Source organism: Tuberibacillus sp. Marseille-P3662 (assembly GCF_900178005.1).
Taxonomy (GTDB): Bacteria; Bacillota; Bacilli; order Bacillales; family Sporolactobacillaceae; genus Marseille-P3662.
In genome coordinates this window covers 461,371-510,569 of sequence record NZ_FXBS01000004.1, presented here as the reverse complement: position 1 = coordinate 510,569, position 49,199 = coordinate 461,371, and the positions used below count along the sequence as shown (strand labels likewise).

Here is a 49,199-nt window from a genome sequence, read left to right as displayed (position 1 = left end):
GATAAGTGCTGAAAGCATCTAAGCATGAAGCCCCCCTCAAGATGAGATTTCCCATGGCGTTAGGCCAGTAAGACCCCTTAGAGATGATGAGGTTGATAGGTCCGGTGTGGACGCGTGGTGACACGTGGAGCTGACGGATACTAATCGGTCGAGGGCTTATCCTAAAAGAGATGCGTTTCTACTTTCGTTTCTAGTTCTCAAGGCGCAAGCTTTGACAGATAAATAGTAATGGTCGATTGTTAGTCATATTTACAATGTGACATTATAGCAAGGAAATGAGATGTTCGAACGTTTTATGATAGCGTCGAACTGACCGACATTCTATCGACCTAAGTCTGGTGGTGATGGCGAAGAGGTCACACCCGTTCCCATCCCGAACACGGTCGTTAAGCTCTTCAGCGCCGATGGTAATTGGGGCTTTGCTCCTGTGAGAGTAGGACGCCGCCAGGCAAAATACAGTTAAGGGGTTGTTCCATTTTGGGACAACCCCTTTTTTATATGATCGATGATCATCGACTTTTGTTACTTAGTTCTAAGAAAGCTGCCTTTTCCTCCCCTTTTTGTTCCTTATTTTTACTGAAATGTTCCCTAACTTAAATATTATTGTTTGTTCAAAAAAGGTTATCGATAATCTTCCTTTAACTCGTTTAACGAAACGTCATGTTCATTTTCTGGATCATCTAAGGGATATATTCTCGCTGTTTCATTCTTTTCATCGACATGTTGTATATAGATAGGGGTCTCATTGTAAGAGACATTAGCCATATTTGGGGACGCGGAAATTTCTTGTGCTCGCCGTTTATGCAATGATGGTAACCTCCTTTTTATTATCTTATGAGTCAATGTCATCATTCAAGACTAAAGCAGAAAACCCAAACATTTGTCAGTGTGCTTGGCCTGTTGATTTCCACTCTAGGCGGACGCTTTCCGCGAGCATGGCTTGAGCCTCATGCCCACACCCGGGGTCCCCCGAAAAGCAATTTATGGCTTTTTGGGGTGGATTGATGTGGGTAGGATCAGCGTTGTCACAGGACGTAGGCCCGCAGGACGCGGGTCAGTTCAGCGTTGTCACAGGACGTGACGTTTTTAGCTGAACCTCTTTATTTAAGCTGAACCTCCTTACATGAGCTGATCATCCTTGATCGCATTGCGGGGTCTCAAGACTCATGCTATTCCCGCAGGAGTCGCCGCCTGCCGTTCCAATCAACGATGTTAACGCGCTGAATTGACAAACATTAATACATTAGACCGTTCGAATGTTCGGATCAATGATGAATATAAGCATTTATGAAATTGACTCTATTTATAAGATTTGCACCAGCGCTTATCGATATTCTTTTGCACCAAACATTCATTCAAAGTATAAAACGCTGGAACCGGTATAAGAATAGAGCTTGATGATGTTCTTTTTCGAATGAGGCTGCTGGTTAAAAAGTTAAAAGGAGTTAAACGTATGACCTCGAACAGCAAAATTCCCCGCGAAAAAGTCTTGGATAACAGTCTTGCTCTTATGTCTGAGGGTTACCTGTTTATCCAAAATAGATGCCGCCGCTACGGAACAGATATCTTTCAAACGCGTTTGATGGGTGGGCAAAGGACCATTTGCATGAGCGGAGCGGAAGCGGCTCGGACTTTTTATGACAATGATCGGTTCAAGCGAAAGGGAGCCGTTCCCAAGAGAATACAAAAAACATTGTTTGGAAAAGGTGCCATACAAACAATGGATGAAGAGGCACATAAGCATCGCAAGGCGTTATTTATGTCACTCATGACCTCTGAGCGCCTGCAAGGACTGACTGATATCACTAGAGAAAAATGGGAAGAAGCGATCTCTCAATGGATGAACAAGGATAGGGTTGTTTTTTTCAAAGAAACACAAGAAATTATGTGTCGGACGGCATGCCATTGGGCTGGTGTACCGTTAGAGGAGAAGGAAGTCACTAAGCGGGCAGATGATCTTGGGGCGTTGGTGGATGCCTTCGGAGCTGTGGGTCCAAGACATTGGCGCGGAAGACGGGCACGTGCCAGAACAAATAAGTGGGTCAAAGCCATCATTCAACAAGTTCGTGCAGGTAAGCTTAATCCAGCTGAAAAGACAGCGCTGTATGCGATGTCATGGCACCGTGACCTGAACGGAAAACTTCTTAATAGCAAAATGGCGGCAATCGAACTCATTAATATATTAAGACCGATTGTTGCTATTGGTCGATATATTACTTTTGGCGCATTGGCGTTGCACGAACATCCGGAGGAACAGAAGAAATTAGAAGCGGATGAGACTGATTATAGTCAAATGTTTGTCCAAGAAGTCCGCCGTTACTATCCATTTGGTCCGTTTATAGGAGCGCGTGTACGCAAAGGTTTCATTTGGAGGCAGCACCGTTTTAAGAAAGGGACGCTAGTGTTGCTTGATCTATACGGTACCAATCACGATCCAAGTCTGTGGGAGGAGCCTGATCAATTCCATCCCGAACGGTTTAGTCATTGGAAGGGCAGTCCCTTTGACTTCATTCCGCAAGGCGGTGGTGATTATGATATGGGGCATCGGTGTGCTGGCGAGTGGGTAACAGTCAAAGTAATGAAGGAGAGCCTAGACTTTTTGACACAACAGGTAAATTACGATGTGCCTGATCAGGATTTGAGCTTCAGTATGGTTCGAATGCCATCGATTCCAGAAAGCCGATTTGTCATTGGGAACGTAAGGCGAAAGCATTCATGATCATCCATTATAAAGACAAGAATGAGACTGGGACCAATCTAAAACAGGATACTCAGGAAGCCTGAACTATAAGATATGAAAGCAAGTTCTAAGCGTCAGCTTCAAGGGGTTTTCTTGACCAAGTTAGCTGAGGCCGTGCCCGCGGCAAGCGAAGGATTTTGACGAAGCGATGACAGGAATAACGATTTTCAACAAATCATCCGAACGGATTCATCAACACGTTCGGATGATTCTGTGATTCATATACTTCTGTCCCAGCCTTATTTGATTATTTGAATTAAATGTCCCTTGGGTTATTGCATTAGCTTCCCCTTAATATAATGCTTGATCCGCAAATAACATATTGCCCGAACACCAACGAGATAATGGTTTGTATGACCGAAATTTTAAAGAGCAGATGTCTGATATCTTTATGTGCATAGCGTCCGAACTTATTTTTTAAGTGCACTGTCATCATCCTCCTGTTCTTAATTTAAAAAATATTGTTAAACGTCATTCGGCTGATCTATGTACTTTGCCATTCATTGTCGAGAATGGCAACACCTAGAGCAAGATTATCCCAAAGCGTTTTTTCAATTCTTTCAATCTGGTTGTTATAACAATGGATAATAACAATGAGTTCAGATGTCTTGTTTTTAGGATTTTTCTGGTATTGATGTTGGGTTCCAATGAATATGAGTTTGATTAAAAAACCTAAAATAAAACCGATCACAGCGGCAGTAATGCCCCAGATAATCGGTCCCCATTCAAGCTGGAATCCTACGCTTGCCCCAATAACCCCAAAACCAGTTGCTAAGGCAGCTCCTAAATCAAATAAGCTAACCCCGTCTGCTCGATGAATCGAATCAATCAACTGCTTCTGTTCCATTCTTTTATCAAGTGGAACAGCCAGAATATTTTCTTTGGGGATATTTTGTCGGTGTTCCAAGTCTGAAAGGGCTAATTCGACATAGATGGAATGGTCAAAGGTAGCCATAATATACATGTTATCACCTCTCCCGTTTAACAAGGTGTAATGGTAAATGAAAATCTCGGTGCTGGTATTTCTTTTTTAAGAAATTGTTTTGTTCATTGTCGAACAGTTTATTATTCTCAACTGTGTTCACATAGGCATTATAAATACTGAAAAAGTAGATGGAAGGTAAAAACAATAACCATTCTTTATTCAATACAACATTAGCATCATGAAGATGACCTAAAATAAGATAATGGACTCCTTCAAGAAAATGTGAATAATAGATGATGATAACCGTCCAAGCAACAATGAAAAAGGTGACCACAATTCTGTGGATGTATAATTGCCCTGCCCCTGGCATGAAAAAAGACCACATGACAGCTATCCAAGGCTTCCTTTTATCTAAATAATTGATTTCCAATGACGTGATTTGGAAATTGATAAAGTTTGCATTTTCCCGATCGGCCAGTATGTAGATTTTATTCATATCCACTGTTGTCCGGTAACTGTCCCATATGCCATAAAAATAGACAGGGATATAAAGTAGCATCCACCTTGGTTCCAGTGCTTCCTTGGCCTGTTCAAACTGCCCTCCAAAAGTATAGACCATGGCTAAATTAAGCTTAGAATTGACATTAACAACAATTTCCCATATGAATAGAATAAATCCTCTAAGGTACTTGGATAAAAGCAGGTGTCCGAGGCCGGGAAAAGCAGCCGACCACCAGGCGACGATATAGGGATTTCTTAAATGAATTTGCGTGGTGCCTAATGCACTAACATAGGCTTTATATCGCCGTGCACGATCTGTGTTAGTGTGAGTTTGCAAAGAAATCCCCCATTTTTATCGTTTATATTGTATTGTGCCCATTATTGCAGGCTTAATATTCCTTCATTTTGGGTTGATATGCAAACGTATATTGCCTCTGGTGACATACTTTGTTGAACTCGAATTTTGTCGACAAGACAATAGCAATTTGCTACTATAGTTCTAGGTGGAATCTATCATTATATTATTGCCATGATCGGCAATTAAGGAGATAACTATGAAAAGAAACATCATGATATATGGCGTTATTGTTGCTGTCATACTTATCGGATTGTTCGCGTTTAACACGGAGCAAACGATTGGTCAGCCGGAACCTAATGTTGAAGCAAAAGACGTACATTTTGATCAAAAATCAAAGTCAGATGTTAAACAAATATCGACGTCTGATGTCAGTCGTATCAATCAACAAAAACAAATGGAGCAAAAGCTATTAACAAGCTATCATAAAAAGGCCCATTCTTTTAAAAATCCTTTTATTACCTTGGATCCTTACGACGCTGCGCCTCTTACAGCGTTAGTTATGTTTCAGACGGACGAACCGATGAAGGTTAGCTTGACCGTTGAGGGTAAGGATAACAATAGTGATATCACAAAAACGTTTACGAAATATAAGACAGAACACCAGCTCCCTGTTCTAGGATTATATCCAGATTATAAAAATACGGTTACTGTAGAAGCGACGAATCAAGATGGGGAGACACAAACAACACAATTACACATACAAACTGAACCCCTTCCAGATGATTTTTTAACCACGGATCTTATCAAAGCGGATACTGAAAAAATGGAAAAAGGTTTAACTTTCATTACGACGAGTTCACGTTACGCTTATGCTGTTGATGACCATGCAGATGTTCGCTGGTATTCGACGCTGTGGAATTCTCACATTTTTAGACGATTGGACAACGGACATCTATTATATATTACAAAGGAAGAGGGGCAAGACAAATACAATGAATTGTTAGAGATGGATATGTTAGGGAAAGTATCTCGCTCCTACCTCATTCATTTAGGTGATTACGACAGTACAGATATCCTTCACCATGATGTTGTTGAACTTCCGAATGGCAACTTGCTGGCAACGACGCACGACACAGACTCAGCGTACATTGAAGATAAGATGGTTGAAATTGATAGACAAACAGGGGAAACGGTAAGATCCTTTGATTTTAGAGATATTTTACCCGAATCATTCTACGAGGATTATAATGGTGAAGGCGCAGATGAAGGAGATTGGTTCCATCAAAATGCGATCTGGTTTGATGAAACGGATCATAGCATTCTTGTTTCCAGCCGAAATCAAGATCTTGTCATGAAGCTGTCTTATCCAAAGGGGGAGATTCAGTGGATTTTATCATCCCCGGAAAAATGGCCGGATGCCTACAAGCCTTATTTGTTAGAATCCAAAGGCCATTTAAAGTATCCAGGTGGCCAGCACGCGGTTAAGACGCTGCCGGATCAAGACAATAATGACGATACAACGGATATTATTCTTTTCGATAATAACAATGTGATTACAAGGGGAAATGACTTCCTAAGTGGCAACTATAGTCGAGCTGTGCAATACAGAATTAATGAGAAAGAAAATACAGTGAAAGAAGTGTGGTCCTACGGAGAAAACCGGGGAGAGGAATTCTTCTCAACGATCGTTGGGGATGCTGATGTTTTGGCTGAGACAGGCAATCGTTTGATTACATCCGGATATATTGACGTTGATAACGGTATGAACAGCCGAATTGTTGAAACAAATGATCAAGATCCCGCTAAAGTCATTTATGAACTCATCATTTCAGGCTTTGAATCAGGTAGTCATAGACAAGCTTATCGTGCTCATCGTTTATCTTTATATCCAGAACAAAAGTGGCATTTTGAATTAGGGCAGAAAGAATAAATGAGGCGTTCATGTAAGATCTTATAAGACTTATGGCCTGATTAATGCCTAAATATTGACGCATGAAGTGGTATCGTATTATCCTATCTTAGTTGCCAAATAATAAGTAGGAGGAATCATTTTATGATAAATTTGGGTTTATTGATTATTCGTCTGATCGTTGGCCTTAGTTTTGCTGGTCATGGCGCACAAAAATTGTTTGGTTGGTTCGGTGGTCACGGCCCCAAAGCAACCGGAGGCGCTTTTGACTCAATGGGGATCAAACCAGGATTTCCTATGGCTGTCCTCGCCGGCCTTGCAGAATTGATCGGCGGATTGCTGTTCGCTATAGGTCTATTCACTTGGCTGGGCGCGGCTCTTATTATAATAACGATGCTTGTCGCTATCTTGAAGGTTCACGGAAAGAACGGTTATTATAGTGAAGGTGGATTTGAATTTCAATTGATCTTGATTGCGGTTGCGCTTGGTGTGGGTATGATCGGCCCAGGTGCTTACGCGATTGGATAAGTATGATGAGCGTATCTTCGAAGGAGAAGATACGCTTTTTATATGGGAAGGACAGCGCCCTCTGACGCTATCTTTATGCTAAGACACTAATTTCAGACCGACAACGGATAACACAATCAGTGAAATACAAACAACACGACGGAGTGACTTGGATTCATTGTAGATGATCATGCCTAAAAGCGCACTGCCAGCTGTCCCAATTCCTGACCAAACAGCATAAGCTGTACTCATGGGGATGGTGTTCATGGCTAATTTTAATAATGAAAAACTACAAATAAAACCAGTGGCTAAAAGACCAACGGAACGCCATGACACTTTACGGCTTATCTTCTCTAATGCGGTCACACCGACCATTTCACAACAACCTGCAATGATTAATGTGAGCCACGCCATGATTCATGCTCCTTATCCATAGACGTTTTATCATCCGTGATCGTTTTTAATCCAATAATGCCTACTAATAGTGTCATGATAAATAAAATCTTTAGCCAACGGAAAGCTTCATTAAACAACACCATTTCAATAATGACGGTTCCAGCTGTACCCAAACCTACAAAGACAGCATAAACTGTGCTAGCCGGCAGAGCCTTGACCGGTTTGAATAGGGCAATTGAACTAACGATAATGCCGATGGCAGTCATACTCCAGGTCAGCCAATCATCGGCGTATTTAAATCCAGAAACCCATACGACTTCGAAAACAGCTGCGATGACAACGAGAACCCATAGACGATTCATGATCCATCCCCTCCTTTAATGCCCCTCCAGAATATCTTCCATGATGCTTGGACTCTCCGCTCAGCTCGATCTGGTCCGCCGTATAGTAATTCTACGAACAAGCTGTCAAGGATGCCCATAAAAGCAATGCTAGCCTCACCAGGAGCAACATTGATCAAACCTTCACGTTCGAAGATCTTTGTGATGAGCTGTTCACATTGATCAAGATAGTTGTATAGACGTTGCATGACCTGTTCATACAAAGCAGCGGGAGGAAAGAAAACCACCCTTAACCAAAACTGTAGGTGATCGTCGTGCTTATAACGATCCATTAAATCTTGTAACAATTGATAGAGTCGATCACGGAAGTTCATGTAAGGCTCTTTAGATAGATAATGGCTCATCCATTGATATTCTCGATCAGCCGTCTTATTTAAAATGGATAAGAACAAAGCTTCTTTACTTTTGAAATGAGCATAGATGGAAGGTTTTTTAATACCGACGTCCGCGGCGATGGCAGACAGGGATGTTCCATCATAGCCATTTTGAGCAAAATGCTTTAGTGCTATCACCATAATATTTTCAGCACCCATTTTTCATCACCTTCCTACCGTTCGTTAGGTTGATTGTATCAACCATTCTTTTCTATGGCAATGTTGTAATAGAAATGTAACGTGTTGCCATCCTTTGAGAAGGGAAATGACCTTGTGAAAGGAAAAGCTAGTTCAATTAAAGGAGGCTCATGGTGTCACTTAAAAAAGATATCAACGAGCTAATGAAAGTGAATGTTGAAGAACCTAAGAAGGTATTGACTATGTATTTAAATACGGATCGAAAAAGCCCTGAGCAGCAAAAAGGGGAATGGAAAATTCATCTTAAAAATGGTTTGAAGAACTTGGAGGAAAAGGCTAAGAAAAGCGGCTCACAAAAGGAAATGGATCAAGCCAAGGAGATTATAAAGAAGGTTGAAGATATTGTATACGGAAATGAGCGAGAGTTACTGCGGGGTCTCGTGTTAATGACCACCGCTGACGAAAATATATGGTTCATGAAAACCTTGCAAGTGCCTGTTGAGACAGCCTTTCACTGGGAGACTTATCCTGTACTGGACCAGCTTCAAGCATTGGAGAAAACTTATCCTTACATGGGCATTGTCCTCATTCAAAAAGATGAGGCGGCTGTTCTTGAAACGGAAATGGGAGTATTAGAGGAGCAAACTCATTACACATTGGATCTAAACACCGACGATTGGCGGGAGCATCAGGGTCCACAAGGAGATGACATCACGGAAGGTGGCAGTAAAAAGGATGAGTATGATGAACGTGTAGAGGCTCATCAACAACGCTGGTTCAAAAATCTGGTTTCTGAAGTTGAACGAAAGGCTGATAGCAGTAACTGGGAAAAAATCTATCTTGTCGGTGAAAGAGATGAAGTCAAAGCCTTAAAATCTTATTTCAACAAAGAGGTGGATAAAATCATTTCCCGCAATTTATTGAATCGGAATGCAGATAAAATTCTAGATGCCGTTCTGGATTAAAAAAGTGTACCTGGAATATCCAGGTACACTTTTTAGAGCTTTTATTGATTTTTGGATTTGTCATTGATTTCTCCGTATTTTTCTTGGGCTTTACCCGCGATTTTATCTTTCTCACCTTTTGCCGCTTTATCATTATCACCGGTGTATTTTCCCCATTGTTTTTGAGCTTCACCTTTGATCTGCTTGCCCATACCTTTGATACGATCCTTGTTGAGGGACTGATCATTCTCCTCTGTGTCTTGTTCCTTTCTTCTACCCTGGCGTTGGTCTTCTTTTCCCTCCTCTGTTTTTGCTGTATCATTCGTCAATTTTCCCCATTGTTTCTTAATTTCACCTTTGATCTGCTTGCCCTTCGCTGTTAGGTCGTCTTGGCTCATTGTTAACTCTCCTTTTTAAGGATCTGTGTTTATCATTATTATGGGTGTCTAGTATGTCGATTTCCCAAGGAGGCTATATTCTGAAACATATCGTGTGATTCCTGTCACGGGTCAACCTTTTGCAGGCATATGCTATGGAAAAGATCGATGTCAACAAAAAGGCATTAGAAGGAGGAAGACGATGTATTCGAATGACTTTTATATGCAACATGTTCATCCGTATGTCAATGGTCCGCAGCAAGGTATGCCTTATGTTCCGCAGCCTTATTATCATGTTCCTAGAAGTTACCAACCCTATCCATACTACAACATGATGCGTCAACAACCGGTGCGGGGCCAGGCGACTTGGACAGAGGGCGGACAAGTTACAGCATGCGGCATCCCTTGGTCGGATAATCACTATATGACTGTTGCCGTTGGCGAAAATACATCTTATCAGTGTGGGGAGACGCTTAAGGTTAAGAATCTTTCCACGCAAAGGGATGTGCTGGTCACGGTCGTTGATCGTGTGCAAGGTTATCCAGCCAATCGAATCAACCTTCATCGTGAAGCATTTGAGGCCCTGGGAACCAGCCCAGATGTGGGCGTTATAAATGTTGAGATTACGGCCTCACCTGAGGTTGAGCAGCAAAAGTGGGGGAAATATTTATTAGAAGTGACGCAGACGGCCTATCCAAATTATAATATAACGGATTATCAAACGGTCGGGAAAACGCAAATATCTCCGACGCAAACGCAGGAAACCTATGACTATATTTTGCAGTCACCGCAAGAAAAAATAACAGTCCGAGGTAATGTGGTCTATAATCCGAACACCAACCGAATTGTTTCTTTTGATTTGAAGGAAGTTTGAACTTTAAAGCCCCCTGCAACTGCGATAGCTGTGGGGGTTTTTTAGTGCCATCAACGAACTAAGGGGAGATCATTGTCACAAGGGAACATAAATTTTAAGTTAGAGATCCATTCATTTAAAATAAGGAGCATAAGTGGAATTTAAAGGATCAAAGGTAAAAACTAGTAGACAAAGATCGGTATGATGAGGATGAAATGAGCATCCGTCTCTATTGGCAGTTATGATATTATTTAGTGAAGAAGTGTCAACGACATATCAATAGAAGTATCAGGGAGGCATTCAGATCATGTCGCATCATCAATTTGAAAATCAATTAATCGATGGCTTTGACAAAGCGCTCAGCCATTCTGGGGTCAGTGGTGAAAGGCTGGCATCAAGGTTGTCTCAGCTATTTGAAATTGGGTTAACAGCGGAAGGCGGTTCACATCGGATTGGTTTTTCGTCGGAGGAACGGAAAGCAAAAGGACTCGTCACACAGTGGATGAAAGAAGCAGGTCTACAGGTGAGAGAAGATGAGGCAGGCAATGTGTTTGGGCGATTGGCTGGGCAAAAAGATGCCGGGCCAACCGTTATGTCCGGTTCACATGTTGATACGGTGCCAAATGGTGGTCACTTCGATGGTACACTTGGTGTTCTCGCTGCCTTAGAAGTGGTTGAAGCCTGGAACGAAACAGGTTATCAGCCATTCTCCCCATTTGAAGTGGCGATTTTTTCGGATGAAGAAGGGGCGAGGTTTAATAAAGGTCTTACAGGAAGTGAAGCTTTTACAGGAGCTGTCGACGTTGAATCTCTTAAGTTATTAAATGACTTTGAGGGGCTTCCTGCGCCGAAAGTGTTTGAGAGTGATGGACTTTCGATCGACCATTTGTCAAATGCGAAAGCAGATTTTAATAATATTAAAGCCTTTGTGGAAGTTCATATCGAACAGGGGAAGCGGCTAGAAGCAGTGGATGAACCGGTCGGTGTTGTCACAGGCATTGCTGGTCCGTGCTGGATCAAGTTTCATTTTCAAGGATCAGCCGGACATGCTGGGAATACACCGATGGACGACCGTCATGATGCTCTGGTCGCGGCAAGTGAGCTTGTCTTTCAAGTTCCATCACTTCCTAGTCAAGTTAGTGATTCCGCTGTCGCAACGGTCGGCAAGTTTAACGTTTCGCCTAACGGTGTGAATGTCATCCCAGGTGAAATTGAATTTTACGTGGATGTTCGAGATATTAATGAAGCAACAAGAGACAAGCTTGTCGATCTTGTCGTGGAGCATGCAGAGGCTATTGCTGAAAAACATAACATCAAGATTGATCATGAAATCACAACAAAGGTAACGCCTGTACCCATCAGTGAAGATATGCAGGAAGTGATGTGCCAAGCGGCAAGAGACAATGATTTTAATCCTATCCTGCTTCCAAGCGGTGCCGGGCATGATGCACTGATTGTCGGGCGTCATATTCCCATTGCCATGCTGTTTGTTCGCAGTAAAGATGGCATAAGTCATCATCCGGAAGAGTGGTCGTCACTGAGTGATTGCGTCTCGGTCGTTCATGTCTTAAAGCATGCTCTGGAACAACTGACAAGTGAATGAGTTAGGAAACATTTCATCCAAAGAGAAGGGAAAAAGAAAGAATAAACTGAATATTTTACTATAAAAAGAATGTGGGAAGGGCTGTCTCAGGAGTCAATAATACTTTGGGACAGCAGCCCACTTTCTTGCAGTATCGGCCGTTGTCTACGAATCTAAGGCTTCTTATCTAGATCCAAAGTGGTATAGACAAATAGACAGTTCGTTGCTAGTTTTATTTGTAAGGGTTTTCATAGTTGGATGGGAGACTCTATCAAATTAGAAGAGGGTGATATGTTTGTTAACACGTCAAACTTTGGTATTCTGTCTGGTGTTATCATTACTCATGCCAATGGTGATGGGCACAAACAGTGCCTTTGCAAAAGATGATGCAAAGGGAAACAAATTAGGCATTAATCCATCACCTCAAGTCATGAAGAAGATGGGGAGAGGATTTCCGTTAACTCCTGTCGTGGGATTGGTTATCGGTGAAGACACGGATGAGGCGGCTGTTCAGAAAGTCGTGCAGGCATTAAAAGGGGCCGACGTCAAGCGCATTGTTCGCAAAAGCACTAAAGACGCAGTGCCGAATACGCCAGTGACAATTTGGATCGGCGGCCCTTCAGAAAATCAAGACACTTCGCATGTATTGCAACAACTGGGTGTAGATGGCCCGTCGCAATTAAAGGAAGAAGGCTATGTTCTAGCATCAGGGCACAACGGCAAAAAACAAATCGTTCTTGCTGGTAAGGACAAGACTGGAACGTTTTATGCCGCGCAAACGTTCGAGCAGCTAATTAAGGAAAAAACGGGACGTGACTGGGTACCAGCCGTTGAGATTCGGGATTGGCCGGAAATGCCGATCCGTGGCTCGATTGAAGGCTTTTACGGTGCACCGTGGTCCCATGAAGACCGTTTGTCCCAAATAGCATTTTACAGTGAAAATAAAATGAATACCTACATTTATGCGCCAAAAGATGATCCCTATCACAGAGACAAATGGCGTGAACCGTATCCGGAAGATAAGCTAGGTCAACTAGAAGAATTGGTTCAGAAAGCCAAAGATAATCATGTGAACTTCACATTTGCGCTTTCTCCAGGCAATACGGTTTGTTATTCAGGCGATCAAGATTTCAAATTGCTCATGGACAAGATGCAGGCGGTGTGGGACCTTGGCGTCCGTTCCTACGCTATTTTTCTAGACGATATTAGTTATGATTTTCACTGTGATCAAGATAAGGCTAAATTTGGCGATAAGTCGAATCCAACGGCTGCAGCGCAGGCTTATTTGTTAAATCGTTTTAACAAGGCATTTATTCAGACTCATGAAGGTGCTGAGCGGTTAATCACGGTGCCAACAGGTTATGCCGGCAATGATTCGACTGCTTATCGGGAGCAGTTTGCTAAGTCAGTCAATGACGACACGATTGTCATGTGGACAGGCCCAGCTGTTGTTCCCGAAAAAGTCACTTCTGAAGGTGCGGAAAAGGTTGCAAATATCTTTCAACATGATTTGTTGCTCTGGGATAACTATCCGGTCAATGACTATGACCGTAACCGCTTATTCCTTGGGCCACTAGTCAAACGAGATCAAGATTTGGCGGATCATGGGGTTATGGGCTTGACATCGAATCCGATGAATGAAGCAGAGGCCTCTAAGATACCGTTGTACACAATCGCTGATTACGCTTGGAATCCTAATAACTATGACCCGCAAGCATCATGGGAGCGTAGTCTTCAATCATTTGGCGGTGATGCGGCTGAGGCGTTAAAGGCTTTTGCCGAAAATGCCTACTCCTCTCCAATTAATGATAAGGAATCTTTGACGCTTACGCCGTTAATTGAAAACTTCAATCAAGCTTTAGAGACAAAAGAAGCCGACCAAGCTGCAGAAAAGTTAATAGCTGAATTTAAGTATTTACAAACTGTTCCAGAACGTCTTCGAAACAAGATGGAAAATAAGCCATTCCTTGAAGAAATTGATCCTTATTTAAAAAAGCTTGACCTATATAGTCAAGCAGGTGTTGTCGCCGTGAAATCATTAATGGCAGAAGAAGCGGGCAAAACAGACAAAGTCGAACAGTATAAAACTAAAATTAAGGCTTTAATGACACAGGCTGACGCTCTTTCGCAAAAAGTTGGTGAATATGTGATCCGGCCGTTTCTCACCAAAGCATTATACGGACAGACAGCTGTTTCAAGACCGCTGGATGGTGTGAATACATCACGCGGGGCAGGGGAGCTGATTCAATATACGCCGGAACAGGGAGACACAACCGGAACCAATATATATGGTTATGAAGTGACAGTGGTGGACGGTCAGGTCGTTGAACGGGGCGGCAACAATTCACCAATTCCCGATAACGGCTATGTCTTAAGCATTCACGATAGTGATTGGCTGAAGGATCATGCGTTGATCGGTGCAGAGGTTCAAATTAAGGATGGACAGGTCCTCGTTATGAGCGCTGAATAAATGCATAAAAAAGCTGACCCATATTAATCAGGGTCAGCTTTTTCTAGGGTGGTCCGGGGACCATCCTCCCGCATTCCTTTAGTTAATGGGCAGAATACCACATGTCTTGTGGAAAACAAAGCCGATTTAAAAATGCAAGCCTCTTATGCCAAAACTGAATGACGGTCCCTAATGAAAAAGTCACAACAGCAGTGCCAATGCCTACAGGTCCTCCAATTAAAAAGGCTGCACCAGCGACCATAACAGCGACAACGGTTTGTGAAACCCCGATACTCCAATTAAACCGCTCGCTGAAGGCGAGAAAAAGTTGGTCAACCGGAGCCCTTGGAAAACCTGGCACGATATAGATCGCAACGCCTAAGCCCACACATACAACTCCTAATGCCAAAACGGCCAGTTTGACATATAAAGGATCAGCCGTTAAGTGGATATTCTTAAAGGCCTTTTCTAACCAAAAATCAAGAATGATCCCTTCTAAAACTAAAGGAATAATCGCTCCATATTCGGGACGTCTCCGTAACAGATAACTGTTCACAAATATGAAGACAAATTGGAATGAACCATACCAAATCCCGACTGTCAAACCGAAGTGTTGCGACATTCCGGTAAACAAAGCAGCCCAAAATCCTGCACCCATAGCGGACTTGACAATTAAGGCAACACCTAAGAAATTAATCACCATGCCTAATAGATACAATGCACATCTGTAAAGGTAAGACAAGGACATCGGTCTTCCCCCTTTCCTCATTCACGATTTATTTATAAGCGTAAATTTGCAAGTATTTGTCCGATATATAGAGAAATATAACGATATATTAATTATAATCCATCATATGAATATATATCAATTTATTTGCCATTAAATGATTATATATTAATTTTTTTAATAACAAAAGGACATTATCAGAAGTTGCAAAATTTGGTTTAATGAATCCGTTTCCGATAAAGAACCATCCAACATAAGTGCTGTGTTGTATAACAATGGGAAGACCAAAGACTCAAAACCGAAAAAGTTCAAATACAGTGTTCACATTCTAAATTATCTGTTATATAATAATATCAAAATAAATTATGTTGTTGTTTAACACAGGGGTTAGTGATGCGTTTTACAAATCATTCTTTTGGAGGGATTGTCATGGCCAAACAAACGATTACTGAGTTTTACAGAAACTTGCCGCCGAAAGTTTGTGCTGATTGCGGGAATCAGATCGAAGAGCAATGTGAGTCCTATTTGACACAATGCGACCATTGCAAGCAAACGAGAGAATGATGTGGAAAATGTCGGTTTTTGAAGAGGGCTGTCTCAATAGGGACAGCCCTCTTTTTAAATGGGTATGGTTGAATAATACTGATTTTTGTTATTTAATTCTAAGAAAGTTGCCTTATCCGTCATTCAAAGCTTTTGTTGCTTTAATGACCTCCCAGACTTGGGGATTAGAAAGAGAGTGAAAGATTCATAAAAAGAGGTGCCGCTATGGACATTAATCATCTATTAATTACGGATCAGAACTTTGAAGAGCTGGAACGTTTACTAGAAGGGCGTTTACCTGGAAAAGAGGTCCGGTTCAAATCCAAAGAGGAAGTGACGTCTGATGATATGGCTTGGACCGATGCCTTTGTTTCTTTTAAACCTGCGCCAAATTTTGATGTGGCGCAGCTTAAGTGGGTTCATGTACTTGGCGCAGGTGTAGATGCCTTCCTTTTCAATCAGACATGGCCAGATGATGTGTTAATGACGCGAACCATTTGCTCGTTCGGAAAAAGGATCGCTGAATATTGCTTGAGTTACATATTAAGATGCCTGCAGAATCATGAACGCTTCAGGCAAGATCAGCATAATAAAAGCTGGGATCCGGTTACACCAGGACTTATCGAGGATCAAACCATTGTGGTCTATGGAACGGGCGAGATTGGCCAAGAGGTGGCCAAAACCTTGTCAATGCTGGGCGCGGACACTTATGGTGTATCGCTTGGCGGGCGATCAAAGGACTATTTTAAAGATGTGTATGCGGTGGGGCGTGAAGGAGACATTCTCGGCTCGGCGGATGTTGTTATCAATACTTTGCCATTAACCGCAGAGACGCACCGCATGTTCAATCAAACCTTTTTCAATCAATTACAGCAAGCGATGTTTATCAATGTTGGTAGAGGGGGATCGGTTGAAACCGAGGCTCTCGTGGATGGCTTAGATCAAGACAATGTTAGTCAAGCGGTTCTAGATGTCTTTGCTTCGGAACCCTTACCTGCGGATAGTCCGCTTTGGACGCGAGACGATGTGTCCATGACCCCTCATATTTCAGCCGTAACAACGCCGGATGAGGCTGCTGATTGTTTTGTCGATACACTGAAAGATATTGAAGCAGGAAAATCGTTAGAAAATCAAGTTGATATTCGTAAGGGATACTGATTTGCGCTTTATCAACGTACAATTGCGCTTCTTTTACAAGGAATTGCGCTCTTTTGGTTATTAATTGCGCTATTTCAGCAAACAATTGAGCCGTGATCCAGGTTATGTCAAACCGTCATCTTATTGACGGTTTTTCTTATGTGCGGCCACTAAAAAATGTCAGAATAATAGTTAATTAACTCAAATAGTTTACATGGGTGAAATATTCATATAGTATTAATATCAGTTGTTTTTTATGAGGGGAGCTCTTAATGGACAATAAAGACATGATACCGTTTGTCGAATTGATACAGCAGGTGACCAAGAGTGTGCGAAAGGAATGGAACTTTAATTTAGTCGGTCCCCAATTAGGTTTGCTGCGTGCGCTACGTAAAAAGGGACCGCTGAAGATGTCCGAGTTGGCTGATGAAGTCGGCATTAGCTACAGCGGTGCTACAGCCCTAGCGAATCGCATGATTAAGGACAATTACGTGGCTCGAGAGCGTTCTGAAGAAGATCGACGTGTGGTTCATCTTGTCCTGACAGACCAAGGTCAAACATTGGTTGATCGTTTTTCAGAGTCAAGGGATGTTGCGGTTGAAAGATATTTTGGCAAACTTACATCTGAAGAAACGGCGGAATTGCTGCGGTTGTGCAGGAAAATGCTCGATTAATGTTAGATGTTATTAACCTGATATGTAACTAAAAACTTGGATAGGGGTGATCTTATGCCAGTAGATGGAGAACAAATGGAAGAGGCTGTTGAAACAGTTGAACACGATGATCATTCGTTGAAACGTGTTTTCAAACAGCCAAAGGCGGCATGGGCTGTTGCTTTTGCTTGTGTTGTCGCTTTTATGGGACTCGGATTAGTGGATCCGATTTTACCGGCCATCGGTGAACAACTGAATGCAACGCCGGCTCAGGTGAATTTGCTATTTACAAGTTATATGCTCGTCACCGGTGTGATGATGCTTGTCACAGGCTGGCTGTCAAGCCGGATTGGTCCAAAACCAACGTTGCTTCTTGGACTTATTATAATCGTTATTTTTTCAGCACTTGGTGGTCTCTCAGGAACGGTAGATCAGTTAGTTGGCTTCCGCGCAGGGTGGGGCTTAGGTAACGCATTGTTCATATCAACAGCCCTCGCCGTTATTGTCAGTGTTGCCAGTGGCGGAACCGCAAGCGCCATTATTCTTTACGAAGCCGCCCTTGGCCTGGGCTTATCGGTCGGCCCCTTAGTCGGCGGCTGGCTTGGTGCGATCAGTTGGCGCGGGCCGTTTTTCGGTGTAGCTATTCTCATGACCATTGGATTTATCGGTGTCTTTGTCCTGCTTAGTGATGTGGAAAAGCCAAAACAAAAGAGTTCCATTCTTGATCCAATTAAAGCCCTAGGTCACCGCGGTCTTTTATCAATGGGGATCATGGCTCTTCTTTACAATTTTGGCTTCTTTACACTCTTAGCTTATTCCCCTTATGTGCTGGGTCTTAGTGAACACGGAATTGGCTATGTATTTTTCTTTTGGGGTATTTTTCTGGCGATTACATCGATCTTTATTGCACCCAAACTTGAAAAACGCTTCGGAACTCAAAAGACGATGTATGTCATATTATTTTTAATTGCAGCGACGTTAGCGATAATGGGATTGGGCATTAATTCCCAAGCCACGCTCATCGCTTGTGTCATTATCATTGGAGCCTTCCTCGGTATTAATAACACACTGGTCACAACAGCGGTCATGGAGGTTTCCCCAGTCGATCGCTCAGTCGCCTCATCAGCATATAGCTTTGTTCGATTTGCTGGCGGATCTATTGCTCCATGGCTAGCGGGCAAGCTTTCTGAGTGGTATAACCCGGAAACACCGTTCTTCTTTGGGGCGTGCGCTGTTTTAATCGGGATGATTGTTCTCTTTTCCGGAAGAAATTACATGAAAGACATTAGTTAACATTCATGACTCCAAAAGCAACTTATGGGCGGATTGGCATCAAAGCCATCCGCTTTTTTTTTACATATAAATAAACAAAAGCAGGAAAAATATATATATGAAGGAGGGATATTTTTATGGACCTATTTCATTCGAAACAAAACAATGAGAAAAAAGCAAAAGGGAATGAACAGGCAAAGCAAGAGATGCTGAATGAAGCCGAGAACGCATTGCCAAGTGATGATGAACTGCAAGAGGCCGTTAAGAAGAATAAGAAAAACACTTAATGCACGTTTTTTAAAGGGAAAACATGGATTTGGAACAGTTGGCCACTATTGGGGCCAGCTGTTCTTGTATAATAAGAGCGGACTTAAGTTTTCAAATCTTACCTCATCATAGCAATATTTGTGAAATGGTGAATGACGCAGTTAGTATAATGGATTGAGGTGTACCTATGAGTGTTTCAAATAGTGTAAGACTCAGCGATCATACGTTTTCAACAATTTTATTGGATGCCATTCAGTTTTTTCCGCAGACAAATCAACAGATTCACTCAGAGACAAATGGGTTGTTATTTGGCAAAGAGCGAAAGGGGATGCCGGACATTGATTATGTTTTTCCAATGGGTAATGTGCTGGCGCGGACGGAAGCGTCTGTATTCCCGGATTGTTCCGTAGCCCACGCTGTTCAATCTGCCAGAAAATTGATATCAACGTCTCAGTGTATGGGCATGTACCACAGCCATCCATACGATGAATTATTTGGCGAAGCGGCGAATCCAAGTAATGGTGATGTGCTAAGTGCGGGTTATATCAATGAGCCCTATCTTCTGATCATTGGTCTGTCGCGAAATCAGCAAGTAGAACAGCCACTGCGATTGGAATATCGAGATGGGCCGGCCTACGAATTTTCTTACCGGGACGACACGGCGAGTGATGCGATGCCGGATGGGCGTCCTTTAGACAGAAGAGTGGTTAGTATCCATGGTTCATTTCAAAAATATCAGTTTGTTATTCGTTGCTACTACTATAACGGGGCAACGTTGCAAGATATTGATGTATTCTCGACTGAAGCCGATACTCTTATGCGTACCCAAGATGGCTACAGTCACCTAAATACCTTTATCACCGAAGATATGGAGCAGCCGGGAGATGCCACTGCTCAATCAAGGGATGAGTGGCCAGTTGAAGAGTGTCAAGCGTCAGAATACGCTTTACATAAGTTAAAGAACATAAAGGGATAATGGATAGTTAGAGGGGGCTAACGCCAAGGCATTGGCCATGGCGTTGCTGTTTTATAAAGGCTGTTTTCGTAAACTGTGTTGCTAATTGGGGGGGGGGGAAGTTAATTTTCGCTCCAGGATGCTCGCTTTCCGCGGGGCGGGCGGTGAGCCTCCTCGGCGCTCTGCGCCTGTGGGGTCTCACCTGTCCCGCTGTTCCCGCAGGACTCTAGCAAGACATCTTGAGTAAGCTGCGCTGAGGAACACACTAAGTTTAAGTGTTCCGAATCTCGACGAACCTTCCGCTCCAATCAACGATTTTCGATTTTTAGCTGTTATAAGTCCAATTTTAAAAAAAACAATCCATACGAAAAGAGCCTAAGATTATGAGGGTTGAAAAGTGGGGTCAAGCATCGTACCTCTTTCGGCAAATTGGGTGTGCCAAGAGAAGGCTTTTTCAAGGAGGTGGGGTGTTTGCCCGCCTTTTTCATTTGCTTCATAGTAGTAGGCATAAAGTTGTTCCCGGTACATCGGATGCGCACAATGTTCAATGATTAGTGGGACACGTTCTTTGGGTGCTAACCCTCGTAGGTCAGCATAGCCTTGTTCAGTCACAATCACGTCAACATCATGTTCAGTATGATCAACATGGGAAACAAATGGCACGACACTTGAGATATGGCCATTTTTCGCGATTGATTTGGTGACAAAGATAGCCAGCCTCGAATTGCGGGTGAAGTCACCTGACCCACCAATGCCGTTCATCATCCGGGTTCCAAGGACATGTGTTGAATTCACTTGACCGTAAATATCAACCTCCAAAGACGTGTTGATCGCAATCAGTCCCAATCGGCGGATGATTTCTGGGTGATTTGAAATTTCCTGAGGACGTAACATGAGACGGTCACGATAACGCTCCAAGTTTGTGAAAACCTCATCAATTTTAGATTCAGATAAAGTGATCGAGCAACCTGAAGCAAAGCGGACTTTTCCGGCATCAAGAAGGTCAAATACGCTATCCTGCAACACTTCAGAGTATACCTCAAGGTCGGTGAATTCTGAGTCTAAAAGACCGCTGAAGACGGCGTTGGCCACTGAACCAATGCCGGACTGTAACGGGGCAAGGTTGTTGGGGAGACGCCCAAGTTGATTTTCTCTACGTAAAAAGTCAATCAAATGATGGGCCATGGCCGTCGTTTCTTCATCTGCGGGTCCAATTGTTGAAGGGGAATCCTTCTGATGGGTAATGACAATGCCTTTTATTTTATCAATATCAACATGAATGCCAATGGATCCTAGGCGGTCATCAATGTTGGTGAGTGGTATGGGCTCACGTGTTCCTTGCTTACCTAATTCATATATATCATGGATGCCTTCTAATGCGTTAGGTTGGGCCATATTTAATTCAACAATAATGGACTCGGCCTTTTCTGCAAATATGGATGAATTTCCGACCGATGTTGACGGAATAATGAGCCCGTCTTCTGTAATTGACACCGCTTCCACAATGGCAACATCTACGGGGTTCAGTGCATCTTGGCGTATCGATTCGGCGGTGTGTGATAAATGTTGATCAACAAAAAATATATCCCCATTGTTAATTTCTTGACGCATCGTTGCATCTGCCTGAAAGGGGAGTCGTTTGTGGATCATACCGGTCTCAGCCATGAGTCTGTCGATATCAGAACCGAGGGAAGCCCCAGTGTATACATTGACTTTTAGGTGCTCATGTTTCGCTCTTTCCACGAGAGCCGACGGAACAGCTTTAGCATCTCCAGCTCGGGTGAAGCCGCTTAGTCCAAGAGTCATCCCGTCTTGAATCCATGATGCTGCTGTTTTATCGGAAACAATGCGGTGCTGTAAACGTGGGTCCCGCACAAGATTGTATATATTGTGTTCCATTGTCAACACCTCAGTCTCGTTTTTTTACAATTCTATCAGCCTTGGATGGACGTCTCATGTGATTTTGATGAAAGGGCTTAAATCGAAGATGAACCAGCAAATCTATGACATAAAACAGATCATTAAAACATCAAGATTTTACGAAAATGACTGGCATACGTTTGGCTGACCGGTATTCTGGTTTGATCTTTCATAATCAGTAAAAAAGTCGAGTGAGAGTCAGGTTGAATTTCGGCAATATAGTTGACATTAGCAATATAAGAACGGTGGCAACGAATAAAAGAATCATCAGGTAAGTGATGTTCGAGGTCACTCAAGCTGTATTTATGAGACCCTGTTCCGCGGTCAGATTGAATCCAGGTTTTTCTGTTTTGGGCTTCGAGAAACATGATATCTTTATAAGGGACTGGGACCCAGCAATCCTTCATTTGTACCGTTAAAAAATTTGAGAGAAATTTTGTCTGTCTTGATGGTAAAATAGCGGTGACACACCCCTTAGGGGAACCAGCGTCAAATAGGGGGACAGATGTCCCGAAATACGGGACCCCAAACACATGACTATTGATATGTTCGGACGTCTTTTGTTGAATCGTGAGTGCCTTGTACGTCACGGTATTTTCAGTAACTTTGTCTCCGGGCTTGATTTTTAAATCAATGGATGGACTCGGCCTATAATCAATAAAGTGTTGGTCATCAGACACTGCGATGGAAGTATCTTTCGGAAATAAGGCTTTGAAAGTTTCCAACATTGAAGTGGCTGAAAAATAATCCATATAGTGACTCTCCTTCTACAGTCCTGTTAAACGGGCAGCTTCTGTCTTATGAACAGAGATCTTCTTATATTATGCATTATAACGTATGTTCGGCCTGATTTTAATAGAGCGTTTTCATTGATTGGAATAAGGATTATACTTCATTAACGGATGACGGGAGAATGTTCCATTTCCAAAATGATGGTTGTCGACAGATGGGAATTCCAATATGATGGAAGAGAAGTTGAACGAACGGGACTGCCCTAAATTTAACTGTTAGAGTTGAAACGAGTACGATATAATGATGTTAGATTTAAAGAACGAAAGGTTGATGGAAGATGGAAGAACCAAAAAAAGCGACGAATGTTGTTTGGCATGAAGGTAAAATCAATAAAGCCGACCGCCGCCAGCTGAAGAAGCATAACAGTGCCGTTCTATGGTTTACTGGATTATCCGGGGCTGGGAAATCAACGTTGGCCGTGGAGGTTGAACGTGAACTATATCGCCGCGGTATCAACACATATATTTTAGATGGAGATAACGTTCGCCACGGTTTGAATAAAAATTTGGGTTTCAGTCCGGAAGACCGTAAAGAGAATATTCGTCGCATTGGCGAAGTCGGGAAACTATTTGTCGATGCGGGCGTTATGACGCTGACCGCCTTTATCTCGCCCTATCAAGAGGATCGCGAACAAGTGCGGGCGCTTCTCGATGATGATGAGTTTGTTGAGGTTTACGTCAAATGCGACTTAGAAGAAGCGGAAGAGCGTGATCCAAAGGGTTTATATAAAAAGGCGCGCTCCGGTGAGATCAAAGGCTTTACAGGCATTGATGCCCCATATGAGGCACCTGAGAATCCTGAGTTGGTTGTGGCCACGGATCAATTAACGCTCGAAGCATCCGTTCAAAAAGTCGTCAACTTTCTATTAGAGAAAGGATATATCGAATCATGAGCCATGAACTAGAGCGTTTAGATACAATCGATGTAAGCCTTGTCGCGCAAATTGCCATCCAGGCTGGGCAGGCGATCTTGGATGTCTATCATAGCGACGATTTCAATGTGGAAACGAAAGCCGATGAATCGCCGCTAACGTTAGCGGATCGAAAGTCTCATCAAATGATAGTATCCCAATTGGAAATGTCCTTTTCTGATATCCCGATTTTGAGTGAAGAAGGCCATGATATGACTTATGATGAACGGTCATCTTGGCAGCAGTTTTGGCTCGTTGACCCACTGGATGGCACCAAGGAATTTATCAAAAAGAATGATGAATTTACGGTCAATATAGCGCTCATTGATCATGACACACCGGTGCTCGGTGTGATTTATGCCCCTGCTTTAGATATCCTTTATGTCGCTAAAAAGGGGTATGGCGCTTATAAAGTTGAGCAGATATCCGACGCACGTGATGAGCGCCTTGTGTCAGAAACGGACATTGCCACGAACGGAACACCGCTGCCAAACGCTACGGAGAGGGATGCTGTCAAAGTGGTTGCCAGCCGTTCCCATATGTCCCCGGAGACAGAAGCGTTTATTAATGATCTCGAACAAGAATATGATACAGTTGAAATGACATCGGCCGGCAGTTCCTTGAAACTATGCTTGGTGGCTGAAGGCGAGGCGGATTATTATCCGCGTTATGCACCAACAATGGAATGGGACACAGGGGCCGGTCATGCTATCGTAGCGATTTCCGGAGGTACGGTACTACGAACAGATAATGACGAGCCACTCATGTATAATAAAGAGCATTTGAAAAATCCATGGTTTCTAGCTAAACGTTAGAAGTTTGTCTGACTAAGGGGGGTGAAAATACTCACCACCCTTAGTCTTAAGTTAACCGTTTGGATTTGAATGTTTAATGAAGCAATATTAATAGGTGTGTGGGGGAGGCAAATGAAGAAAACCATTCTTTGGAGTGTGTCAATTCTTTTTCTCATCGGCCTTGGTTTAGTAGGCTTTTCTCAAATAAACGGATTAGAATATACTGGGCAGAACGCTATGACGACAATGGCGTTAGGGCAAAAACGTTCGAGTGTTGATGCCTACTCAATAACGACTGACGCAACAAGGGCAAAAGCGGCGGAATTACAGACCAATAATGATGAATCGTCGGGTCAAGAGAATCAAGAAGGCAGTAAAGACCAACCTCAACCTAAAGGGTTATCCGAGCTTAAGAAAAAACAATCTTCCAGTCAAAATAAATCGCAACAAGCATCACAACCGATTGATGTACCGCTCATTTCGCAAAAACCCCAACTGCCAAAAGGCTGCGAAGTGACGAGCCTAGCTATGCTAATAGCTTCAGCAGATGTCGAGGTTAGTAAGATGACATTGGCCAATAAAATACCTAAAGTGCCGTGGACGAAGAACGGGCTGCATGGCAATCCCAACAATGGATTTGTAGGTAATATGTATACGTGGGATCAACCAGGGTTAGGTGTGTTTCACGGTCCAGTCGCTGATCTTGCTAGGGAATATTTAGGTGAACGGGTTATTGATTTAACGGGAAGCAAGTGGGGGATAATTGAAAAACAACTAGAAAAGGGTCACCCTGTATGGGTGATTGTCACGAGCCGATATCGGCATATGCCCTCTAGTTTTTGGAGAAACTGGAAGACAAAGGACGGAACCATTAAAGTTTCTTACAAAGAACATTCTGTCGTCCTAACGGGCTCTGATGATAATTATATTTATTTTAACGACCCATTGGCGAATCAAAAGAATCGTAAAATTAGCAAACAATCATTCATTGATGGCTGGACCCAGTTTGGCAGGCAAGCCATTTCTTATAATTAACAAATCGTTCGTGGGAACAGCGCGAACGCCTTAGTATAAGCTTCTTTGGACTGCGACGAAGATCCACTTGATAAAGAGGTTTTCTTTACCAAGTTAGCTGAGGCCGTGCCCGCGGCAAGCGAGGATTTTGACGAAGCGATGACAGGAACTATCATTTTAAATAAATCATCCGAACGGATTCATAAACAAGTTCGGATGATTCTGTGATTCATATACTTTTGTCCTAGCCTTTATAGGTTATAAAATTTTACTAAGAAAAGATTGTGTCCTAGCATTTTGCGGATTTTCAAATAGTGGTTCCGGTTTGTTTTCTTCCATAATAACCCCTTCGTCCATGAAGATGACCCTGTCGCCGACTTCACGGGCAAAGCCCATTTCATGGGTCACAACGACCATGGTCATACCTTCCTTAGCTAAGTCTTTCATCACTTCTAATACATCGCCGACGAGTTCAGGATCAAGGGCTGAGGTCGGTTCATCAAATAGCATCACTTTCGGGTTCATGGCTAGTGCCCGGGCAATGGCAACGCGTTGCTTTTGCCCGCCGGAGAGGTTATCGGGATAGTCGTCGGCCTTGTCCGACAGACCGACCTTCTCAAGTAAAGGTAAAGCATGCTCTTTTGCTTTATCTTGGGTTAATGCTTTGACTTTGATCGGGGCCAGCGTAATGTTTTCAAGCACCGTCTTATGTGGGAACAGATTAAAATGTTGGAAGACCATTCCTACTTCTGACCGCAGTTTGTTAATATCGGTACTTTCATCCGTCAGTTGTTCACCGTCAATTTCAACACTGCCTGATGTGATGTCTTCAAGTAAATTTAAACAGCGGAGGAATGTGCTTTTGCCTGATCCAGAAGGGCCGATGACACACACAACTTCGCTCTCCCTGACCTCTGCGTTAATGCCTTTTAAAACTTCAAAGTCTCCAAAGGATTTATGCAAATCATGAACAGTAATCATATTAGACATCCAGCCTCCGTTCTATTTTTCTTAAAATAAGCGATGTTGGTATGGTAATGACAAGATATAACAAACAAACCATGGTGAGTGTTTGAAAGGGTGAATAAGTAATGTTGTAGTATTGACGCCCCATGTAAAGCAATTCGCCAACGGCAATCACGGAAAACAACGACGTATCTTTTAAACTGATGATGAACTGGTTTCCTAGTGGCGGGATCATCCGCTTGATGGCTTGGGGCCAAATAATATGGCGCATGGTTTGCGATGGGTTAAGACCTAATGAGCGTCCGGCTTCATGTTGGCCTTTATCGATGGAATAGACAGCGCCTCGCACAATTTCGGCTATATAGGCCCCAGCATTAATCGTAATCGCAATAATGGCAGCAAGGACTTTATCAATATTGAAGCCGACGTATTGATCGGATAGAACGGTAAAGATGAATAGCACTTGAGCAAGGATCGGCGTTCCACGGACGACCTCAACATAGACAGAGCTGATGCCTCTCAGAAATTTGTTTTTTGATAGGCGGCCGAGCCCGGCAATGGTTCCTAATACAAAACCGAGAATTAGCCCAATGGCGGTTATGAGAAGCGTCATACCTAAGCCGGGAATAAGAAACGGTAAACATTGTATAAAATCAGAGCTGGTGAACTTATCAAACATTTTCGAATCTCTCCTTGTTTTAAAAAAGCGTAACAAGCTAAAGGACTTGTTACGCTTGATCGGTTGAAAGTATCAGCTGATGATCTTAGATTGCGTATTATTGAGGGGGTTCAGTTCCGAACCATTTTTTATAAATGTCAGCATAAGTGCCATTGTCTTTTAACGTTTTCAGAGCTTTATTGACATCATCAACGAGTTTCGAATCTTTAGGAAAGGCAATACCATAGGGTTGACCCTGTAGTAATTTCCCAACCGTCTTTAATTCACCCTCACCTTTTTGTTTGATGAAATATTTAACATTCGGTAAGTCATATAGGACAGCATCGAGCCGACCAGACTTTAAGTTTGTGTAGGCGTTGACAATCGCTGGAAAGGCTTCAATGTCAGCATCGGTGTTATTCTTTAAATAAGCTTGACTTGTTGAACCTTGACGTGTTCCAACGGCCTTACCGTCAACGTCTTTGATCGATTGGATATCGGAGTCCTTAGGGACCATGACCGTTAGACCTGAGTCATAATATTTGTCTGAGAAAGCAATGGATTGCTTCCGTTCATCAGTAATGGAAATCCCGGCAACGCCGATGTCATACCGGCCTGATTTAATGCCTGCGAGAAGGCCGTCAAATTGCATCGTTTCAAATTTGACTTTGAATCCTGCTTCTTTTGCAATAGACTTTAATAGCTCAATGTCGAAACCTTCCATTTCCCCTGTATCAGGATTTTTATATTCAAAAGGTTTAAAGTTAGCGTCTGTCGCAACTTTGTAGGTTTTCATTTCATCATTGCCGCCACTATCACCTCCTGATTTTGTACTTCCGCATGCGGTGAGTAATGCTAGTGATAGCATGACAACCAAAAAGATAAATAGTTTCTTTTTCACAATAAATGACTCCCTCCAATGATTTGGGTGATCGATGCCTGATTCATCTCGGCACTTATCCAATGTTAGAACGCAGTGATAGATTTAATATTAGGAACCGTAGGCTCATCCTACTATTATGGTTATGTAGGTAGGAAGACGTATATTCATTGAAATGATGAAAATGTTTGTTGTTTTCGAACGTGTGTTCTATAATGGAGTTGCAATGATTATTCTAAGTTTTGTTAGAGGAGGGCTGACAATTGGAAATGGCATGCTGTACAAAAGTTCAGAAGATATTGGAACCATCATTCTATCGTTATTTTGAATTAACGGAGGATGTCGGGGGTTATATGGTCAACACCTGCCCATTCGATAGGGTGATTCATGATGACTTAGCAAATACGCTTTTGCAAATAAAGGATCAGCAGATGAAGGCTTGCCTGCAAAGATTGTTGACATATACCTATCAAAATCGAAAAGAAGCACCAGCGCTTGCGGCCGTTGCTTTACGGCAAATGCTTGAGTGTCTTGTCCATCGCCATTGTCAGAATATCGGGCTATCAATGACGGGAAAAAAGGGTAGGATGAAACCACTGGGTCAAATTATTCATCAACTCAAACGACACTTGCCAAAACCAGTTAAGAAGGCTGTTTATGAAATTAAAAATGTTGGCAATGATGGAGCTCATTTTAATACCGTTAATGTCCGCTTATCCCTATTAACAACAGAGCTTATTGACGGTCATCTACAAACCTTACACTATATCGTCCAATACTACATTAGTAAGCATGGGGTCTAAACACTTTTACTGCCTATTTTAATAAAAATTTATTTTTGCAAGCGCTTCAAAAAAATTTACAATTACAATTGATCGAACATTCAAAAACTGTTACGAAGCAGATGTAAGCGTTTACTAATAATCGGATAAATCACAAATATCTAAAAATTATCAAATCACCTGTTGACCGCATAAAAATAAGAGCGTATTATTGTCCACAATAAATCGATAAATTATATGACAACAACGTTGCCATGACGAGCGATTTAGTGTTTATTTTTAGGCTAAAACTTTGATGCGTTTATGTATTAATGTAAATTGAAAAATTCCAATTTTTAATTAAGAGGGGAGTGCAAGAAGATGAGTGATCAATGGATTTTTCTTAATGACCGCTTTGTCAAAAAAGAAGACGCCGTCGTTTCTGTTTACGATCATGGATTTCTTTATGGGGACGGGGTGTTTGAAGGCATTAGAGCCTACAGCGGCAACATTTTCAAGCTAGATGAACATCTCGATCGCTTATATCAATCGGCACATTCCATTCTTCTGGAGATACCATATAGCAAGGCCGAATTAGAACAACTGATTGTCGAGGCCGTCAAAAAGAATCGATTAGAAAATGCTTATATCCGGGTTGTCATTTCCCGCGGTCCTGGTGATTTGGGGCTTGATCCCTCTAAGTGTTCAGACCCGCGTGTATATGTGATCGCGGAAGGATTGGCCATTTTCCCAAACGAGTTATATGAAAGAGGATTGCGCGTTGGTACGGTTGCTAGTCGACGCAATCGCTCCGATGTTTTGAGTCCGCAGGTGAAATCATTAAACTATTTAAATAACATTCTTGTAAAAATTGAAGCGAATCAAGCTGGTGTCGATGAAGCGTTGATGCTGAACGATCAAGGCTACGTCACTGAAGGCTCCGCCGATAATATTTTTATTATCAAAAACGGCGTCATTAAGACCCCATCGGTATATTTAGGAGCGCTTGAAGGCATCACACGCAATGCGATCATCGAGGTTGCTAGAAAAGAAGGTTATGAGGTTAGAGAAGAAACCTTTACACGTCACGATGTGTTTACGGCAGAAGAGGTGTTTTTAACAGGAACAGCAGCTGAAGTCATCGGTGTTGTGGATGTCGATGGACGCAAGATCAATGACGGAACACCGGGGCCGGTAACACAGCATCTTTTATCCGAATTTCGGAAACTTGTTACAACAGATGGTGTGAAAGTCTATCCGCCAGAACAAGATGACGCACAAGTGAGTTAAGGACGTCAACAGGCGGTTTAAGTTTTAAATCATTTTAAAATCGATGACGGGGAAAAAGTTGTAAGCATTCAAGTATTTTCAGAGAGCCGGCAGAGCTGGGAACCGGTAATACGGCTTACGACGACATCTCCCTAGAGTGTTGGTCTGAACAGGATTTCTCAGTAGGATCAACCAGGTATCACCATGAGGTACCTGTTATCAAAACAGACAACAGACCGTTGTCTTTGAGGCAGTATTTGTGAAAATACTGTGAAGCAGGGTGGTACCGTGGAAAGCAGAAGCCTTTTCATCCCTTTTACACCGTCTTTTATAAGGTGGATGTATGGGATTGAAAAGGCTTTTATTTTTTTTCAACTTTTGACGACACATCTTACTTTAGGAGGGATTTCGTGTGAAGGCTGAAGTCAACCAAAGCGTCCAAGAAGAGGCGCGATCGCAATCGAAGACAGGTGCTGATTTGTTAGTTGAAGCATTACTCAACGCCGGTGTTAAGCATTTATTCGGCTATCCGGGCGGTGCTAATTTACCTATCTATGATTCACTGTATCGCATAGGAGGTGAGTTTAATCACATTTTGTCTCGGCATGAACAAGGAGCCATTCATGCTGCTGAAGGCTTCGCTAGAGTTACGGGCAAACCTGGTGTCGTGATTGCAACGTCCGGTCCGGGTGCGACAAATCTTGTCACCGGCATAGCGGATGCAATGATGGATTCCTTACCCATTGTTGTCTTTACTGGGCAGGTTGCCAAAAATGTCATCGGGACCGATGCTTTCCAAGAATCCGATGTCATGGGCATTACGACTCCGATTACGAAGCATAATTATCAGGTTCAGGAGCTTACGGATTTACCGCGCATTGTTAATGAAGCCTTTCACATCGCTTCAACCGGCAGGCCCGGACCTGTGGTTGTTGATATTCCTAAGGATGTGGCTTCAGAAGTTGGAGCAACGGACTGTGAGGCTGATTTTTACCTGCCAGGCTATCAACCAACGATTGAGCCGAATCCGCTACAGATTAAAAAACTTGTGGATGCCATGTCACAATCCAAACGCCCTGTCATTTTAGCAGGGGCCGGTGTCCTCCATGCTCAGGGTTCAGAGGAACTTAGGAAGTTTGCTGAAATGCATCAAATACCTGTTACGACAACGCTGCTTGGTCTCGGCGGGTTTCCGGGCGAACATGATTTGTCTCTAGGGATGGCCGGGATGCACGGGACTTATGCAGCGAACACGGCGCTTTATGAAAGTGATTTGCTCATCAACTTTGGAGCCCGGTTTGATGACCGTTTAACCGGAAATCTTAAACATTTTGCGCCCCGGGCAACAGTTGCTCATGTTGATATTGACCCAGCGGAAATCGGCAAAAATGTTTCAACTGGGATCCCGGTCGTTGCTGATGCCAAACGCGTTTTAGAAAAACTATTGGCCGTTGCTGGCGGATCACCAGAGACATCAAGTTGGCGCGAGCAAATTGCGGCTTACAAGAGGGATTTTCCTTTATGGTATCACGAACAGTCGGATGCAATTGTACCACAGGAGGTCATTGAAACCGTGCACCGTTATACCTGCGGTGACGCGATTGTGACAACGGATGTTGGCCAGCACCAAATGTGGGCGGCTCAATATTATGCATTTAATGAACCGAACCGGTGGGTGACATCAGGTGGTCTTGGCACAATGGGATTTGGGTTTCCAGCAGCGATTGGTGCTCAGCTTGGAGCCCCCGACCAAACAGTAGTAGCACTTGTCGGAGACGGCGGTTTCCAAATGACGTTTCAGGAGTTGTCGGTTCTGCAAGAGCGCCGCCTTCCTGTAAAGGTGGTCATAGTTAATAATGGGGCGCTAGGTATGGTTCGCCAATGGCAGGAAGAATTCTATGACAAACGGTACTCGCAGTCACTGCTACCCGTCCAACCTGACTTTGTCAAATTAGCCCACAGTTATGATATTGAAGGCATACGGGTGGATTCGGTGGATGCTCTCCATGATGTTCTTTCAGAACATTTGCAAAGCCCGGAGCCAGTCATTATTGACTGCCGCGTTCAGCAGGAGGAAAACGTTTATCCAATGATTGCACCTGGAAAAGGTCTACACGAGATGATTGGGGTGAAACCATGAAACGAATCGTCATTGCAACCGTCCAGAATCGAAGCGGTGTTCTGAACCGGGTGACGGGATTGCTTGCCAAACGTCAATTTAATATTGAAAGTATCTCAGTGGGCCGGACAGAAACAGAAGGTGTTTCGAAAATGACATTTGTGGTTGATGTTGATGATGACCAAAAAATCGAACAGCTGACCAAACAGTTGAATAAACAAGTGGATGTTTTAAAAGTCTCTGACATTACTGACAAAGCCATTGTTGCTAGAGAACTGGTGCTGGTCAAAGTGTTAAGTAACGCACAGACGCGCTATGAGATTAACGGCATCATTGAACCGTTTCGAGCGTCAATCATTGACGTGAGTCGGGAAAGTTTGACCATTCAAGTTACCGGAAGTCCAGACAAGATTGAGGCGATCATTGAGTTGCTCAGACCTTATGGTATCAAAGAGATGTCCCGCACCGGACTCAATGCCTTTTTACGAGGCAATCAGCGTCAGGTGACGGACATGAAATCTTACTCTTTATTAAAATAAATCAAAACTTTGGGAAAGGATTGATGAAACATGGCACAAGTTGTTTATAACGGGGATATTGATGAAGGATTGCTAAGAGGCAAAAAAATCGCAGTTGTGGGGTACGGATCCCAAGGTCACGCGCACGCACAAAATTTACGGGAAGATGGCTTTGAGGTCATCGTCGGTTTGCGGCAAGGAAAGTCATTTGAAAAAGCTGAAGACGATGGATTCGATGTTAAAAGTGTGAAAGAAGCGGCTGAAGAAGCGGATGTCATCATGATTCTGCTTCCTGATGAACTTCAACCGAAAGTATATGAGAATGAGATCAAGCCCGGACTCCAAGCGGGTAATGCCTTGGTCTTCGCCCATGGATTTAACATTCATTTCAAGCAAGTGGTTCCACCTGACAATGTCGATGTCTTTTTGGTTGCACCGAAGGGACCTGGCCACTTGGTCCGGCGGACTTACGCTGAAGGTGCTGGTGTTCCATCCCTTATCGGTGTCTATCAAGATGTCACCGGAAATGCTGAGAATTTGGCTTACGCTTATGCCAAAGGGATTGGCTCCGGCCGTGCAGGTGTTTTGGAAACTTCATTCCAAGAAGAAACGGAAACTGATTTGTTTGGTGAGCAAGCTGTCCTTTGCGGTGGTTTGACCAATCTTATCAAAGCTGGCTTTGAAACGTTGACGGAAGCGGGCTATCAGCCTGAAGTGGCTTACTTCGAGTGTTTGCACGAAACAAAATTGATTGTTGACCTCATCTATGAAGGCGGGTTGGAATATATGCGTCATTCGATTTCAGATACGGCGCAATGGGGTGACTTTGTTTCCGGTCCAAGAGTGGTCAATGATGAGACACGCGAACGCATGAAAGAAGTGCTTTCTGATATTCAAACCGGTCGATTTGCTAAAGGTTGGGTCTTGGAAAATCAAGTGAACCGTCCAGAATTTAATGCCATAAATGAACAGGAGAAGACGCATCCAATCGAAGTTGTGGGCCGTGAGTTACGTGAATTAATGCCATTTGTACGCAAACAACAAGAGAAAAAGGATGTGGTCACGAGTGCCAGAAATTAAAATCTTTGACACGACATTGCGAGACGGTGAGCAATCACCGGGCGTGAATTTGAACCAACTTGAGAAATTGGAAATTGCTAAGCAGTTGGATCGCTTTGGTGTGGATATTATGGAAGCAGGGTTTCCTGCTTCCTCAGAGGGGGATTTTCAAGGCGTCAAGCAAATCGCTGAATCAGTCAAAAATGCTTCCGTTACCGGATTAGCTAGAACAAGTAAAAGTGATATTGACACTGCCTGGGAAGCTCTGAAAACATCAGCAGAACCGCGCCTACACATTTTCTTAGCGACATCGCCGATTCATATGACGCACAAACTGAAAAAAACACCGGATCAAGTCATTGAAACAGCGGTTGATGCCGTATCCTATGCCGCAGCCAAGTTTCCAAAAATCGAGTGGTCGGCCGAGGATGCCTCGCGTTCAGACATGGATTTTCTCGTCAAAATTATTGAGCGGGTCATTGATGCTGGAGCCACGGTGATTAACTTGCCTGATACTGTCGGCTATGCGACGCCGGCGGAATACGGTCAGCTGTTTAAAACCGTTAGAGAACGTGTACCGAATATTGATAAGGTCGACTTATCGGCCCATTGCCATGATGATTTGGGCATGGCAGTTGCGAATTCGATTGCCGCGATTGAAAACGGTGTGACCCAGATTGAAGGAACCATTAACGGGATTGGTGAACGTGCGGGGAACGCTTCACTAGAAGAAATTGCCGTTGCTTTAAAAATTCGCGGTGACGCTTATCCTTACACGACAAATCTTACTTTAGAAGAAACCAAGCGCACGAGTGACTTGGTCAGTCAATTAACAGGGATGGGCGTGCCTGCTAATAAAGCAGTTGTGGGCAGAAATGCCTTTGCCCATGAGGCCGGCATTCACCAGGATGGCGTTTTGAAAGAAGCATCAACCTATGAAATTATTACACCGGAAATGGTTGGTATTAAGGAAAATCGATTTGTATTGGGCAAACATTCAGGACGTCATGCATTTAAAGAAAAGGTTGAATCATTAGGTTATAACCTTAATGAAACCAAGCTCACAGAAGCGTTCCATGCTTTCAAAAGTTTAACCGATAGTAAGAAGGAAGTGACAGATGAGGATCTATTTGTCATATTGACGGATAAACAAACGGAAGTGGATGAAGTGGGACAATATGAACTCGAAGCATTGCAGGTGCAGTATGGTTCCGCGAATATTCCGACGGCCACGATTGCGGTAACCACGCCAAACGGTGACTATCAGGAAACCGCAGGCACCGGTCAGGGCAGTGTTGAAGCGATCTACAACACATTAGAACGTCTCGTCAATGAGGCTGTTCATCTTGAAGACTATCAACTCAAATCCATTGGCAGCGGCCGGGATGCGCTTGCGGAGGTTCATGTTCAAGCAAGTGTGAACGGGTCTACTGGCAGTGGGCGCGGCTCCGCCCAGGATGTTTTGGAAGCTTCCGCCCATGCCTTTCTCAATACGGTCAATCGTGTCTTAGTCAATGAAAAGATGGAAGAAAAGCGGCAGGCCCATATTTAAGCAGGGAAGTAAGGTCGACGTAGTAAAAATGATTATTTAGGAAGCACTTCCCCGCTTCGCTAAGCACTACCCTATCATTTTAAGCAGGGAAGTAAAATCGACGTAGTAAAAATGATTATTTAGGAAGGAGATGGCATGGCTATGAATAAAACCATTGCTGTTTTACCTGGGGACGGGATCGGCCCAGAAGTGACCGCAGCGGCTAAGGCCGTCATAGAAACGGTGGGGGATCAGTTTGGTCATACATTCTCCTTCACCGAAACAGCGATTGGTGGTGCCGCTATTGACGAACATGAAACGCCATTGCCTGATGAAACGGTAGCCGTTTGTGAGGATGCGGATGCCATCCTTCTAGGAGCTGTAGGAGGGCCGAGGTGGGATGGAAATCCATCCCATCTTCGCCCAGAAAAAGGTTTGCTGGGCATTCGTAAAGCCCTTGGATTATTCGCCAATCTACGTCCTGTCACGGCGTACGGCCAGCTGCTGCATGCCTCACCGCTTAAGAAGGAGCGGGTGGCCGGCAGTGATATGTTAATTGTTCGTGAACTAACCGGTGGCCTGTATTTTGGTGAACCGAGTGAGCGTCAAGAAAATGGCCAATCCGTTGTTGACACTTTAGCATATCAACGTTATGAAATTGAGCGGATTGTGGAGAAAGCTTTCGAGTGTGCCCGTATTCGTGGCAAAAAGCTAACGTCGGTTGATAAGGCGAATGTCCTTGAATCCAGCCGGTTATGGCGTGAGATTGTGGACGAAAAGGCGGCAAACTATCCGGATGTATCGGTTGATCACCTGTTGGTTGATGCCGCGGCTATGAAACTCGTACAAGATCCGGCGGCATTTGACGTGATTGTCGCTGAAAATTTATTTGGTGATATTTTAAGTGATGAAGCCTCTGTTTTAACGGGGTCCCTGGGTATGCTGCCATCTGCTAGTCTTAGGGCGGATGGTCTGGGATTGTATGAGCCTGTCCATGGATCGGCCCCAGATATAGCGGGTAAGGATCAGGCCAACCCGTTGGCGATGATCCTATCTGCAGCAATGATGCTCAGGTATTCGCTTGGCATGGAGAAGGAAGCCGTAGCTGTGGAAACAGCTGTGCAAGAAGTCCTTGCAGCAGGATACCATACAGGCGACTTAGCCACCACTTCTGGCAAGCAAGTGGGGACAAAAGAGATGAGCCAACAAGTCATTGAATGCTTGTTATCTCATGATGCGACGTTTGGTATTTTGTCCACGTATTCCTAATGGTTCTGTTGATGGCTAGAATTGGCTATGCGTGAAGGAAATAAATCCGTTAAAAGTCGCAACGTCGTGCTTGAAAACCCCGATGCTAGCACGCCTGTGCATCGCAAAATGATTTTGAAGGGAGTGCTAATATGAGCCAACCCAAAACAATTATTGATAAAATTTGGGAAAAACATGTTGTTCATCAAGAGGAAGAGAAACCTGATCTTTTATATATCGATTTGCATCTCGTTCATGAAGTGACCTCACCTCAGGCCTTTGAAGGTCTTAGAATGAAAGGCCGGCAAGTCCGGCGCCCAGAATTAACGTATGCCACGATGGATCATAATGTGCCGACCGTTCATCGGAATATTATCAAGGATGAGATTGCCAAAAAGCAGATGACGACACTGGAGCAAAACTGTCAGGCATTCGGTGTTCCACTTGCCGATATCAATCATCCTGATCAAGGTATTGTTCACGTAATCGGTCCGCAACTTGGTTTGACACAACCTGGTAAAACGATTGTTTGTGGTGACAGTCACACGTCGACGCACGGAGCTTTTGGTGCTTTGGCTTTTGGCATTGGCACGAGTGAGGTTGAGCACGTTTTAGTCACGCAATCTTTGTGGCAAGATCGTCCGAAGACGCTCCAAGTCAAAGCGGACGGCGAATTGGGTCTCGGCGTTACGGCTAAAGATTTAATTTTGGCGATTATCGCTAAATTTGGTGTGAAATTTGGTGCTGGTCACGTCATTGAATATACCGGCAGTGCTATTAAGAACTTGTCTATTGAAGAACGCATGACGATTTGTAACATGTCAATTGAGGCTGGGGCGCGGGCGGGTTTGATCAGTCCTGATGAAACCACGGTAGAGTATTTGCGCGATAAGCGGCATGTTCCTGAAGGGGAAGCATTTGAAGAGACGGCTAAGGAATGGTTGGCGCTTGCGACGGACGAAGGTGCTGCGTATGACCGTACCTTAGAGATTGATGCCAGTGAGATCGAACCGCAAGTGACATGGGGGACGAATCCGTCGATGTGTGTGCCTGTTAGCGCGGCGGTACCGAACCCTGAGCAATTGACTGAGCCAACGGATCGTGAAGCAGGTTATCGTGCATTAGAATATATGAATTTGGATGTGGAACAGCCGATTCAAGAGATTGGTATCCAACACGTATTCATTGGTTCTTGTACGAATTCACGGTTATCAGATTTACAAAAAGCGGCTAAAGTCGTCAAAGGAAAAAAGGTCAACAATAGTGTTAAAGCCATGGTTGTTCCTGGATCAAGGACAGTCAAACAGGAAGCTGAACAAGCGGGTCTGGATAAAATTTTTACTGATGCTGGTTTCGAATGGCGTGATGCGGGCTGCAGCATGTGCTTAGGCATGAATGATGACATTGTTCCTTATGGTGAGCGGTGCGCTTCAACGTCGAACCGGAATTTTGAAGGCCGACAGGGGAATGGCGCTAGAACACACTTGGTCAGTCCGGAAATGGCAGCGGCAGCCGCGATCGAAGGCCGTTTTGTCGATGTGCGGCACTACTCAGAACCCGTTTATTCATAATAAAGGTGAGGTGTAAGTATGGAACCCTTGACGCAGCATCAAGGTTTGGTCTATCCATTAAATCGCGTTAATGTTGATACCGATCAGATCATTCCGAAGCAGTTCTTGAAACGGATTGAACGGCAAGGTTTTGGCCAATTCTTATTTTATAATTGGCGTTTCGATCAAGAGGGTAACCTCAATGGAGATTTTTCCTTAAATGAACCCAGATATCATAATGCCTCTATTCTAGTTAGCGGTCATAATTTTGGCTGTGGTTCATCCCGGGAGCATGCACCGTGGGCATTGCAGGACTATGGGTTTAAGATTATTATTGCACCGAGTTTTGCTGATATTTTCTATAACAACTGTTTTAAAAATGGTATCCTTCCTATCACGTTACCTGAAGATCAGGTGGAAGAGTTGGTTGCCCATGCGGAAGCGCAAGCATTATCGCTCAATGTGGATGTTGAGCAGCAAACAATCACAGGTGGCGGTGGTTTTGAGGCAACATTTCAGGTCCCATCTTACCAAAAACAGATGTTGTTAAATGGATGGGATGAAATCGCAATGACATTGGCGTATGATGACAAAATAAGTGCGTTTGAAGATACGCGGCGGAATGTCGGTTAACAATCGCAACATCGTGCCTGCACACTGGGCTTCGCGACGAAGTGGAAATGATTATTAAGGGAGCCCTTCCCCGCTTCGCTAAGGACTACCATATCATTTTAAGCGGGGAAGGAATATCGACGAAGTCAAAATGATTATTAAGGGAGCCCCTGCCCGCTTCGCTAAGGACTACCATATCATTTTAGCGGGGGAAGGAATATCGACGAAGTCAAAATGATTATTAAGGGAGAGTGAAGACATTGGGAATTGCGTAACTTTTAATCAAATCGTGGATGCTATGGAGAACTTGAGCAATGTTGTTCATCGGACTCCTCTGACCACATCGATGACGTTTGACCGTATAAGCGGCAAGCGCCTTTACATGAAAATGGAGAACAGACAAAAGACCGGCGCCTTCAAAATTCGCGGGGCGACCAACAAAGTCTATCAATTATCGGCCCAAGACGCATCAAAAGGTGTGATTGCGGCATCAGCAGGCAATCATGCTCAAGGTGTCGCTGTTGCAGCTACTAAACGCGGTATCCCGGCGAAAATTTTTATGCCGGAGGGAACACCGGCAGTTAAGGCTGAGGCGACAAGGCAGTATGGTGCCGAAGCGATTCTTGCGGGCGCCTCTTATCAAGAAACGTATGAGGCAGCTGTCACTGAACAGGAGAGGGGAGGTTCGACCTTCATCCACGCATTTGACGATCCTGATGTCATGAGTGGGCAAGGAACGGTTGCCTTGGAAATGCTCCAACAGCAGCCGGAATTGGACACCATTCTCGTCCCAGTTGGCGGCGGCGGATTAATTGCTGGCATTGCCGTCGCGATTAAAACATTCCGGCCCGATATCAGAGTGATCGGTGTCCAGACTGAACGGGCTAGCGTTGTCTATAACCAATATCATCAAAATGGTCCATCAGTTCTTTCAAAAGTGGACTCGATTGCCGATGGTATTGCTGTCAAAAAGTGTGGATCGTTAACGTTTCCAATCATTTGTCAATATGTAGATGATGTTGTGACCGTCAGTGACGAAGAAATTGCATCAGCTGTTGTCTTGATGCTTGAACGTGAGAAAACCTTGGTGGAAGGAGCTGGCGCCGCGGCTTTAGCCGCTGGATTATTCCAGCCGCAATACGTGCGTGGTCGCCGATGCGGTGTCGTTGTCAGCGGTGGCAATGCTGACATGACCAGTCTCCCACGTATACAAAAATTGGCGCAAGAACGGATGAAAGAGCATTTGAAAACAGGATAGATAAGGAATGCCACCGTGGTTTGAGCGGTGGCATTTTTATAGGATTTTTAGAAAGGAATCGCTGAGCGCTCATTTTTAAGGGAGAACCGCTCATTTTCCGAGGAGAGCGCTCATTTTTAAGGGAGAACCGCTCATTATCTGATGTGAGCGCTCATTTTAAGATAAAACCTAGAGTTAGTCTAAAAAGTGGACACGCTACAGAGAGAATTTTTACAATGAAATTATCAATCGAATGGAGCGTGTCTAAAGATGGGAAAACATTATGATGACGAATTCAAGGAATATGTTGCCAAAATGGTTGTGGATGAAGGCAAAAAAGCGGCGGAAGTATCTAGAGAAATGGATCTCCCTTATAAAACGATGACGCGTTGGGTCCGTGATTATCGGAAGAAAAAACAGTTGAAAGCCGAGGAATTGGACTATATCACCCCTAGTGAGCACAAGAAACGGGAAAAGGAATTGCTGGATCAAATTAAGGAATTGAAAGAGGAGAACGAAATCGTAAAAAAGGCGGCGCACATCTTCATGAAAAACCAGAAATAATTTACGCTTTCATGAATGAACATCGCCACGAGTTTCGAGTCGTGAAGATGTGCCAAGTTCTAGAAGTCTCGAAAAGTGGCTTTTATAAATGGCTTAAAATGCGACCCCATCAAAGTGATTGTGAAAAAGAAAAGGAACGTTTGAAGGGTGTCATTTGTCGACTTTTCTATGAGTATCGTGAAACGTATGGAAGCCCACGAATCACCCATGAACTTCGAAAACAAGACATTCATGTTTCGGAGAAAACAGTGGGGAGATATATGAGAGAAAGGGGGCTCCGTGCGGTTCCAGAAAAACGTTTTGTGACAACAACAGACTCGAATCACAGTCATCCCATTTATCCAAATTTATTGAATCGTCATTTCAATCCAGAACAGCCTGACCGTGCATGGGTGACCGATATCACTTATGTGTGGACATTAGAAGGATGGTTATATTTAGCTAGTGTGATGGATTTATATTCGCGTAAAATCATTGGGTGGCATATTGATAAAAGCTTGTCCAAAGCGTTGGTTTTAAAGGCGCTTAACCGAGCCATCCGTTTGAGACATCCTTCAGACAAGCTCATTCATCATTCGGACCGTGGCAGTCAGTACGCATCCAAAGAATATATTGAGTGCCTAAATGCACACAATATTCAAATCAGTATGAGCCGGCGTGGCAACTGTTATGACAACGCATGCATTGAATCCTTTCATGCGACCATTAAGAAAGACCGTATTTATCGTCGTCAATATAGAAGTCGTGAAGAAGCCAAAAAAGACATCTGGGACTATATCATGAGCTTTTATAATGAGAGAAGAAGTCATTCAACGCTCGGCTATGTCTCACCCAATCAATATGAACGGGCTTATTGGGCATTGACGGAGCGAAAGCAGGACAAAACAGCCTAAATACAACCAGCAACTTTATTTGGAGTGGCGGGCGTGATAGCCTCGACGGCGAGCCAATCTTTTATAATAGCTGGCTCCTTGGCCTGGAACTCACGCCCGTAGAGGCTCCATGTCAAGTTGCGACTATAGGCCGTGTTCCCTTTGATTCAAATACCCCTTACTCGACTCATGAGCTTAATTATTGCGTGTTGATTCATTTCGGTTCTCGTTTAAAGGGAAGACCAATGCCTAACTTAACGTATGGATTAAAAGTTTTTTCGTGAAAGTTTGTCCACTTTATTGACAGAAGTCCAAACCGCTCAATTTACCGAGGGGATCGCTCATTTTAAGATAAAACCGCTCAATTTTCCGAGGTGACCGCCCATTTTAAGGCAAAAACCGCTCACTTTCCCAGAGCCTTACTCATCTAAAGCAACCAAGCATCACTTATTATTAAAATCAAGTAACATCCCGGTTTTATCATCTGCTTTTTTTATTCGAGGATAGGCGGTACAAAAAGGATCCCCATTTTCAAGTTCAGTGATGTAATCCTTTAGTGCATCGAGGCCGTGAGCCAATCCATAGCGCCCCGTTTCTAACCAGCTGTTTTGTCCAGCCGTTTTATGTGTGGGTAATTGCAGGCCATCTGACAACATCAATATCGATTGCACGTTGATTAAAGGGATGGTTCCGTATTCTATGTAGTTGATGAAATCATCTGTACCGTCTAAGATACCGTAGCCATCAGAAGTATTGGTTTGCCGGCGATTTTGGATGAGTGTGGGTTTGATCGTTTGTTTCGCCCGCTTTAGTAGGTCGTCAGTCAAGGGTTCGCCGTGAGCTGTCATCGCTTCAATGGACTGTGTGAATTGATTGATCGTTGTCGAGTCCAGCTTGGCAATTTGGTCATAAGTCACGACACGGATATCGCTGTTTTTATATTGGAGGATCAGCATGCAGTCACCGGCATGAACGTAAGACATGCGTGACCTCGAATCATCAAATTCAACAGCAATCATCCCACAAGATGTCCGATATTCTTTTGCGATGTTCGCTAGTTTTTGATTAAAATGCTCTTCAGTGGCCGCTTTGATTCCGCGGTTGCCTTTGATGACGGTATCAAGCAGTGTGGGTGCCGCATCCTCTTTAAGCGTGTTCTTAATGACGTCGGCTGCGACTTTGCCGCCCAAGCCCTCAACGCCAGTGGCTCCATCGATGACTGCGTAGCGCCCCATCGCATGATTAACGACATAAGCGTCCTCATTATCTTGTCCAACCCCTTGTTCATATACGACTGACATGTCCATGATGGATCCCAACCTTTTTTCCGAAAAACTTATTGTTATTAACATTAGCATAAACATCATAACCTGTCAGCGTAGTTGAGGGTGAATCCGATATGGACAGAAGATAAAACATCGGTTAATAATATAAAAATATCATTTGATTATATACACTAGTCATCAACCGTTAGTTCTTGTTACCAGGTGCCTTTTTCGGAAAGATAAAGTAAGTGACCGTAATCATCGCATCAATCCCAAGCACCAACGTCCAAATACCGCTGATTTTACTTGCAGTAGGATGTTGAATGAATCCGTGACTGATCACATAGTCGATCATGTCACCAAGGTCGCCTCCCGGGAACTCACCAAAGCCTTTAAAGCCGAACATGATAACCAAAATGGCCATTACAATGCCATAAATAAGGATATGAATGCCAAAGTTTTTCAATTCCTTCATTGCATGAGCCAATCCGTATAAGCTTTCCTGCATTGGATCTATTTCATCCTCTTGCAGCGATGTGCCTTTCCACTTGGCAATCAATCGTTTGATAGAACGGTCAAGTTTTTGAAAATCTTTTTTTCCAGCAGTTAGTGCGTATATGACAAAAATCAGGATGATGAGTTGAAAGGTCTGGAAGCTTCCGGTTCGCATATAATCGAGAACACCAATGGTTATAAGCCAAAGATCACTTGCCAACCAGAGCCCAATGAGGTATCGGCTGAGTTGGGGTAAATTCAATGCGTACCGTAATAATATAAAACCGATCAGGCTGACCCAAAAAATAACTTCACCAGCAATAAAAAAAATCCATTTGTGATCAAGAATAAAATCAATCATGTCGTCTCATCTCCTATTCCTGTTCTTGCCATCATAAATGGGAAATGCTTGATCCAAAAAATCAATGAGTTTTTGGTACTTGAATGTGTTTGCTGAGATCAATCCACTTCTAAAATGCCGTTAATCTAAGTATATAAGATGACGCAACGTCAATTTCAATTTTTTTTACGAAAAGAATCAAAACAACGAAGTGGTGGGAGGCGTTGGCTAAAGCGAAGGATGAAGGAATAAAACAAGGAGTAGAAAAGGGCAAACTAAAAACAGCTCACCGCATGATACAAAAAGGGCTTGATGTTGATGTGATTTCAGAAGTGGCGGGAATCTCGCACCCGAAAATTGAGCGGTTAAAGCAACAATAATTGCTGATGTCTAAACCATTCTTAAATTGAACGACTAATACATGAGTCATGAAATGAATGGTCCATCTTGCAAAAAGATGGACATATGAAATCATTAGCATTACATTGTGAAAGAAAAACAGTTATAAAGATTTAAAAGGACTTTCGATCAAGCTAATCTCATTGTTTACCGGATCTAACTGCATCCATCCTCCCAAAGGCAAAATGAGTTTTGGATCATAGCCTTTTAAAACCTAGACTTGCTTCACTCTACCATTTGATTGACAAGCTCCCGATTCCGTTCCTCAAAAACTTCATTGTGAGAAGAGACCATGGCAGAGGCACCTGCATCAGGTTGAACAAACTGCTTCGCTTTGTTAACAGCGTTCGCTGCATCCTGAAAAGCCCCGGCAATCAAGTTTAATTTGCCATCATGCTTCAAAACGTCTCCTGCAGCATAAAGCCCGCTAACGGAGGATTCGCTCATTTCATTTCCTGAGATCAAACACTGGTCAATTAACTCAAGACCGATATCGCTATTTTCAAAGAGTGAGACATCCGATTCAAAACCGTGATTCACTAACACATCATCGACCGACAAATCAAACGACTCACCTGTCTCATGATGAGTCAGTCTCACTTGATCAATGGCCTTTTGATCCTGAGAAGGCACTAACTCAGTCATGGATGTATTAAAAAAGCACTTAGCTGAACAGTTCATTAATTGCGTCATTTGTGATTCATGCCCTGATAAGCAATCTTTCCGGCATGTTACATAAACTTTCCTAGCGACAGGCTCTAACGCATTGGCCCAATCAATTGCAGAATTGCCTCCACCTGAAATAATAACGTTCTTATCCTCAAACGACTTTAAAGATTGAACAGTATAATGGAGGTTAGACGATTCAAACTGATCTGCACCATATAGCTGTAACTTTTGCGGCTTTAATATCCCGCCGCCAACCGCTGCAATCACCGTTTTCGAAACATGTTCCTGACCTGAGGCTGCTTTTAAAACAAACAGTCCTTCATCATTACGTGAGATGGCGACAATTTTTTCGTTTAACACAACTTCAGGATCAAACGTCAGTCCCTGTTCTACCAGCTGGTCAACAAGCTTGGCTCCAGGCACAGGTGTCAGTGCACCTACATCCCAAATAATTTTTTCAGGATAAAGGTGAACCTTTCCTCCCAATTTCGGCTGGACATCGATGATCTTGGTTTTCATCTCCCTAAGTCCGCTATAGAAAGCTGAGAAAAGGCCAGCAGGACCCCCTCCAATAATAGTGACATCAAAACATTCTTGTTGTTTCATTCTGCCCACTCCTCACAAATTCGATTAATCCAAACCATTTAGCTCTTCATCCAAATGAGCGTTGACAAAAGACTCGAACAGTATTATATTTTCATTATAAATGAAAATGATAACTATTATCAATATCTATTATATATAAATTGGAGGCTACATAATGGTTCGGTTGTATACAAAGGATCTCAAAGTGAGTTACGGTGAACACTTGATTGTTCAAGATCTCAATATAGATATTCCTGACAAAGAGATCACCACCATTATCGGTCCAAATGGTTGTGGCAAATCAACCCTCTTAAAAGCGATGACACGAATTATTTCCCATCAGTCCGGGTCGATCATTTTAGATGGCGGCAGCATCTCAAAGGAAAATACGAAAGTCCTTGCAAAGAAAATGGCGATTCTCCCGCAGATGCCGGAAAGTGCAACCGGGCTGACTGTTGGTGAACTTGTGTCTTATGGCCGGTTTCCTTATCAAAAGGGTTTCGGTCGATTAACGCAAAAGGATATTGACGTGATTAACTGGGCGCTTGACGTCACCGGAACCGCAGAATTTAAATATGATCTAGTGGATGCGCTCTCAGGCGGTCAACGTCAGCGTGTCTGGATTGCGATGGCCCTTTGTCAAGAAACCGATGTGATCTTTCTGGACGAACCGACAACATACTTAGATATGGCCCATCAATTGGAAGTCTTAGAACTCTTACAGCAGCTCAATGAAGAGCAGGGTCGAACCATTGTTATGGTGCTTCACGATATTAATCAGGCGGCTCGTTTTGCTGATAACATTGTTGCTCTGAAAGATGGTCAAATCGTTCAATCGGGTACATGTGAAGAGGTCATTCATCATGATGTGCTCAAAGAGGTTTTTCAAATTGATGCGGATATTGGGCGAGATCCCCGGACCAACAAACCGATGTGTATAACATACAACTTATTAAAAGGAGATCATAGATATGAAAAAACTCATTCCGTTCCTCCTCTTGCTAGTGCTAATTCTTAGCGCTTGCGGCAATCAAACAACAGAAGATGAGGGGAGTTCAAAAAAGGAAGATTCATCAGCAAAAATGGTCACTTACCAGTCTGAAAATGGTCCGGTTAAGGTTCCGAAACACCCGCAACGTGTGGTTGTCCTATCCGAATTTGCGGGCAATGTGTTGAATTTGGGCGTTAACCTTGTTGGTGTCGACCAATGGGCCAAATCGAACCCACTTTTTAAGGATGAACTCAAAGGTGTTGAAAAGGTTTCCGCTGATAATCTGGAGAAAATCATTGAGCTTAACCCGGATTTAATTATTGGTTTATCTAAAACAAAGAATATTGATCAATTAAAGAAAATAGCTCCAACCGTCACATTCACATATGGTAAGTTAGGTTATTTAGAGAAGCATCGGGAAATTGGCAAACTCTTAAATAAAGAAGAAAAGGCCAATCAATGGATTAAAGATTTCAAAAAACGTGCGCAAGCAGCGGGTAAAAAGATTCGTTCGAAAATAGGCGAGGATGCAACGGTATCTGTTATTGAAGGCTCCGGCAAGCAGCTGTACGTATTTGGCGACAATTGGGGCCGGGGGACGGAAATCATGTATCAAGAAATGAAACTGAATATGCCCCAAAAAGTCAAAGATATGACATCTGACAAAGGCTATCATGCGATATCACCAGAAGTACTTCCTAAATACGCAGGAGATTACATCATCTTTAGTAAAAAACCGGATGCGGATCCTTCATTCCAAAAAACTGATGTGTACAAAAACATACCTGCTGTTAAAAATGATCATGTATTTGAGATCGATGCAAGAAAATATTTAAATGATCCTATTACATTGGAATATCAATTGGATGTCATCAAGAAAGCATTTCTAGACAAGTAAATGGTTAAGGGGGGAGGCTAGCTTCCTCCTATAGTCATGACATAGAAAGTTAGGTACATATGAACAAGAAGTCAAATCGTCTCCCGTTTGTCTACAAGTTAATATTAGGTATGTTGGTGTTCATAGTTGCATTTTTTATCGCTATGGTCTTTGGAGCGGCTGACACGACGGTGAAAGACGTGTGGATGGCCCTAACATCTCATGTTAAAACCGATACGGTCGTCATGCTCCGTGAACTTCGCTTGCCTCGTGAGGTAGCTGCTATTATGGTTGGGGCTGGACTCGCGGTCTCTGGAGCTATCATGCAGGGAATAACTCGAAATCCGCTTGCCGATCCCGGGTTACTTGGTTTAACAGCTGGTGCTAATGCGGCGCTTGCATTCATACTCGCCCTGATGCCTTCGGCTAATTATTTTACAATTATGGTGGCTTGTTTTGTAGGTGCAGCCATTGGAACGGTCATGGTTTTTGGTATTGGTGCCATGAAAAGGGGCGGATTCTCTCCATTTAGAATTGTTTTAGCAGGTGCAGCGATTTCGGCGTTTCTTGAGGCTGTTGCGAAGGGCATCGGTCTTTATTTTAAAATTTCCAAGGATATTTCGATGTGGACCGCAGGAGGGCTGATGGGAACGACGTGGGGTCAGCTTCAAGTGATTACGCCATTTATTATCATAGGTGTCCTCGTTGCGCTGTTGCTCTCAAGGCAGCTAACTATTCTAAGCTTAAATCAAGATTTAGCCGTTGGTTTAGGACAGAAGACGACGCAAGTAAAAGCGATCTTGTTTGTTGTGATCATTATGCTCGCGGGTGCTTCCGTCGCCCTTGTTGGCAATATAGCGTTCTTCGGGCTGATGATCCCGCATATTGTTCGGGCTTTTGTAGGAACTGACTATCGTTTGATTTTACCGATGTCCGCGATTCTAGGCAGTGCCTTTATGCTTGTCGCTGATACAGTTGGGCGAACGATTAATGCTCCTTATGAAACACCGATAGCGGCAGTTGTAGCGATTATGGGCTTACCTTTCTTCCTATTCATCGTCAAGAAGGGAGGCCAAGCCTACTCATGATTCATCCTCATGTTATTAAAAAACAGCGGCTGCTTCTCATGATGTTTGTTGCATTGATTGTGATCACAAGCCTGATTAGTATGGGTATGGGTGACGCATCTATATCCGTTGATCGGATCATACCGACAATCTTTGGTTATGGCACATTTAAAGAAGCGTTTGTGTTATTTTCGATTCGCTTACCGCGCATCATAATCACGATTTTGGCTGGCATGGCTTTAGCCCTTTCAGGAGCGATCTTGCAAGGAATCACCCGGAATGATTTGGCTGATCCCGGCATTATTGGCATTAACTCAGGCGCGGGGGTCGCGATTGCTGTCTTCTTTCTATTTGTCCCTATAGAAGTGGGATCTTTTGTCTATATGCTTCCGGTTGTTGCCTTTATCGGTGCGTTCATCACAGCAGGCCTGATCTACGTGTTTGCTTATAGTAAAAGGACGGGCCTTGAGCCAGTCAAGTTAGTCCTTATTGGTATTGGCTTTTCAATGGCGCTATCAGGGACAATGATGGTTCTCATTTCATTTGCGAAGCGTGAAAAAGTCAATTTTATTGCGAACTGGTTAGCCGGTAACATATGGGGGACGGATTGGCCGTTTGTTTTGGCCATTCTTCCGTGGCTCGTCATTCTCATTCCTTTGACTTTGTATAAAGCGAACCGCTTGAACCTTCTCGGGTTGGGCGAGACGGTTGCGACCGGTGTTGGCGTGTCTATTGAAAAGGAACGCATCACGCTGCTTCTAACGGCCGTTGCTTTAGCTGCTGCTTCTGTCTCTGTGACGGGCGGCATTGCCTTTATCGGTCTTATGGCTCCTCACATAGCCAAAGCGCTTGTCGGCCCAAGACATCAATTGTTTGTGCCGATCGCGGTATTGATTGGCGGCTGGTTGCTGCTTCTCGCTGACACAATAGGACGTAACTTAGTTGAAAATGGGATACCAGCTGGCATCATGACCGCTCTAATCGGTGCTCCTTATTTTATTTATTTGTTATTGAAAAAAACATGAATGATGTCGCTAGCAGTGGCTTTGTGACTATCGATGTGCTGTCACTTTTTGATACAAAAAAGAAATAGACCCCTATAGAGTTTTCGCAGGCTCATGAGGTCTATTTCTGACTTCGGGTGCCGCCCTCCCTGTAGGGGATCGACGACTGCTGACCGTCGGATGTTTCCAGCATTGGCGGTCTTTTTTATGTTATTCAATAATGTTATCTCTGTACTAATAGTACCATAAAAAATGCTGATGGTTAGCTGATATCATGACATTGTA

The 49,199-nt window shown here is 43.5% G+C and carries 47 protein-coding genes, 2 rRNA genes and 1 pseudogene; 34 read left to right on the top strand and 16 right to left on the bottom strand.

Annotated features, from left to right (window positions below; all coding sequences use genetic code 11):
- A 23S ribosomal RNA gene (locus tag B9Y89_RS06055) occupies positions 1-164 on the top strand; the annotation flags it as partial.
- 170 nt (positions 165-334) lie between these two features.
- Positions 335-450, top strand: a 5S ribosomal RNA gene (gene rrf / locus B9Y89_RS06050).
- A gap of 171 nt (positions 451-621) precedes the next feature.
- Here the strand turns inward: rrf and B9Y89_RS06045 are convergent.
- Positions 622-807, bottom strand: a complete 186-nt coding sequence (locus tag B9Y89_RS06045) for a small acid-soluble spore protein H (RefSeq protein ID WP_085522321.1) — start codon at positions 805-807, stop codon at positions 622-624.
- Positions 808-1,453: 646 nt separating this feature from the next.
- On the opposite strand from B9Y89_RS06045, the gene B9Y89_RS06040 reads away from it, so the two are divergent.
- Positions 1,454-2,719, top strand: coding sequence for a cytochrome P450 (locus B9Y89_RS06040; RefSeq protein WP_085522320.1), 1,266 nt, complete (start codon positions 1,454-1,456; stop codon positions 2,717-2,719).
- 505 nt (positions 2,720-3,224) lie between these two features.
- Here the strand turns inward: B9Y89_RS06040 and B9Y89_RS18985 are convergent.
- Both B9Y89_RS18985 and B9Y89_RS18980 read right to left on the bottom strand, forming a co-directional pair.
- Positions 3,225-3,704, bottom strand: a complete 480-nt coding sequence (locus B9Y89_RS18985) for a hypothetical protein (protein WP_176222127.1) — start codon at positions 3,702-3,704, stop codon at positions 3,225-3,227.
- A gap of 4 nt (positions 3,705-3,708) precedes the next feature.
- Entirely contained in the window at positions 3,709-4,503 is a 795-nt protein-coding gene (locus tag B9Y89_RS18980; RefSeq protein ID WP_176222126.1) for a hypothetical protein, read from the bottom strand.
- Between the two features lie 217 nt (positions 4,504-4,720).
- Between B9Y89_RS18980 and B9Y89_RS06030 the strand changes: the two genes are divergently transcribed.
- Positions 4,721-6,394, top strand: coding sequence for an aryl-sulfate sulfotransferase (locus tag B9Y89_RS06030; protein ID WP_085522319.1), 1,674 nt, complete (start codon positions 4,721-4,723; stop codon positions 6,392-6,394).
- 123 nt (positions 6,395-6,517) lie between these two features.
- Positions 6,518-6,901, top strand: coding sequence for a DoxX family protein (locus tag B9Y89_RS06025; RefSeq protein ID WP_085522318.1), 384 nt, complete (start codon positions 6,518-6,520; stop codon positions 6,899-6,901).
- A 78-nt stretch (positions 6,902-6,979) separates the two neighbouring features.
- Here B9Y89_RS06025 and B9Y89_RS06020 read toward each other — a convergent pair whose 3' ends face one another.
- Genes B9Y89_RS06020 through B9Y89_RS06010 form a run of 3 tightly spaced genes read right to left on the bottom strand, consistent with a single transcriptional unit; the run spans position 6,980 to position 8,210 of the window.
- On the bottom strand, positions 6,980-7,294 hold the full coding sequence (locus B9Y89_RS06020; RefSeq protein WP_085522317.1) for a DMT family transporter: 315 nt from the start codon (positions 7,292-7,294) through the stop codon (positions 6,980-6,982).
- Positions 7,276-7,638, bottom strand: a complete 363-nt coding sequence (locus tag B9Y89_RS06015) for a DMT family transporter (RefSeq protein WP_085522316.1) — start codon at positions 7,636-7,638, stop codon at positions 7,276-7,278. The genes B9Y89_RS06020 and B9Y89_RS06015 overlap by 19 nt, the downstream gene beginning before the upstream one ends.
- Entirely contained in the window at positions 7,635-8,210 is a 576-nt protein-coding gene (locus B9Y89_RS06010; RefSeq protein ID WP_085522315.1) for a TetR/AcrR family transcriptional regulator, read from the bottom strand. Before B9Y89_RS06010 ends, B9Y89_RS06015 begins: the two co-directional genes overlap by 4 nt.
- A 152-nt stretch (positions 8,211-8,362) precedes the next feature.
- Here B9Y89_RS06010 and B9Y89_RS06005 point away from each other — a divergent pair, with 152 nt between their 5' ends.
- On the top strand, positions 8,363-9,154 hold the full coding sequence (locus B9Y89_RS06005; protein ID WP_085522314.1) for a VLRF1 family aeRF1-type release factor: 792 nt from the start codon (positions 8,363-8,365) through the stop codon (positions 9,152-9,154).
- A 41-nt stretch (positions 9,155-9,195) separates the two neighbouring features.
- Here B9Y89_RS06005 and B9Y89_RS19320 read toward each other — a convergent pair whose 3' ends face one another.
- Positions 9,196-9,531 (bottom strand): CsbD family protein, encoded by a 336-nt coding sequence (locus tag B9Y89_RS19320; protein ID WP_254901192.1) that lies wholly within the window; start codon positions 9,529-9,531, stop codon positions 9,196-9,198.
- Between the two features lie 181 nt (positions 9,532-9,712).
- On the opposite strand from B9Y89_RS19320, the gene B9Y89_RS05995 reads away from it, so the two are divergent.
- From B9Y89_RS05995 to B9Y89_RS05985, 3 genes are all read left to right on the top strand, one after another.
- Positions 9,713-10,384, top strand: coding sequence for a DUF3889 domain-containing protein (locus B9Y89_RS05995; RefSeq protein ID WP_085522313.1), 672 nt, complete (start codon positions 9,713-9,715; stop codon positions 10,382-10,384).
- 286 nt (positions 10,385-10,670) lie between these two features.
- The gene (locus tag B9Y89_RS05990; RefSeq protein WP_085522312.1) at positions 10,671-11,966 is read left to right on the top strand and encodes a M20 family metallo-hydrolase; all 1,296 of its coding nucleotides are present in this window, start codon (positions 10,671-10,673) and stop codon (positions 11,964-11,966) included.
- Between the two features lie 265 nt (positions 11,967-12,231).
- Positions 12,232-14,415 (top strand): beta-N-acetylhexosaminidase family protein, encoded by a 2,184-nt coding sequence (locus B9Y89_RS05985; RefSeq protein ID WP_441351462.1) that lies wholly within the window; start codon positions 12,232-12,234, stop codon positions 14,413-14,415.
- A gap of 82 nt (positions 14,416-14,497) precedes the next feature.
- On the opposite strand, the gene B9Y89_RS05980 is transcribed toward B9Y89_RS05985, so the two are convergent.
- Positions 14,498-15,142, bottom strand: coding sequence for a YczE/YyaS/YitT family protein (locus B9Y89_RS05980; RefSeq protein ID WP_085522311.1), 645 nt, complete (start codon positions 15,140-15,142; stop codon positions 14,498-14,500).
- Positions 15,143-15,550: 408 nt separating this feature from the next.
- Between B9Y89_RS05980 and yhfH the strand changes: the two genes are divergently transcribed.
- The 6 genes from yhfH to B9Y89_RS05955 all read left to right on the top strand — a co-directional run bounded on the left by yhfH (position 15,551) and on the right by B9Y89_RS05955 (position 19,969).
- Positions 15,551-15,685 carry a protein YhfH gene (yhfH, locus tag B9Y89_RS05975; protein ID WP_176222125.1) on the top strand — a complete coding sequence of 45 codons (135 nt, stop codon included), beginning with the start codon at positions 15,551-15,553 and terminating at the stop codon, positions 15,683-15,685.
- A gap of 204 nt (positions 15,686-15,889) precedes the next feature.
- Positions 15,890-16,822: a D-2-hydroxyacid dehydrogenase gene (locus B9Y89_RS05970; RefSeq protein WP_085522310.1), complete on the top strand. Its 933-nt coding sequence runs from the start codon at positions 15,890-15,892 to the stop codon at positions 16,820-16,822.
- Between the two features lie 251 nt (positions 16,823-17,073).
- Positions 17,074-17,475: a MarR family winged helix-turn-helix transcriptional regulator gene (locus tag B9Y89_RS05965; RefSeq protein WP_085522309.1), complete on the top strand. Its 402-nt coding sequence runs from the start codon at positions 17,074-17,076 to the stop codon at positions 17,473-17,475.
- Positions 17,476-17,550: 75 nt separating this feature from the next.
- Positions 17,551-18,747, top strand: a complete 1,197-nt coding sequence (locus B9Y89_RS05960; RefSeq protein WP_217807177.1) for an MFS transporter — start codon at positions 17,551-17,553, stop codon at positions 18,745-18,747.
- 116 nt (positions 18,748-18,863) lie between these two features.
- Positions 18,864-19,013 carry a small, acid-soluble spore protein, SspJ family gene (locus tag B9Y89_RS18740; protein ID WP_139822734.1) on the top strand — a complete coding sequence of 50 codons (150 nt, stop codon included), beginning with the start codon at positions 18,864-18,866 and terminating at the stop codon, positions 19,011-19,013.
- Positions 19,014-19,180: 167 nt separating this feature from the next.
- Positions 19,181-19,969, top strand: a complete 789-nt coding sequence (locus tag B9Y89_RS05955; RefSeq protein ID WP_085522307.1) for an MPN domain-containing protein — start codon at positions 19,181-19,183, stop codon at positions 19,967-19,969.
- A gap of 360 nt (positions 19,970-20,329) precedes the next feature.
- On the opposite strand, the gene B9Y89_RS05950 is transcribed toward B9Y89_RS05955, so the two are convergent.
- Together B9Y89_RS05950 and B9Y89_RS05945 are read right to left on the bottom strand one after the other, a co-directional pair.
- The gene (locus tag B9Y89_RS05950) at positions 20,330-21,847 is read right to left on the bottom strand and encodes a succinate CoA transferase (protein WP_085522306.1); all 1,518 of its coding nucleotides are present in this window, start codon (positions 21,845-21,847) and stop codon (positions 20,330-20,332) included.
- A 122-nt stretch (positions 21,848-21,969) separates the two neighbouring features.
- Positions 21,970-22,620, bottom strand: a complete 651-nt coding sequence (locus tag B9Y89_RS05945; protein ID WP_085522305.1) for a LytTR family DNA-binding domain-containing protein — start codon at positions 22,618-22,620, stop codon at positions 21,970-21,972.
- 317 nt (positions 22,621-22,937) lie between these two features.
- On the opposite strand from B9Y89_RS05945, the gene cysC reads away from it, so the two are divergent.
- From cysC to B9Y89_RS05930, 3 genes are all read left to right on the top strand, one after another.
- Positions 22,938-23,552, top strand: coding sequence for an adenylyl-sulfate kinase (gene cysC, locus B9Y89_RS05940; protein WP_085522304.1), 615 nt, complete (start codon positions 22,938-22,940; stop codon positions 23,550-23,552).
- Positions 23,549-24,385: a 3'(2'),5'-bisphosphate nucleotidase CysQ gene (gene cysQ, locus B9Y89_RS05935; RefSeq protein ID WP_085522303.1), complete on the top strand. Its 837-nt coding sequence runs from the start codon at positions 23,549-23,551 to the stop codon at positions 24,383-24,385. The genes cysC and cysQ overlap by 4 nt, the downstream gene beginning before the upstream one ends.
- Positions 24,386-24,496: 111 nt before the next feature.
- On the top strand, positions 24,497-25,399 hold the full coding sequence (locus B9Y89_RS05930) for a C39 family peptidase (protein ID WP_176222124.1): 903 nt from the start codon (positions 24,497-24,499) through the stop codon (positions 25,397-25,399).
- A 237-nt stretch (positions 25,400-25,636) separates the two neighbouring features.
- Here B9Y89_RS05930 and B9Y89_RS05925 read toward each other — a convergent pair whose 3' ends face one another.
- From B9Y89_RS05925 to B9Y89_RS05915, 3 genes are all read right to left on the bottom strand, one after another.
- Positions 25,637-26,359: an amino acid ABC transporter ATP-binding protein gene (locus B9Y89_RS05925; protein ID WP_085522347.1), complete on the bottom strand. Its 723-nt coding sequence runs from the start codon at positions 26,357-26,359 to the stop codon at positions 25,637-25,639.
- A 1-nt stretch (position 26,360) separates the two neighbouring features.
- A complete protein-coding gene (locus B9Y89_RS05920) occupies positions 26,361-27,023 on the bottom strand; it encodes an amino acid ABC transporter permease (RefSeq protein WP_085522301.1) in 663 nt (220 codons plus the stop codon).
- Positions 27,024-27,120: 97 nt separating this feature from the next.
- Complete coding sequence (locus tag B9Y89_RS05915; RefSeq protein ID WP_085522346.1) at positions 27,121-27,870, bottom strand: transporter substrate-binding domain-containing protein; 750 nt, start codon at positions 27,868-27,870, stop codon at positions 27,121-27,123.
- Between the two features lie 281 nt (positions 27,871-28,151).
- Here B9Y89_RS05915 and B9Y89_RS05910 point away from each other — a divergent pair, with 281 nt between their 5' ends.
- From B9Y89_RS05910 to B9Y89_RS05855, 11 genes and pseudogenes are all read left to right on the top strand, one after another.
- Positions 28,152-28,685 (top strand): DUF4145 domain-containing protein, encoded by a 534-nt coding sequence (locus B9Y89_RS05910; protein ID WP_254901199.1) that lies wholly within the window; start codon positions 28,152-28,154, stop codon positions 28,683-28,685.
- A gap of 339 nt (positions 28,686-29,024) precedes the next feature.
- Entirely contained in the window at positions 29,025-29,933 is a 909-nt protein-coding gene (ilvE, locus tag B9Y89_RS05905) for a branched-chain-amino-acid transaminase (RefSeq protein WP_085522299.1), read from the top strand.
- Positions 29,934-30,324: 391 nt separating this feature from the next.
- The gene (ilvB, locus tag B9Y89_RS05900; protein ID WP_085522298.1) at positions 30,325-32,052 is read left to right on the top strand and encodes an acetolactate synthase large subunit; all 1,728 of its coding nucleotides are present in this window, start codon (positions 30,325-30,327) and stop codon (positions 32,050-32,052) included.
- Entirely contained in the window at positions 32,049-32,570 is a 522-nt protein-coding gene (gene ilvN, locus B9Y89_RS05895; protein WP_085522297.1) for an acetolactate synthase small subunit, read from the top strand. The genes ilvB and ilvN overlap by 4 nt, the downstream gene beginning before the upstream one ends.
- Positions 32,571-32,600: 30 nt before the next feature.
- Positions 32,601-33,629: a ketol-acid reductoisomerase gene (gene ilvC / locus B9Y89_RS05890; protein WP_085522296.1), complete on the top strand. Its 1,029-nt coding sequence runs from the start codon at positions 32,601-32,603 to the stop codon at positions 33,627-33,629.
- Positions 33,616-35,160: a 2-isopropylmalate synthase gene (locus B9Y89_RS05885; protein WP_085522295.1), complete on the top strand. Its 1,545-nt coding sequence runs from the start codon at positions 33,616-33,618 to the stop codon at positions 35,158-35,160. The genes ilvC and B9Y89_RS05885 overlap by 14 nt, the downstream gene beginning before the upstream one ends.
- Positions 35,161-35,301: 141 nt before the next feature.
- Positions 35,302-36,408, top strand: coding sequence for a 3-isopropylmalate dehydrogenase (gene leuB, locus B9Y89_RS05880; protein WP_085522345.1), 1,107 nt, complete (start codon positions 35,302-35,304; stop codon positions 36,406-36,408).
- A gap of 131 nt (positions 36,409-36,539) precedes the next feature.
- The gene (gene leuC, locus B9Y89_RS05875) at positions 36,540-37,958 is read left to right on the top strand and encodes a 3-isopropylmalate dehydratase large subunit (RefSeq protein WP_085522294.1); all 1,419 of its coding nucleotides are present in this window, start codon (positions 36,540-36,542) and stop codon (positions 37,956-37,958) included.
- An 18-nt stretch (positions 37,959-37,976) separates the two neighbouring features.
- Positions 37,977-38,570: a 3-isopropylmalate dehydratase small subunit gene (gene leuD, locus B9Y89_RS05870; protein ID WP_085522293.1), complete on the top strand. Its 594-nt coding sequence runs from the start codon at positions 37,977-37,979 to the stop codon at positions 38,568-38,570.
- 277 nt (positions 38,571-38,847) lie between these two features.
- Positions 38,848-39,807, top strand: coding sequence for a threonine ammonia-lyase (ilvA, locus tag B9Y89_RS05865; RefSeq protein WP_085522292.1), 960 nt, complete (start codon positions 38,848-38,850; stop codon positions 39,805-39,807).
- Positions 39,808-40,056: 249 nt separating this feature from the next.
- Positions 40,057-41,243 (top strand): annotated as a pseudogene (locus B9Y89_RS05855) (IS3 family transposase).
- Positions 41,244-41,665: 422 nt separating this feature from the next.
- Here the strand turns inward: B9Y89_RS05855 and B9Y89_RS05850 are convergent.
- Both B9Y89_RS05850 and B9Y89_RS05845 read right to left on the bottom strand, forming a co-directional pair.
- Positions 41,666-42,529 carry a protein phosphatase 2C domain-containing protein gene (locus B9Y89_RS05850; protein WP_085522291.1) on the bottom strand — a complete coding sequence of 288 codons (864 nt, stop codon included), beginning with the start codon at positions 42,527-42,529 and terminating at the stop codon, positions 41,666-41,668.
- A 163-nt stretch (positions 42,530-42,692) separates the two neighbouring features.
- A complete protein-coding gene (locus tag B9Y89_RS05845; protein ID WP_085522290.1) occupies positions 42,693-43,343 on the bottom strand; it encodes a hypothetical protein in 651 nt (216 codons plus the stop codon).
- Positions 43,344-43,546: 203 nt separating this feature from the next.
- Here B9Y89_RS05845 and B9Y89_RS18735 point away from each other — a divergent pair, with 203 nt between their 5' ends.
- Positions 43,547-43,702 (top strand): hypothetical protein, encoded by a 156-nt coding sequence (locus tag B9Y89_RS18735; protein WP_217807174.1) that lies wholly within the window; start codon positions 43,547-43,549, stop codon positions 43,700-43,702.
- A 244-nt stretch (positions 43,703-43,946) separates the two neighbouring features.
- Here B9Y89_RS18735 and B9Y89_RS05840 read toward each other — a convergent pair whose 3' ends face one another.
- Positions 43,947-44,996 (bottom strand): NAD(P)/FAD-dependent oxidoreductase, encoded by a 1,050-nt coding sequence (locus B9Y89_RS05840; protein ID WP_085522289.1) that lies wholly within the window; start codon positions 44,994-44,996, stop codon positions 43,947-43,949.
- Positions 44,997-45,150: 154 nt separating this feature from the next.
- On the opposite strand from B9Y89_RS05840, the gene B9Y89_RS05835 reads away from it, so the two are divergent.
- Genes B9Y89_RS05835 through B9Y89_RS05820 form a run of 4 tightly spaced genes read left to right on the top strand, consistent with a single transcriptional unit; the run spans position 45,151 to position 48,935 of the window.
- On the top strand, positions 45,151-45,993 hold the full coding sequence (locus B9Y89_RS05835; RefSeq protein ID WP_085522288.1) for an ABC transporter ATP-binding protein: 843 nt from the start codon (positions 45,151-45,153) through the stop codon (positions 45,991-45,993).
- Entirely contained in the window at positions 45,947-46,864 is a 918-nt protein-coding gene (locus tag B9Y89_RS05830; protein ID WP_085522287.1) for an iron-hydroxamate ABC transporter substrate-binding protein, read from the top strand. Before B9Y89_RS05835 ends, B9Y89_RS05830 begins: the two co-directional genes overlap by 47 nt.
- A gap of 59 nt (positions 46,865-46,923) precedes the next feature.
- The gene (locus B9Y89_RS05825) at positions 46,924-47,931 is read left to right on the top strand and encodes a FecCD family ABC transporter permease (protein ID WP_085522286.1); all 1,008 of its coding nucleotides are present in this window, start codon (positions 46,924-46,926) and stop codon (positions 47,929-47,931) included.
- Positions 47,928-48,935: a FecCD family ABC transporter permease gene (locus B9Y89_RS05820; RefSeq protein WP_085522285.1), complete on the top strand. Its 1,008-nt coding sequence runs from the start codon at positions 47,928-47,930 to the stop codon at positions 48,933-48,935. The genes B9Y89_RS05825 and B9Y89_RS05820 overlap by 4 nt, the downstream gene beginning before the upstream one ends.
- Positions 48,936-49,199 lie beyond the last annotated feature (264 nt).

Excerpts from the sequence above, each read along its gene's own strand:
- B9Y89_RS06040 (WP_085522320.1), top strand. The coding sequence starts at position 1,454 with ATGACCTCGAACAGCAAAATTCCCCGCGAAAAAGTCTTGGATAACAGT.
- B9Y89_RS18985 (WP_176222127.1), bottom strand. The coding sequence starts at position 3,704 with ATGTATATTATGGCTACCTTTGACCATTCCATCTATGTCGAATTAGCC.
- B9Y89_RS06030 (WP_085522319.1), top strand. The coding sequence starts at position 4,721 with ATGAAAAGAAACATCATGATATATGGCGTTATTGTTGCTGTCATACTT.
- B9Y89_RS06025 (WP_085522318.1), top strand. The coding sequence starts at position 6,518 with ATGATAAATTTGGGTTTATTGATTATTCGTCTGATCGTTGGCCTTAGT.
- B9Y89_RS06020 (WP_085522317.1), bottom strand. The coding sequence starts at position 7,294 with ATGGCGTGGCTCACATTAATCATTGCAGGTTGTTGTGAAATGGTCGGT.
- B9Y89_RS06015 (WP_085522316.1), bottom strand. The coding sequence starts at position 7,638 with ATGAATCGTCTATGGGTTCTCGTTGTCATCGCAGCTGTTTTCGAAGTC.
- B9Y89_RS06010 (WP_085522315.1), bottom strand. The coding sequence starts at position 8,210 with ATGGGTGCTGAAAATATTATGGTGATAGCACTAAAGCATTTTGCTCAA.
- B9Y89_RS19320 (WP_254901192.1), bottom strand. The coding sequence starts at position 9,531 with ATGAGCCAAGACGACCTAACAGCGAAGGGCAAGCAGATCAAAGGTGAA.
- B9Y89_RS05995 (WP_085522313.1), top strand. The coding sequence starts at position 9,713 with ATGTATTCGAATGACTTTTATATGCAACATGTTCATCCGTATGTCAAT.
- B9Y89_RS05990 (WP_085522312.1), top strand. The coding sequence starts at position 10,671 with ATGTCGCATCATCAATTTGAAAATCAATTAATCGATGGCTTTGACAAA.
- B9Y89_RS05980 (WP_085522311.1), bottom strand. The coding sequence starts at position 15,142 with ATGTCCTTGTCTTACCTTTACAGATGTGCATTGTATCTATTAGGCATG.
- yhfH (WP_176222125.1), top strand. The coding sequence starts at position 15,551 with ATGGCCAAACAAACGATTACTGAGTTTTACAGAAACTTGCCGCCGAAA.
- B9Y89_RS05970 (WP_085522310.1), top strand. The coding sequence starts at position 15,890 with ATGGACATTAATCATCTATTAATTACGGATCAGAACTTTGAAGAGCTG.
- B9Y89_RS05965 (WP_085522309.1), top strand. The coding sequence starts at position 17,074 with ATGGACAATAAAGACATGATACCGTTTGTCGAATTGATACAGCAGGTG.
- B9Y89_RS05960 (WP_217807177.1), top strand. The coding sequence starts at position 17,551 with ATGGAAGAGGCTGTTGAAACAGTTGAACACGATGATCATTCGTTGAAA.
- B9Y89_RS18740 (WP_139822734.1), top strand. The coding sequence starts at position 18,864 with ATGGACCTATTTCATTCGAAACAAAACAATGAGAAAAAAGCAAAAGGG.
- B9Y89_RS05955 (WP_085522307.1), top strand. The coding sequence starts at position 19,181 with ATGAGTGTTTCAAATAGTGTAAGACTCAGCGATCATACGTTTTCAACA.
- B9Y89_RS05950 (WP_085522306.1), bottom strand. The coding sequence starts at position 21,847 with ATGGAACACAATATATACAATCTTGTGCGGGACCCACGTTTACAGCAC.
- B9Y89_RS05945 (WP_085522305.1), bottom strand. The coding sequence starts at position 22,620 with ATGGATTATTTTTCAGCCACTTCAATGTTGGAAACTTTCAAAGCCTTA.
- cysC (WP_085522304.1), top strand. The coding sequence starts at position 22,938 with ATGGAAGAACCAAAAAAAGCGACGAATGTTGTTTGGCATGAAGGTAAA.
- cysQ (WP_085522303.1), top strand. The coding sequence starts at position 23,549 with ATGAGCCATGAACTAGAGCGTTTAGATACAATCGATGTAAGCCTTGTC.
- B9Y89_RS05930 (WP_176222124.1), top strand. The coding sequence starts at position 24,497 with ATGAAGAAAACCATTCTTTGGAGTGTGTCAATTCTTTTTCTCATCGGC.
- B9Y89_RS05925 (WP_085522347.1), bottom strand. The coding sequence starts at position 26,359 with ATGATTACTGTTCATGATTTGCATAAATCCTTTGGAGACTTTGAAGTT.
- B9Y89_RS05920 (WP_085522301.1), bottom strand. The coding sequence starts at position 27,023 with ATGTTTGATAAGTTCACCAGCTCTGATTTTATACAATGTTTACCGTTT.
- B9Y89_RS05915 (WP_085522346.1), bottom strand. The coding sequence starts at position 27,870 with ATGCTATCACTAGCATTACTCACCGCATGCGGAAGTACAAAATCAGGA.
- B9Y89_RS05910 (WP_254901199.1), top strand. The coding sequence starts at position 28,152 with ATGGCATGCTGTACAAAAGTTCAGAAGATATTGGAACCATCATTCTAT.
- ilvE (WP_085522299.1), top strand. The coding sequence starts at position 29,025 with ATGAGTGATCAATGGATTTTTCTTAATGACCGCTTTGTCAAAAAAGAA.
- ilvN (WP_085522297.1), top strand. The coding sequence starts at position 32,049 with ATGAAACGAATCGTCATTGCAACCGTCCAGAATCGAAGCGGTGTTCTG.
- ilvC (WP_085522296.1), top strand. The coding sequence starts at position 32,601 with ATGGCACAAGTTGTTTATAACGGGGATATTGATGAAGGATTGCTAAGA.
- leuB (WP_085522345.1), top strand. The coding sequence starts at position 35,302 with ATGAATAAAACCATTGCTGTTTTACCTGGGGACGGGATCGGCCCAGAA.
- leuC (WP_085522294.1), top strand. The coding sequence starts at position 36,540 with ATGAGCCAACCCAAAACAATTATTGATAAAATTTGGGAAAAACATGTT.
- leuD (WP_085522293.1), top strand. The coding sequence starts at position 37,977 with ATGGAACCCTTGACGCAGCATCAAGGTTTGGTCTATCCATTAAATCGC.
- ilvA (WP_085522292.1), top strand. The coding sequence starts at position 38,848 with ATGGAGAACTTGAGCAATGTTGTTCATCGGACTCCTCTGACCACATCG.
- B9Y89_RS05850 (WP_085522291.1), bottom strand. The coding sequence starts at position 42,529 with ATGGACATGTCAGTCGTATATGAACAAGGGGTTGGACAAGATAATGAG.
- B9Y89_RS05845 (WP_085522290.1), bottom strand. The coding sequence starts at position 43,343 with ATGATTGATTTTATTCTTGATCACAAATGGATTTTTTTTATTGCTGGT.
- B9Y89_RS05840 (WP_085522289.1), bottom strand. The coding sequence starts at position 44,996 with ATGAAACAACAAGAATGTTTTGATGTCACTATTATTGGAGGGGGTCCT.
- B9Y89_RS05835 (WP_085522288.1), top strand. The coding sequence starts at position 45,151 with ATGGTTCGGTTGTATACAAAGGATCTCAAAGTGAGTTACGGTGAACAC.
- B9Y89_RS05830 (WP_085522287.1), top strand. The coding sequence starts at position 45,947 with ATGAAAAAACTCATTCCGTTCCTCCTCTTGCTAGTGCTAATTCTTAGC.
- B9Y89_RS05825 (WP_085522286.1), top strand. The coding sequence starts at position 46,924 with ATGAACAAGAAGTCAAATCGTCTCCCGTTTGTCTACAAGTTAATATTA.
- B9Y89_RS05820 (WP_085522285.1), top strand. The coding sequence starts at position 47,928 with ATGATTCATCCTCATGTTATTAAAAAACAGCGGCTGCTTCTCATGATG.